At 74.3% G+C, this 42865-nt stretch carries 35 protein-coding genes; 15 read left to right on the plus strand and 20 right to left on the minus strand.

Features of this window, described 5'->3' with window-relative positions; genetic code table 11:
• The first annotated feature begins 253 nt into the window (after positions 1-253).
• From RM555_RS21205 to RM555_RS21245, 9 genes are all read left to right on the plus strand, one after another.
• Entirely contained in the window at positions 254-721 is a 468-nt protein-coding gene (locus RM555_RS21205; RefSeq protein WP_311413376.1) for an SgcJ/EcaC family oxidoreductase, read from the plus strand.
• A gap of 37 nt (positions 722-758) precedes the next feature.
• Positions 759-1244, plus strand: coding sequence for an SgcJ/EcaC family oxidoreductase (locus RM555_RS21210; protein WP_311413377.1), 486 nt, complete (start codon positions 759-761; stop codon positions 1242-1244).
• 71 nt (positions 1245-1315) lie between these two features.
• Positions 1316-2116 carry an SAM-dependent methyltransferase gene (locus tag RM555_RS21215; protein ID WP_311413378.1) on the plus strand — a complete coding sequence of 267 codons (801 nt, stop codon included), beginning with the start codon at positions 1316-1318 and terminating at the stop codon, positions 2114-2116.
• 56 nt (positions 2117-2172) lie between these two features.
• Positions 2173-3516, plus strand: coding sequence for a nucleotide disphospho-sugar-binding domain-containing protein (locus RM555_RS21220; protein ID WP_311413379.1), 1344 nt, complete (start codon positions 2173-2175; stop codon positions 3514-3516).
• 180 nt (positions 3517-3696) lie between these two features.
• On the plus strand, positions 3697-4851 hold the full coding sequence (locus tag RM555_RS21225) for a DegT/DnrJ/EryC1/StrS family aminotransferase (RefSeq protein ID WP_151454574.1): 1155 nt from the start codon (positions 3697-3699) through the stop codon (positions 4849-4851).
• A gap of 57 nt (positions 4852-4908) precedes the next feature.
• A complete protein-coding gene (locus RM555_RS21230; RefSeq protein ID WP_311413380.1) occupies positions 4909-5970 on the plus strand; it encodes a glucose-1-phosphate thymidylyltransferase in 1062 nt (353 codons plus the stop codon).
• Between the two features lie 58 nt (positions 5971-6028).
• Positions 6029-7333, plus strand: coding sequence for a lipopolysaccharide biosynthesis protein RfbH (rfbH, locus tag RM555_RS21235; protein ID WP_311413381.1), 1305 nt, complete (start codon positions 6029-6031; stop codon positions 7331-7333).
• Positions 7334-7383: 50 nt separating this feature from the next.
• Positions 7384-8730: a nucleotide sugar dehydrogenase gene (locus RM555_RS21240; RefSeq protein WP_311413382.1), complete on the plus strand. Its 1347-nt coding sequence runs from the start codon at positions 7384-7386 to the stop codon at positions 8728-8730.
• On the plus strand, positions 8727-9713 hold the full coding sequence (locus RM555_RS21245) for an NAD-dependent epimerase/dehydratase family protein (RefSeq protein WP_311413383.1): 987 nt from the start codon (positions 8727-8729) through the stop codon (positions 9711-9713). Before RM555_RS21240 ends, RM555_RS21245 begins: the two co-directional genes overlap by 4 nt.
• Before the next feature lie 206 nt (positions 9714-9919).
• On the opposite strand, the gene RM555_RS21250 is transcribed toward RM555_RS21245, so the two are convergent.
• Both RM555_RS21250 and RM555_RS21255 read right to left on the minus strand, forming a co-directional pair.
• On the minus strand, positions 9920-11521 hold the full coding sequence (locus tag RM555_RS21250; RefSeq protein WP_311413384.1) for an MFS transporter: 1602 nt from the start codon (positions 11519-11521) through the stop codon (positions 9920-9922).
• Between the two features lie 30 nt (positions 11522-11551).
• Positions 11552-12220, minus strand: a complete 669-nt coding sequence (locus RM555_RS21255) for a DUF899 domain-containing protein (protein ID WP_132238236.1) — start codon at positions 12218-12220, stop codon at positions 11552-11554.
• 388 nt (positions 12221-12608) lie between these two features.
• Here RM555_RS21255 and RM555_RS21260 point away from each other — a divergent pair, with 388 nt between their 5' ends.
• Positions 12609-16010: an AfsR/SARP family transcriptional regulator gene (locus RM555_RS21260; RefSeq protein ID WP_311413385.1), complete on the plus strand. Its 3402-nt coding sequence runs from the start codon at positions 12609-12611 to the stop codon at positions 16008-16010.
• A 118-nt stretch (positions 16011-16128) separates the two neighbouring features.
• Here the strand turns inward: RM555_RS21260 and RM555_RS21265 are convergent, their stop codons facing one another.
• The 3 genes from RM555_RS21265 to RM555_RS21275 form a co-directional block, all read right to left on the minus strand.
• Positions 16129-16542: an SgcJ/EcaC family oxidoreductase gene (locus RM555_RS21265; RefSeq protein ID WP_132238240.1), complete on the minus strand. Its 414-nt coding sequence runs from the start codon at positions 16540-16542 to the stop codon at positions 16129-16131.
• A 66-nt stretch (positions 16543-16608) separates the two neighbouring features.
• Complete coding sequence (locus tag RM555_RS21270; RefSeq protein WP_311413386.1) at positions 16609-17001, minus strand: hypothetical protein; 393 nt, start codon at positions 16999-17001, stop codon at positions 16609-16611.
• Between the two features lie 82 nt (positions 17002-17083).
• A complete protein-coding gene (locus RM555_RS21275; RefSeq protein ID WP_311413387.1) occupies positions 17084-20083 on the minus strand; it encodes a hypothetical protein in 3000 nt (999 codons plus the stop codon).
• A gap of 346 nt (positions 20084-20429) precedes the next feature.
• On the opposite strand from RM555_RS21275, the gene RM555_RS21280 reads away from it, so the two are divergent.
• Positions 20430-21779, plus strand: coding sequence for an acyltransferase family protein (locus tag RM555_RS21280; RefSeq protein WP_311413388.1), 1350 nt, complete (start codon positions 20430-20432; stop codon positions 21777-21779).
• Positions 21780-21852: 73 nt separating this feature from the next.
• Positions 21853-23241, plus strand: a complete 1389-nt coding sequence (locus RM555_RS21285; RefSeq protein ID WP_311413389.1) for an FAD-dependent oxidoreductase — start codon at positions 21853-21855, stop codon at positions 23239-23241.
• A gap of 278 nt (positions 23242-23519) precedes the next feature.
• On the opposite strand, the gene tpx is transcribed toward RM555_RS21285, so the two are convergent.
• The 15 genes from tpx to RM555_RS21360 form a co-directional block, all read right to left on the minus strand.
• Positions 23520-24047, minus strand: a complete 528-nt coding sequence (tpx, locus tag RM555_RS21290; protein ID WP_311413390.1) for a thiol peroxidase — start codon at positions 24045-24047, stop codon at positions 23520-23522.
• 176 nt (positions 24048-24223) lie between these two features.
• On the minus strand, positions 24224-25459 hold the full coding sequence (locus RM555_RS21295; protein WP_311413391.1) for an MFS transporter: 1236 nt from the start codon (positions 25457-25459) through the stop codon (positions 24224-24226).
• A complete protein-coding gene (gene treY, locus RM555_RS21300) occupies positions 25456-27777 on the minus strand; it encodes a malto-oligosyltrehalose synthase (protein ID WP_311413392.1) in 2322 nt (773 codons plus the stop codon). Before treY ends, RM555_RS21295 begins: the two co-directional genes overlap by 4 nt.
• Positions 27777-29279, minus strand: coding sequence for a 4-alpha-glucanotransferase (malQ, locus tag RM555_RS21305; protein ID WP_311413393.1), 1503 nt, complete (start codon positions 29277-29279; stop codon positions 27777-27779). The genes treY and malQ overlap by 1 nt, the downstream gene beginning before the upstream one ends.
• On the minus strand, positions 29260-30687 hold the full coding sequence (locus RM555_RS21310; RefSeq protein ID WP_311413394.1) for a glycogen synthase: 1428 nt from the start codon (positions 30685-30687) through the stop codon (positions 29260-29262). The genes malQ and RM555_RS21310 overlap by 20 nt, the downstream gene beginning before the upstream one ends.
• Positions 30684-31418 (minus strand): HAD family hydrolase, encoded by a 735-nt coding sequence (locus RM555_RS21315; protein ID WP_311413395.1) that lies wholly within the window; start codon positions 31416-31418, stop codon positions 30684-30686. Before RM555_RS21315 ends, RM555_RS21310 begins: the two co-directional genes overlap by 4 nt.
• Positions 31418-31693, minus strand: coding sequence for a MoaD/ThiS family protein (locus tag RM555_RS21320; RefSeq protein WP_132238266.1), 276 nt, complete (start codon positions 31691-31693; stop codon positions 31418-31420). The genes RM555_RS21315 and RM555_RS21320 overlap by 1 nt, the downstream gene beginning before the upstream one ends.
• Positions 31694-31707: 14 nt before the next feature.
• Positions 31708-32481: a beta/alpha barrel domain-containing protein gene (locus RM555_RS21325; protein WP_311413396.1), complete on the minus strand. Its 774-nt coding sequence runs from the start codon at positions 32479-32481 to the stop codon at positions 31708-31710.
• 280 nt (positions 32482-32761) lie between these two features.
• Positions 32762-33361, minus strand: a complete 600-nt coding sequence (locus RM555_RS21330) for a nitroreductase family protein (protein ID WP_311413408.1) — start codon at positions 33359-33361, stop codon at positions 32762-32764.
• Between the two features lie 216 nt (positions 33362-33577).
• Entirely contained in the window at positions 33578-34723 is a 1146-nt protein-coding gene (locus RM555_RS21335; protein ID WP_311413397.1) for a M20/M25/M40 family metallo-hydrolase, read from the minus strand.
• Positions 34724-35007: 284 nt separating this feature from the next.
• Positions 35008-35817 carry a SigB/SigF/SigG family RNA polymerase sigma factor gene (locus tag RM555_RS21340; RefSeq protein ID WP_396888821.1) on the minus strand — a complete coding sequence of 270 codons (810 nt, stop codon included), beginning with the start codon at positions 35815-35817 and terminating at the stop codon, positions 35008-35010.
• Between the two features lie 180 nt (positions 35818-35997).
• Positions 35998-36462 carry a MaoC family dehydratase gene (locus RM555_RS21345; RefSeq protein WP_311413398.1) on the minus strand — a complete coding sequence of 155 codons (465 nt, stop codon included), beginning with the start codon at positions 36460-36462 and terminating at the stop codon, positions 35998-36000.
• Entirely contained in the window at positions 36459-37631 is a 1173-nt protein-coding gene (locus RM555_RS21350; protein WP_311413399.1) for an acyl-CoA dehydrogenase family protein, read from the minus strand. Before RM555_RS21350 ends, RM555_RS21345 begins: the two co-directional genes overlap by 4 nt.
• A 34-nt stretch (positions 37632-37665) precedes the next feature.
• Complete coding sequence (gene fabG / locus RM555_RS21355) at positions 37666-38424, minus strand: 3-oxoacyl-ACP reductase FabG (protein WP_311413400.1); 759 nt, start codon at positions 38422-38424, stop codon at positions 37666-37668.
• A 14-nt stretch (positions 38425-38438) separates the two neighbouring features.
• Positions 38439-39587 (minus strand): acyl-CoA dehydrogenase family protein, encoded by a 1149-nt coding sequence (locus RM555_RS21360; protein ID WP_311413401.1) that lies wholly within the window; start codon positions 39585-39587, stop codon positions 38439-38441.
• A 90-nt stretch (positions 39588-39677) separates the two neighbouring features.
• Between RM555_RS21360 and RM555_RS21365 the strand changes: the two genes are divergently transcribed.
• From RM555_RS21365 to RM555_RS21375, 3 genes are all read left to right on the plus strand, one after another.
• On the plus strand, positions 39678-40343 hold the full coding sequence (locus tag RM555_RS21365; protein WP_311413402.1) for a TetR/AcrR family transcriptional regulator: 666 nt from the start codon (positions 39678-39680) through the stop codon (positions 40341-40343).
• 49 nt (positions 40344-40392) lie between these two features.
• Complete coding sequence (locus RM555_RS21370; protein WP_311413403.1) at positions 40393-41811, plus strand: aldehyde dehydrogenase family protein; 1419 nt, start codon at positions 40393-40395, stop codon at positions 41809-41811.
• The coding region (locus tag RM555_RS21375; RefSeq protein ID WP_311413404.1) for an alcohol dehydrogenase catalytic domain-containing protein at positions 41808-42865 on the plus strand (1058 nt) is incomplete at its 3' end. The genes RM555_RS21370 and RM555_RS21375, both read left to right, overlap by 4 nt.

Raw genomic sequence — 42865 nt, forward strand, 5'->3', positions numbered from 1 at the left:
TCCCGCCGGAGGTCGACGCATCTCCGCAAGTGCGGTGTCGCGGGATCAGCCGCCGCCCACCCCCCGCTCCCGCCCCGACCGCTCGGCTCAACGGCGTGCCTTGGCCGGCGCGACGGCCCGTCCCGGCCTGCCCGGCAGCGCAATCAGAGAGATGCAGTCGGTGACGGGCCCCGGCAACGATTCGGGGTAGCGATCACGACCGGTACCCGGCGTCGGCGCATCCCGCCGCCCGAACCGACGAAGGAGCACCCCCATGACCACGACCACCCAGGCCAACCGACCCGACCTCGACGCCTACTACGGCCCCTTCACCAGTGAGAAGGAGAAGGAGGCCCTCGGCGTTCCGCTGCGGCTGGTCGCCGCCTGGAGCCGCAACGACGCCGCCGGCGTCGCCGACAGCTTCACCGAGGACGGCATCCTCATCCTCCCCGGCGACGTCTACAAGAAGGGCCGCGACGAGATCTACTCGTTCATGGCCGCCGCGTACGCCGGCCCGTTCAAGGGCACCGGCGTCACCGGCAACCCCGTCGACGTGCGGTTCGTCAACGACGAGGTCGCCCTGCTGCGCACCCACGGCGGCATCCTCGCCCCGGGCGAGACCGAGATCGCCCCGGAGCTCGCCGTCCGCTCCACGTGGGTCGTCGTCAAGCGCGACGGCGAGTGGAAGCTCGCCGGCTACCAGAACAGCCCGCGCGGCGCCGGCGCGACGCTGCGCTGGTGACCGTCCATCCCCCCGTGACGATCGGCAAGGAGCACCCATGACCACCAAGGCAGCGTCGCGGTGGGGCGACGCGACGGAGATCCTCGAGGCCGCCCGCGTCGCGGAGGACCACTCCTACTACCGGGAATTCGTCAGCGACGACGAGAAGGCCGTCCTGGCCGTACCGCAGCTGATCCAGGCCGCGTGGAAGGCCAACGACCCGGACTTCTTCGCCGACCTCTTCGCGGAGAACGGCAGCCTGCTCATGGGCGACGAGCAGCTGACCAGCCGCGACGAGATCCGCGCCTTCATGACCAAGGGGTTCGCGGGCCCGTACCGGGGCGCCTACGTCAAGGGCTACCCGGTGTCGGTGAACTTCCTGCACCCGGACGTCGCCATGGTGGTCACCGGCGGCGGCATCATCCTCGCCGGCGAGAGCGAGGTCGCCCCCGAGCGGCACATCCGGGCCACCTGGATCATCGTCCGCCAGGACGACGGCCGCCCGCTGCTGTTCTCGCACCAGAGCAGCCCCGTCACCGGCTGACCCCGGGGGCCGGCCCCGACGGGGCCGGCCCCCACCCGCACTCCCCACCAGCGACGTACGAGGAGAGACCGATGTCGACAGAACCTGCCCAGTCCGTGGAGCGGCCGTCGCCGGCGCGGATGTACGACTACTTCCTCCACGGCACGAACAACTACCCGGTGGACCGGGCCGCGGCGGAGGCCGTGATCGGGCGAGTCGGACAGACGCTCACCCGCGACGTGGTGTGGGAGAACCGCCGGTTCCTGGGCCGCGCCGTCCGGCACCTCGCCGAGGAGTGCGGGATCCGGCAGTTCATCGACGTCGGGGCGGGCCTGCCGAGCCAGGAGAACACCCACCACGTGGCGCGGCGGGCCGTCTCCCAGCCCCGGGTGATCTACGTGGACAACGACCCGGCGGTCGCCGAGCACGGCAAGCGCCTGCTCACCGAGGACGAGCGGGCCAACACCGGGATCTTCACCGCCGACCTGCGCGACCCCGGCTCGATCCTCGACCACCCGGACACCAAGTCCCTGATCGACTTCTCCCAGCCCGTCGGGGTGCTGTTCATCGCGGTCTTCCACTTCATCCGGGACAGCGAGGACCCGAAGGGCATCATCCGGGCCTTCCGCGACCGGATGGCGCCCGGCTCGTACCTGGCCCTGTCCCACCTCTGCGTGGAGGGCGGGCCGGACGACGAGCGCCGGATGATGGAGGACAGCTACCGCAACGCCACCGCGCCGATGGTCTACCGGACCGCCGCGCAGATCGCCGACCTCTTCGAGGGCTTCGAGCTCGTCGCGCCCGGGCTCGTGCCGACCGGCCGCTGGCGGCAGGACGACCCCGACGCCACCTCCACCGACCGGATGTACGCCGGGGTGGCCCGCAAGCTCTGACCCGTTCCGCCGACCGCCGCACCGCACCCACCAGGACCGCACAACCGAGGAGAGACATGCGCGTCGTGTTCGCCCTGTGGCCCAACCCGGCCCACCTGTACCCGCTGGTTCCGCTCGCGTGGGCGTTGCAGAGCGCCGGCCACGAGGTCCGCGTCGCGTCCCACCCCGTCCTGGCGGAGAGCACGCTGGCGGTCGGGCTGACGCCGGTCGCGGTCGGCGACCCGGAGATCATGCCGATGGGCCCCGGTCGGCCGCAGCCGCGCAGCGTCAAGCAGCGGCTCGACCGGATCACCGAGGCGCTGGAGCTGACCCCGGCGGACAAGGAGGTCTGGGACGTCTTCTACCAGTTCATGCTGCCGTCCATGTGGGACTTCCACCCGGTCGGGTCCACCGCCCGCGACCCGCACCCGGTCCTCGACGACCTGGTCGCCTTCGCCCGCGACTGGCAGCCCGACCTGGTGCTCTGGGACCCGTGCTTCCCGGCCGGCGCGGTGGCGGCGCGCGTCGCCGGCGCGGCGCAGGCGCGGCTGCTCTGGGGGCTGGACTACTTCGCCTCGACCATGGACCGCTTCGCCGAGGCCGCCGCCCGACCGGGTCCGGGCCCGGAGGAGAACCCGCTGGTCGAGACCATGCGGCCGGCCGCCGAGCGGTACGGGCTGGAGATCGACGACGAGCTGCTGCTGGGCCAGTGGACCATCGACCCCACTCCCCCGGGCGTTCGCCTGCCCACCAGCGTCCGGACCGTGCCGACGCGCTGGGTGCCCTACTCGGGGCAGACGGTGCTTCCCCGGTGGCTGCACCACCGGCCTGAGCGGCCCCGCGTCGCGCTATCCCTCGGGCTGTCCCAGCGGATGTACTTCAAGGGCGGCTGGGACCACGTGCCCGGCCTGCTGGAGATGGTCTCCGACCTGGACGTCGAGGTGGTCGCGACGCTCAACGCCGACCAGCTGGCCGGCATGCCCACCCTGCCGAAGAACGTCCGCGCGGTGGACTACCTGCCCCTGACCCAGCTGCTGCCGTCCTGTTCGGCGATGGTGCACCACGGCGGCATGGGCACCTTCGCCAGCGCGGTGGCGCTGCGGGTGCCGCAGCTGATCACCGACTCCGACGACGACAACGGCATGATCACCATCGAGGCCGACGGCCTGGAGTGGTCGATGGCCACGAAGCACATCGAGTCGTCGGTGACCGCCCGCTGCGTCGCCGGACGCGGCGCGGGACTGGTCCTCGACATCAAGAACCTCTCCGTGGACGCGATGCGCAAGCAGCTCGTCCGCGTGCTGGACGAGCCGGCGTTCCGGCAGGGGGCCGACTCCCTCTACGACGACCTGCTCGCCACGCCCAGCCCGACCGAGACCGTCCCGGTGCTGGAGAAGCTCACCCGGCGGTACCGGGCCTGACCCGGCACCGCCGTCGCCGCCGGCGGGCGGGCCCCCGCGCGCGCCCGCCGGCACCGTCCGCTCCCGCACCGCCCGCCCGCGGCCCACCGGGTGGCGCCCCGCGCCGCCCCGCTGCCGGCTGCCCGCCACCGCCCCCGCGTCGCCGCCGGTGCACGGGCGTCCTCGACCACAGGAGAAGCGATGATCAACGTCTTCCAGCCGACCCTCGGCGCCGAGGAGCTCGACGCCGTGCGCGCCGTCTTCGACAGCAGCTGGCTGGGGCACGGGCCGCGTACCAGGGAGTTCGAGCAGGAGTTCGCCGCGCACGCCGGGCTGGTGCCCGAGCGGACCATCTTCATCAACTCGGCCACGGCCGGGCTCTTCCTCGCCGTGGAGCTGCTGGCGCTCGGGCCCGGTGACGAGGTGGTGCTGCCCTCGATCAGCTTCGTCGGCGCCGCCAACGCCATCGCCTCGGCCGGCGCCCGGCCGGTCTTCTGCGACGTCGACCCGCGCACGCTCAACCCCTCCGTCGCCGACGTGGAACGGGCCCTGACCCCCACCACGAAGGCGGTCATCCTGCTGCACTACGGCGGCGTTCCCGGCGAGGTGGCCGAGATCGCCGAGCTGTGCCGCCGGCGCGGGGTCGCCCTGGTGGAGGACGCGGCGTGCGCCGTCGCGTCGACCGTCGACGGGCGTCCCTGCGGCAGCTTCGGCGACATCGCCATGTGGAGCTTCGACGCGATGAAGATCCTGGTCACCGGCGACGGCGGGATGCTGCACGTACGCGACGCGGAACTGGCCCGGCGGGCCCACCGCCTGGCGTACCACGGCCTGGAGCACGCCAGCGGCTTCTCGGCCGCCGGCAAGGGGGTGCCGCACCGCTGGTGGGAGCTGGACGTGCGCGAGTTCGGCCGCCGGGTGGTCGGCAACGACCTCACCGCGGCGATCGGCCTGGTCCAGCTCCGCCGCCTGCCCGGGTTCGTCGCGCGCCGGCGGGAGATCGCCGCGGAGTACGACCGCCTGCTCGCCGATGTCGAGGGCGTCCGGCTCCCCCCGCCGTTGCCCGCCGGGCAGCGCAGCTCGCACTACTTCTACTGGGTGCAGCTCGACCCGGAGATCCGCGACCAGGTGGCCGCCGACCTGCTCGACATCGGCATCTACACCACGTTCCGCTACGCGCCGCTGCACAAGGTGCCCGCGTACGGCGCCGGTTGGCACCTGCCCGGCGCCGACGAGGCGGCACGGACCACCCTCCTCCTACCGCTCCACCAGGGACTGGACGATGCAGACGTACGAACGGTCGTCGACGGCCTGCGCAAGTCCGTCGAGCAGCGGCAGGGCGGCACCCGTGACTGACCGGACGGCGCGGCCGGTGGCCGGCCGACCCGGGCGGCGCGACGCCGGGGGTACGCGATGAAGGCCCTGGTGCTCTCCGGCGGCGCCGGCACCCGGCTGCGCCCGCTGAGCCACTCGATGCCCAAGCAGCTCGTCCCGGTGGCGAACAAGCCGGTCCTGGAGCACGTGCTGGAGAACGTCCGCGACGCCGGCGTGACCGAGATCGGCGTGATCGTGGGCGCCTGGGCCGACCAGATCCGCGAGGTCCTCTCCGACGGCTCCCGCCTCGGGGTGCGGCTGACCTACCTGCGTCAGGACCGGCCCCGCGGGCTGGCCGACTGCGTCCGGCTGGCCCGGCCGTTCCTCGGCGACGACGACTTCGTCATGTACCTCGGCGACGTCATGCTGCCCGACGGCGTGGCCCGGTACGCCGACCAGTTCCGCCGCCACCGACCGGCGGCCCAGGTGCTCGTGCACAAGGTGGACGATCCGCGCGCCTTCGGCATCGTCGAGCTCGACCCCGACGGCACGGTACGTCGCCTGGTGGAGAAGCCCCGGCAGCCGCGCGGGGACCTCGCCCTCGTCGGCGTCTACTTCTTCACCCCGGCCATCCACGCCGGCGTCGACGCCATCACGCCCAGCGCGCGCGGCGAGCTGGAGATCACCGACGCGGTGCAGTGGCTGGTCACCAGCGGCGCCGAGGTGCGCGCCAGCGAGTACGACGGGTACTGGCGCGACACCGGCCAGGTGGCGGACCTGCTGGCCTGCAACCGGCACCTGCTCGACGGCCAGCCGCGCGCGGTCGCCGGCAGCGTCGACGGAGCCAGCGAGCTGACCGGCGCCGTGGTCGTGGAGCCGGGCGCCCGCATCGTCGCCAGTCGCGTCGAGGGGCCGGTGGTCATCGGCGCGGGCGCCGTGGTCGAGGGCTGCCGGATCGGCCCGCACACCGCGATCGGGCCCGGCTGCCGGCTCGTCGACGCCGAGGTGGCCGACTCGATCGTGCTGGCGGATGCCTCGATCACCGCCGTCCGTGGGCTGCGCGGCTGCCTGATCGGCCGCTCCGCCACGGTCAGCCTCAGCCCGGCGGCCGGGAGCCGGCTGGTGGTCGGCGACCACAGCCGGATCGAGTTCGCCGCATGACGCCCGTACGGCCGCCGACCGACGCCCGCTGCCGGGCACGATCCGAGAGGAAGATGGGATGAGCGACCCCAAGGCACTGCTGCTGGACAGCGTCCGCAAGTACCACCAGGAGGTCCAGGAGGAGCGGCCGTTCGTCCCGGGCGAGACCGAGATCTGGCCCTCGGGCGCGGTGCTGGGCGCCGAGGAGCGGGTGGCGCTGGTCGAGGCCGCGCTGGACCTGCGCATCGCGTCCGGGCAGAACGCCCGCCGGTTCGAGTCGGCCTTCGCCCGCAAGCTGCGGGTCCGCAAGGCGCACCTGTGCAACTCCGGCTCCTCGGCCAACCTGCTGGCGGTCTCGGCGCTCACCTCGGCCCAGCTCGGCGACCGGCGGCTGCGCCGCGGCGACGAGGTGATCACGGTGGCGGCCGGGTTCCCCACCACGGTCAACCCGATCCTGCAGAACGGGCTGGTGCCGGTCTTCGTCGACATCGAGCTGGGCACCTACAACGCCTCCGTCGAGCGGGTGGCCGCCGCGATCGGCCCGAAGACCAGGGCCATCATCCTGGCCCACGCGGTGGGCAACCCGTTCGCGGTGGCCGAGATGGCGCAGCTCGCCAAGGAGCACGACCTGTTCCTCATCGAGGACAACTGCGACGCGGTCGGTTCCTTCTACGACGGCCGGCCCACCGGCAGCTTCGGCGACCTGGCCTCGGCGAGCTTCTACCCGGCCCACCACATGACGATGGGCGAGGGCGGCTGCGTGGTCACCAACAACCTGGCCCTGGCCCGGATCGTGGAGTCGCTGCGCGACTGGGGCCGGGACTGCTGGTGCGACCCGGGCAAGAGCAACACCTGCATGAAGCGGTTCGAGCACCAGCTGGGCACCCTGCCGGAGGGCTACGACCACAAGTACATCTACTCGCACGTCGGGTACAACCTGAAGACCACCGACCTGCAGGCCGCCCTGGGGTTGGCCCAGCTGGCCCGGGTCGACGAGTTCTGCGCCGCCCGGCGGCACAACTGGCGGCGCCTGCGCGAGGGCCTGGACGGGGTGCCGCACCTGCTGCTGCCCCACGCCACGCCGCGCAGCGACCCGAGCTGGTACGGCTTCGTGATCACCGTGGAGCCGGGGGCGCCGTTCGACGTGCCCGAGCTGGTGGGCTTCCTGGAGGATCGCAAGATCGGCACGCGGCGGCTGTTCGCGGGCAACCTGACCCGCCACCCCGCGTACGCCGACCAGCAGTACCGGGTGGTCGGCGAGCTGACCAACAGCGACATCGTGACCAGCCAGACCTTCCACGTCGGGGTCTTCCCCGGGCTCACCGACGAGATGATCGACTACGTCGTCTCGTCCATCCGGGAGTTCGTCAAGACCTACGGCTGACCGGCGGGATCCCGGCCTGGGACCCGGCAGCTTCCCTGATTGGAGCACAGATGGGCGTTCTGTCCGACCGACGAGATCCTCGGGTGGCGGTCGTCGGGCTCGGCTACGTCGGGTCCTGCATCGCCGCGGTCCTGGCCGAACGGGGCCTGGACGTGGTGGGCGTCGACGTCGACCCGCACCTGGTCGACGAGCTGCGCGCCGGGCACTGCCGGTTCGAGGAGCCCGGCCTGCCGGAGCTGGTCCGCGCCGGCATCGAGGGCGGCCGGCTGCGGGTGACCACCGACTACGCGGCACTGGCGGAGACCGACGTCGTCCTCGTCACCGTCGGCACGCCGGTGCGCCGCGACGGCTCGCTCGCCGACGAGCAGCTCCGCGGCGCCTGCGTCGAGCTGGCCCGCCACCTGCGACCCGGCCAACTGGTCGTGATCAAGAGCACGGTCCCGCCGGGCACCACCCGGGACTTCGTCCTGCCGCTGCTGGAACGCGGCGGGCTGAGCGGCGGGAAGGACTTCGGGATCGCTTTTACCCCGGAGCGGCTCGCCGAGGGCACCGCGCTGCGGGAGCTGCGGACCTTCCCCATCGTCGCCGGCGGCCTGGACGCCGACAGCACCCGGGCGGCCGGCGGGTTCTGGCAGCGGGCGCTGGGCGTGGACGTGATCCCGGTGGACTCGCTGGAGGCGGCGGAGATCGTCAAGCTCGCCGACAACTGGTGGATCGACCTCAACATCGCGCTCGCCAACGAGCTGGCCAAGTTCAGCGCGCTGTTCGACGTCGACGTGCTGGACGTGATCGCCGCCGCCAACAGCATCCCGAAGGGCAAGAGCAACATCAACATCCTGCTGCCCAGCGTCGGGGTGGGCGGCTCCTGCCTGACCAAGGACCCCTGGATGGTCTGGCACTCGGCGCGGGAGCGGGGACTGGAGATCCTCACCGCGCCGGCCGGCCGGCAGGTGAACGCGGGCATGCCGGGCTACACGGCGCGCCTGGTCATGGACGAGCTGGCCGCGCTCGGCAGGCCGGCGGAGACGGCGACGGTGACCGTGCTGGGGCTGGCGTTCAAGAACGACACCGGCGACCTGCGGGCCACCCCGACGCTGCCGGCCGTCGCCGCCCTGCGCGAGGCCGGCTGCGAGGTCCGCCTGCACGATCCCCTGGTCGACCCGGACGAGGCGGAGAAGCTCTTCGGGATGCGGCCGGTCGCCGACCTCGACGAGGCGGTGCGGGGCGCGGACTGCCTGGCCGTCCTGGCCCACCACCGGCGGTTCACCGAGATCGACTACGCCGCGCTGCCGGTGGCCCGGCCCTGCCTGGTGCTCGACGGGCGCGCGTACTTCCCGAAGGACAGGATCGCCGGGCTGCGGGCCGCCGGGTACCACTACCGGGGGATCGGCCGGTGAGCGCGCGGGTGGTGGTGACCGGCGGGCACGGCTTCATCGGCGGTCACCTGGTGGACCGGCTGCTGGAGCGCGGCGACGACGTCACCGTCTTCGACGGCCCGGCGCCGCCGGTGGGACGCTCGCCGGCCGCGGCGCACGCCCGGCTGGTGGAGGGCGACGTGCGCGACCCGGGCCGGTTGGCCGAGGCCATCACCTCCGGCGTCGACGTCGTCTACCACCTGGCCGCCGTGGTGGGCGTCGACCAGTACCTGTCCCGCCCGCTGGACGTCGTCGACATCAACTTCACCGGTACCCGCAACGTGCTGGACCTGGCCTGCCGGGCCGGCGCCCGCGTCGTGCTGGCCAGCACCAGCGAGGTCTTCGGCAAGAACCCGGCGGTGCCGTGGGCGGAGGAGGACGACCGGGTGCTCGGCGCGACCTCCGCCGACCGCTGGACGTACTCGTCGAGCAAGGCACTCACCGAGCACCTGACGTACGCCTTCGCCCGGCAGCACGGGCTGGCGGCCACCATCGTCCGCTACTTCAACGTCTACGGTCCCCGGCAGCGCCCGGCGTACCTGGTCAGCCGCTCCGTGCACCGGGCGTTGAACGGGCGCCCGGTGGTGGTCTACGACCAGGGGCGGCAGACCCGCTGCTTCACCTTCGTCGACGACGCCGTCGCCGGTACGCTCGCCGCCGCCACCAGCCCGACGGCGCTCGGCGAGTCGTTCAACATCGGCAGCATGGTGGAGAACACCATCGGCGAGGTGGCGGAGATGATCGGCACGCTCACCGGCACCGCCGCGGTGACCGACGTGGACACCAGCCGGGCGCTGGGCAGCGCCTACGAGGACCTGGCCCGGCGGATCCCGGACACCACGAAGGCGCGCACCGTGCTGGGCTGGAAGTGCGAGGTGCCGTTGCGTACCGGCCTGGAGCGGACGGTGCACTGGGCCCGGGAGAACCCGTGGTGGCTGGCCCTGCCCGACACCGGCGCGAACTGACGTTCCGACACGGAGGCGCCGCCCGACCCCACCGGGGTCGGGCGGCGCCGTCGTACGCGCACCGGTACGCCGGCGCCGCCGACGGGGGACGCGGGGCCCGCCGGGCGACCCGCGGAGCTCCTGGTGCCGCTCGGACGTACACGAACGGCGTGCGGCCGGGGTGGAGCGCTCCACCCCGGCCGCACGGTCGCGCCGCGACCGACCCGTCAGCGCCGGGCCGACGCGGGCGTCTCGTCGGTGCCACCGGCCGGGACCGCCGGGGCATCGACGACCGGTTCCTCGGCCGCCGGGCGTACTCGGCGCAGCAGCAGCGCCGAGGCCACGGCCAGGATCACCGCGATCACCGCGCTGACCAACCCGGCCATGTTGAACCCGCTGGTGAACGCCGCCCTGGCGGCCTCCAGCAGGGCGCTGCCGGTCTGCTCCGAGAGCTGCCCGGTCACCGCGCTCGCGCCGGCCAGCGAATCGCCGGCCGCCTCCCTGACCTGCGCGGGCAGGTCGGCGGGGAGGGCCGGGGCGATCTCGCTGCGGTAGACGGCGGTGCCGACGCTGCCCAGCACCGCGACGCCGAGCGCCACCCCCAGCTCGGTGCTCGTCTCCGACATCGACGACGCCGAGCCGGCCCGTTCGGGCGGCGCCGCCCCGATGATCAGGTCCGTGCCCAGCACGGCACCGGGGCCGAAGCCGAGATAGACGATCACCAAGCCGGTCACCGCGAGGCCGAGCCCACCGGCGGTGCCCACCTGGCTCAGCAGCGCGAAGCCGACCGCGGCGATCGCCATGCCGCCGGCGACCACGTAGCCCGGGGCGAACTTCTGCGCGACCACCGGCGCAAGCATCGAACCGACCAGCATGGACACCGCGTACGGCAGCATCCAGAGCCCGGCCCGCAGCGGGGAGAGGCCCTCGACCAGCTGGGCGTACTGGGCGAAGAGCAGCGCGATGCCACCGATGGTCGACCCACCGAGCAGCATGATGCCCAGGGCCGCGCTGAAGGTCCGGTTGGCGAACAGGCGCACCTCGAGCAGCGGGCTGGTGAGGCGGCGCTGCCGCGCCACGAAGATCACGCCGATCACCACACCGGCGACCATCGCCAGGATTGGCCGGACGCCGAAGCCGTCCTTCGCCAGCTCCTTGAGGCCGTAGACGAAGGGCAGGATGGTGGCCAGCGAGAGCACCACGCTGAACAGGTCGAGCCGCCCGGCCTCCGGGTTGCGGTACTCGGGCAGCAGCAGCGGCGCGGCCACCAGCAGCACGACCATCACCGGTACGCCCAGCAGGAAGACCCCGCCCCACCAGAACGACTCGAGCAGCACGCCGCCGACCAGCGGTCCGATGATCGCGCCGATCATGAAGCAGCTCATCCAGAGGCCGATGGCCATGGTGCGCTGCTGCGGGTTGCGGAACATGTTGCTGATCAGCGACAGCGTGGAGGGCATCAGGGTCGCCCCGGCCACGCCCAGCAGCGCCCGGGTGGCGATCAACATCTCGGCGCTGCTCGAGTAGGCGGCGATCACCGACGCCACGCCGAAGGCCGCCGCGCCGATCATGAGCAGCCGGCGGCGGCCGATCCGGTCACCGAGGGTCCCCATGGTGACCAGGAATCCGGCGATCATGAAGCCGTAGATGTCCATGATCCAGAGCAGCTGGGCGGCGTCCGGCGCCAGGTCGGCGCTCAGCTGCGGTAGCGCCAGGTAGAGCACGTTGAGATCCAGCGACAGCAGCAGCGTGGGCAGCGTGAGCACGGCCAGGCCGATCCACTCGCGCCGGCTCGCTCTCGGTTCCGCCTCGCTCGCGTTCACATCCATCGTGGTCCTTCCTCCGTGTCGGTGCGGCGCCTAGTTGTCGTACTCGTCGTGCAGCCGCCACCAGCCGTACGGCTCCTCCTGCGGGCGTCCGTCCGGGGTGTCCTCCCAGGTCTCCTGGCGGCCGAGCGGAGTGAGATCGAGCAGCGACCAGTTGCTGCCGAGCGCCTCGACGCCCCGCTCCGAGGTGAAGTAGGTGCGGTACACCTCGTCGCCGTCGCGCAGGAAGACGCTCAGCCCGAACGCCTCCCCCGCCTTCGTGGTGAGCCCGAGGTCGGTGTTGAAGTCGGTGCCGTGGGACGAGTACCAGGGCAGCGTCCAGCCCATCCGCTCCTTGAGCGGGGTGATCTCCGCCAGCGGCGCCCGGGAGATGAGCGCCAGGGTGGTGTCCCGGGCGTTCAGGTGGGCGGGGTGGCCGAGGTTGTCGACGAACATCGAGCACCCCTCGCAGTAGTGCGACTCGCCCGGCCTGAGCATGAAGTGGTAGACGATCAGCTGACGCCGGCCGTCGAAGATGTCGGCCAGGTTGGCCTTGCCGCCCGGGCCCTCGAAGACGTATTCCTTGTGGATCCGTGTCATGGGCTGCCTGCGGCGCTCCGCGGCCAGCGCGTCCCGGGCCCGGGTCGCCTCCTTCTCCTTGGCGAGCAGCCGCTCCCGGGCGGTGTCCCATTCCGACTGCGACACGATCGTCGGCAGGTTCATGCGGTCTCTCCATTCGTGGTCACGGACGCTCCCCTGTCCGGGAGCGGCGGCGACGGCGCGGGCTCTCCGGCGTACCGAGGCGACGCGGGCCGTCGCACGGCACGGACGCCGACCGGCGCCCTGGGCACGCTCCCGCGCCCGCGTCGCCAGCCCTTCCGGCCGCCTCACGGCGGTCTACCGGGACCTGCGGCCGGGGCGCGCATGCCGCCCGCGCCGCGACACCCGGTGTGCCTCCCTCGCCTCGCCGGGCCGGATCCGTCGCCGGTCCCACTCTGCCGCCCACCGCTCCCGGTCCACTCCCGGTCTTCTCCCGGTGCGCTCCCGGCCGCCGCGCCGCCGCGCCGCGCCGTGACCGCCCGTCGTCGGTGCGCTGCGCTACGGTGACGCCATGCGTTTCGGGCTCCTCGGTCCGTTGGCGGTCTGGACGACGGACGGCGCACCGGTCACCGTGCCCGATCTGAAGGTTCGTGTCCTGCTCGCCGACCTGCTGGCGCACCAGGGTCGCCCCGTCCCCGTCGACCGGCTGGTCGAGGACCTGTGGGGCGAGCGCCGGCCGGCCAACCCCAGCGGGGCGCTACAGACCAAGGTCTGGCAGCTGCGGCGGGCGTTGAACGACGCGGAGGCCGGCGGCAGGGACGCGGTGGTGTCCCGACCGCCCGGATATCTGCTGCGCACCGCACCCGGGCAGACCGACGCCGACCGGTTCGGCGCGCTGGTCGAGCGGGCCACCGGCACGACCGCCCCACCCGCCCGGGTCGCGCTGCTGGACGAGGCCCTGGCACTGTGGCGTGGCCCGGTGCTGGCCGACTTCGCCGACGAGCCGTTCACCCGTCCGCTGGCCACCCGGCTGGAGGAGCAGCGCCTGGTGGCCGTCGAGGAGCGGGCCGAGGCCCGGCTGGTCCTCGGCGAGCACCAGCTGCTGGTCGGGGAGCTGGCCGACCTGGTGGCGCGGCACCCGTTCCGGGAACGGGCCCGCGCCCTGCAACTGCGCGCCCTCTACCGGGCCGGGCGACAGGGCGAGGCGCTGGAGAGCTACGCCCGCTTCCGCCGGCAGCTCGCCGAGGAGCTCGGCCTGGACCCGGGTCCGGAGCTGGTGGCGCTGCACCGGGCGATCCTGGCGCACGACCCGGCGCTGCTCGCCGACCAGCTCGGCGCGGGCGACCAAAGCGGCCCGAGCGGTGCAAGCGGCCCGAGCGGCGGGAGCGGCCAGGGCGGCGGGAGCGGCAGGAGCGGCCCGCGGGATCCGCGCGGCGCCGAGCCGAGCGGCGCGGACGACCCGCTGGCCACGTCGCGCCCGGCGGGTGCGGGACGGGTGATGCCGAGGACCAACATGCCCGCCCCGCTGACCCCGCTGGTCGGGCGCGCGGAGGCCGTGCGGCACGTCCACGAACTGCTGCGCGTCGAACGGCTGCTCACCCTCGTCGGGCCGGGCGGAGTGGGCAAGACCCGGCTGGCGGTCGAGGCGGCCCACCAGCTCGTCGAGGCGTACCCGGACGGGGTGTGGCTGGTCGAGCTGGCCTCGCTGCGCCCGGACGACCCCGCCGCGCTGGCCGGGTCGCTGCTGGCGGTGCTCGGCATCCGCGAGGCCACCGGGGCCGACCGTGGGCCGACGGGCGCCCCGGCCACCCCCGCCGACCGCCTCGTCGACGTGCTGCGCGGCCGGTCCCTGCTGCTGGTCCTGGACAACTGCGAGCACGTCGTGGAGCCGGTCGCCGAACTGGCCCAGCGGATGCTGCCCCACGCCCCGGGCGTACGCCTGCTGGCCACCAGCCAGGATCCGCTCGGCGTGGCGGGTGAGCGGGTCTGGCCGGTCCCCCCGTTGGAGCTGCCCGACCCGGAGGTCACCGAGCCCGAGGTGCTCGCCCGTTCCAGCGCGGTGCAGCTCTTCGTCGCCCGGGCCACCGCCGCCGCCCCCGGATTCGCCCTGGACGCGACCAACGCCCGCGACGTCGCCGAGCTGTGCCGCCGCCTCGACGCGGTGCCGCTCGCGCTGGAGCTGGCCGCCACCCGGGTGCGCGCGCTGGGCGTGCACGGGCTGGTCACCCGGCTGGACGACCGGTTCCGGCTGCTCTCCGGCGGCCACCGGGGCGCCCCGCCGCGCCAACAGACCCTGCGCGCGATGATCGACTGGAGCTGGGAGCTGCTCTCCGACCCGGAGCGGGTGGTGCTGCGGCGCCTCGCCGCGCACGCCGACGGCTGCACCCTGGAGGCCGCGGAGGCGGTCTGCGCCGATCCGGACCTGCCCGCCGACGAGGTGCTCGGGCTGCTCGTCCGGCTGGTCGACCGCTCGCTGGTGGTGATGACCGAGGGCGCCGGTGAGCCGCGCTACCGGCTGCTCGAGTCGGTCGCCGAGTACTGCCTGGCGCGGCTGCGCGAGGCCGACGAGGTGGCGGTGGTGCGCCGCCGCCACCGGCGCCACTACCTCGAGCTGGCGCGGCGGGCCGACGACGAGCTGCGCGGGGCGGCGCAGCGGCGCTGGCTCGCGCGGCTGGACCAGGAGACGGCCAACCTGCGCCGCGCGCTCGACGGCGCACTGGCCGACGACGACGCGGCCGGCGCGCTGGAGCTGGCGACCGCGCTGGCCTGGTACCGGTACCTGCGCGGCCGGCTGCGCGAGGCGCGCCGGTCGATCGAGGCGGCGCTCGCCGTGCCCGGTTCGGTGCCGGCCTCCGTACGGGCGGCTGCCACCTGTTGGCGGGCCGGGCTCGCCCTGCTGGAGGCCGGTGGCGACCACGCCCCGCTGGTGGCCCCGGCGTTGGCCGGCTGGCCGCCGGACGAGGACCCGGCGGGGCGGGCCCGGGCCACCTGCTTCCTCGGCCTCGCGCTGCTCAACACGGGGGACGTCACGACCAGCCAGGAGCTGGTCGACGACGCGCTGGCGCAGTTCGAGATGCTCGGCGACCGGTGGGGGGTGGCGACGGCGCTGAGCCTGCGGGCCGGGCACGCGCAGTCCCGGGGCGACCTGGAGGCGGCCAGCCGGGACAGCGCGCGCAGCGTGGCGCTCTTCTGCGAGTTGGGCGACCGGTGGGGCCAGCTCCAGGCGTCCTTCGCGCTGACTACGCGGGCGGAGGCGACCGGCGACTACCCGGAGGCGGCCAGGCTGCACCGGGAGGGCCTGCGGATGGCCGAGGAACTCGGGCTGTGGCTGGAGGCCTCCGACCGGCTCTCCGGCCTGGGCCGCATCGCGCTGCTCAGCGGCGACTACGACCGGGCCCGGGAGTTCCACGAGCGGGCGCTGCGGCTGGCCGCCGAACAGAACTTCAAGCCCGGGGAGCTGTACGCGCAGATCGGCCTCGGGCTCGGGGCCCGCCGCGAGGGCCGGCTGGACGCCGCCGAGGAGCTGCTGCGCGGCGTCCTGGCGTGGACCCGCCAGCCGGGCCTGGACGCCGACGTGGTGCGGGCACTGCTCCTGGCCGAGCTGGGCTTCGTCGCGGAGCAGCGCGGCGCCGCCCGCGACGCGCACGAGTTGCACGCCGAGGCGTTCGAGGTCGCCACCGCCATCGGCGATCCCCGGGCGCAGGCGCTCGCGCTGGAGGGGCTCGCCGGCACGGCGACGCTCGACGGCCGGCACGGCGACGCCGCCCGGCTGCTCGGCGCGGCGGCCATGGCGCGGGCCTCGGTGGGCGCGCCGCTGCCGGCCGGGGAACGGGGCGACGTCGACCGGATCACTCAGGCCGCGCGCGACGCCCTCGGCCCGACCGCGTTCACGGAGGAGTTCGACCGGGGCACCGCGCTGACCCCCGCCGAGGCCTACCGCTCGCTGGTGGCCGGCCTCCCCCGCCCCGCCTGAGCGGGCGGGGCTCAGCCCGGGCGGCGGGTCACCCGGACGCACCGACTGCACCCCGCACCGCCCGTGGGCGGGCGGGGTGCAGTCGTACGCCGGGCGTCCCGCCGCCGCGTACGCGTCGTCAGCGGTTGGCCGTGCCCTTGGAGTTCTGGTAGGCGGCGATGCTCCACCCCCCGTCCACCCGGACCACCGTGGAGGTGGCGAGGAAGGCGCGCTCGGCGACGAACTCGGTCTCCCCCTCCAGGAGCACGCTGCCCTGGGTCACCAGCAGCGCGATGTCGTCGGTCAGGAAGCGGACATCGAGCGGCTCGACGAGGACGTGAGTCCCCCCGTACGGCCCGGCGAACCCGGCGGCCATGTAGGAACGGATCTCCTCCCGGCCCTTCATGTAGGCGTCACCGATGAGCGTGCCGTCCTCGACGAAGATCGCCGCGAACGCGTCGGCGTCGTTGGCCGCCCAGGCCGTCACGATGCGTCGCGCGACGTCCCGTACGGCCGTCTCGTCGCTCACGACGGCGGCATTGCCTGCGGACATGTCGTTCCTCCTCCTCGTGTCACCGGTACGCCGCGGGCGTCCGGACGTGCGGGCCGCGTGGGCGGGTCAGCAGGTGATGCGGACCTCGGGAGAGGTCACGTAGGCCATCATGTTCGGGTCCCAGACGACGGACCGGTAGCTCCGGGTGCCGCTGCCGTGGCACGGAAGTTCGAGCCGGGTCACCGACCCGGGTTCCATGTAGCGGTCCAGCACCGTCCGCCAGCCGGTGTCGGTGGATTCGTAGCGCATCAGCCAGAAGACCGCCAGGACCACGCAGTCGTTGGTCGCGACGCTCCGGACCATCACGCCGCTGGGGCTCTTCTCCGGGGTGCTCGGCGCGCTGATGCAGCTCGGCGGTTCCGCAGCCGCCGCCGCGGCGGCGGCCGGGGCCGAGCCGACCGCGCCGACCGCGAGGACGACGGCCAGCGTCAGCGACAGCCATCTCGATATCGTTGCCATGTTTCCTCCTCCTGTCCGGCCGGCCGGCCGGCTCCCGCACCGGGCGCGGGAGCGGCGGCCGGCCTGCCCGTGTCGTACCGGATCACCTACTGAACCGGTACGCGTCGACGATGGTCTGGTCCAGCCGGTTGCCGTGCGAGTCGACCAGGGTGGCGCGCAGCGACACCGTCCGGGTCCCCTTGGGCGTGTGCACCACCGCGCGGTAGCCGCCGTCACGCGCCGGCACCACCGGGGCCTTGCGCCAGGTGCGGCCCCCGTCGACGGAGATCCGCACGGTGAGCTGCCGGACGCGACCCACGCGGGCCTCCGGCTGGGACATCACGGACACCGGCAGCAGGGTCACCGGCGCCCAGCGGGCGACGTTGTGGTCGTCGACCGTCGGCTTGTACCGGACGAGCCACAGCGGGAAGATCTCGTCGGCGGTGTCCGACCGGAACGTCCACGTCGCGTCCACCCGCGTCGACAGGGGGGAGTACGACGGACGGCTGGTCCGCTTCTCCACGCGGAACGTCGCGGGCCCCGGCGGCACCGTGCCCTCCAGGTTCCCGGCGCCGGAGGAAGCCACCAGCCGGCCGTCGCGGTACATCCGGGTCGTCGCCGCGTCGGTCAGGGAGCCGGCCCGGTGCCCGTCCTGGTCGGAGTACATGGGGACGCCGAACCAGACGGTGTCGCCGCTCCGGCCGGCGTGACCGGGGAAGTCGAACATCGGCCCGAGCACCGACGCGTTCCACCGGTCGGCGTGCCGCTGCCCGACCTGGTACGACTGGTTTGCCTGGCCGAAGGCCGTGATCTCCTTCGGTAGCCCGTCCTCACCCGGGACGTTCTCGCCGAAGGCGGCGCTCCACACGGTGGCACCGCCGTCCAGCAGGTGCGTCGTGCGCGCCGGCAGCCGGTACGGCAGCAGCGGAGTCAGCACGCCGACGACGCCGGGCACGGTGGGGAACATGGCCTTGGTCGCCGCGCGGCCAGTCACCTGGGCGACCATCCGGCTGTCCAACGTCGCCAGGTCGCGATCGGCCACCTTGCGCTGGAAACCGGTGAAGAAGCCCCCCGGGCGCGTGTCGAGCAGCCCGTAGGTGTACGGGGTGTCGCGGAAGTCGCCCGCCGGGCCGGGCACGGCCCAGGTGGAGTGCAGGTAGCCGGTCATCCGCTCGGCGGGCAGGTCGGGGCCGATCTGCCCGGAGCGCAGGCCGTCGAAGCCGTTGAGGGCCAGGGCGAGGGCGAACCCGGTGCCGTCCTCGGCGCGCCGGTCGAAGCCGAGGTCGACCACGGCTGTCCGCGCCTCGGGGCGGGGCACGGTGGTGCGTACCGGGGCGGTCCGCCGGGCGTCCACGGTCACCGTGGCGTCGGCGTCGAGGGCCAGTTCCGGCTGGACCAGGCGGTGCCAGGTCGAGCCGGTGTCGCCGAAGTCGACCACGTCGCCGACGAGGACGTAGCTGCCCTTCGGCAGCCGGGCGGTGGCGGTGCCGTCCTCGCCGTACAGCAACGCCCTCAGCTCGCCGGTGAGGTCCAGCACCATGGTCTCGGCCCGGCCGGTGGGCCGCCCGTCCGGCCCGAGGTGCCGGACGGTGAGCGTGTGGCTCTCGACCTCCTTCTCCACCTCGACGCGCGAGCGCACGGCCAGGTCGGGCGCGCCCGCCGGGGTGGCGGTGACGGTGCCCGTGTAGCGGCCGTCGGGCCCGTCGTGGCGGGTGTCGGCGGTGACGGTGACGCCGGCCGACCCGCCCGCCGGCACGGTCACCGTGGTCGCGTCGAGCCGCAGCGCCCCGGCGGGGGCGGGCGCGCCGTCGGGGCCGGTCAGCGCGACGTCGAGCCGCAGCTCGACGGGCCGGTCGCCGTGGTTGTGCCAGGTGAGCGTCCGCTGTTGCGGGCGGTCGTCGGCGTGCGGCCACTGCTGCACCCCGAAGGCGAGCGAGGCCGTGGCCGGGAGCACGTTCCGCCGGGCCAGCGCCGCCGCGTCGAGCGCACCGTCCACCGCGGAGGCGGCGAGGGCGGCGCGGAGCCGGTCCACGGACCAGTCCGGGTGACGCTGGGCGAGCAGTGCCGCGCCCGTCACCGTGCCGGCCGGCAGCCCGGTCGCACGCCCGTCGGGCCTGTCGTGGGTGGCGGTCGCTCCGGCAGTCCCGTCCGCTGCGGGGGCCAGCACGAGGGCCCCGGTGCGGTCGCCGATCCGTGCGATCGCGCGGCCGAGCGGGCCGGTGCCGAACTGCTCCGCGCCACCGACGCCGAGGTCGACGACGTCGGCCCGGCCGGCGGCCCACTCCAGGCCGGCCAGGATCGCCGACTCCGGGCACCGGCCGTCGTCGTCACAGACCTTGCCGTCGAGCAGCGTCGCGCCGGGCACGGCGGCGGCGGTGCGGGTGCCGTGTCCGTGCCGGTCAACGGTGCTCGCGCCGGCGAAGACCTGCCGGTGCGCCACCCGGGCGGCCGGCCTGGCCCGCACGGCGTCGACGCCGGTGCTCAGCACGGCCACGGTCGGCGCGGCGCCACCCGCCGACAGAGCCGGGGGCAGGTCGGTGGGCGGCGCCGGTACGGGCGCCGGGGTCAACGGCCTGTCCAGCCAGATCCTCTCGATGCCCGCCCGCTGCTCGCGAATCGCCGACCAGGCCGAGGCGGCGTCCGTCTTGGCCACGGTCACCGCGCTCATCCCGGCTACGGCGAACCGGCCGGTCGTGCGCAGCCCCGGCCCGGTCAGACCGGCCGCGGGATCGGCGCCGCGTCGCGACACGATCAGCGGCAGCCCGGGGCTGCGGGCGTCGTCGTAGCCGGCCCGGACCAGCGCCGTGACGTCGAACAGGCGCCGGTCCAGCAGCCCGGCGGCGACCAGCGGGCGGGCGTCCTCCGGGAGGACCGTGCGGTGCCCGCCGGCGCGGTGGCTGGTGAACCGGGTGCCGGCGCGGCCCGGGGCGGCGGTCACGGTGACCCGCGCGCCGTCCGGGGAGACGGTGACCCGGTCACCGGTGATCAGGGTGACCCGATGGTCGGACTGGCTGGCGGGCGCCGGCGCGGGATCCGCGTCTCCGCCCGCGACCGCGGGGGTCTGCTGCCCGGTGATCACCAGTGCTGCCGCCAGGGCCGTCACGCCCCCGACCGCGATGGCCCTTCGGCCGCGCCCTCCGCTACCGGTTGCCGCACGTTTCTCGCCCACCCTGTGTCCCCTCCGCCGCTTCGGTCCGCCGCACGTGCGGCGGTCATCGGTGGTGCCTGGTCATCAGGGATCGTCGTCCGGCCCCTCTGGGCCCCGCATCTCCCGTCGTGCGCTCATCCCGTCGCCGGGCGCGGGGTTGCGCACGGTGGAAGGTGCGCCGGGTCCGGCGGAGCAGCACGATCCGACAGTGGAGCGGACGGACGCGCCGGGGCGCCCGGTTCTGCCGAGGCAAGGCTCAACAGATCCTTTTCGGACAGTACGGGCGCGTGAGGAGCGGACCATGACAACAGTGCGAGGGCACGCCACGGGGGCGACATCCGCCACCGGCGGGAGTGTCCAACCGAGGATCTTCTTCCCCGAGCTGGAGGGTATGCGCGGGGTCGCCGCCGTGATGGTCATGCTGACCCACATCGCGCTGACCACGGGCATGATCGCCTCCGACATGTACGGCGCGGCCGGCAACCCGGTCGCCGGACCGATCTTCAACACCATGGACGTCAGCGTGCCGATCTTCTTCGTCCTCTCCGGACTGGTGCTGTACCGGCCCTTCGCGCTGGCCACCCTCACCGACCGGCCGCCGATGGCGCTGAAGCCGTACTTCTGGCGGCGGGCCCTGCGGATCCTGCCGGCGTACTGGCTGCTGACCGTGACGGCGCTGCTCGTGCTCAACGCCGACGCCGTCACCGGGCTGTGGTACGTGCTGCGCCCGCTGCTCGTGCTGCACGTCTACCAGCCGAACGCGATGCCCACGGGGATGGAGCAGACGTGGAGCCTCGCGACCGAGGTCGCGTTCTACGTCACCCTGCCGTTGCTGGCCTGGGCGTTGCGCCGCTGGGCGGTACGCGCCACCGACCCGGGGGCCCGCGCGAGGCGGCTGCTGGTGCCACTGGGCGCCCTGGTGCTGACCGGCGCCGGCTTCGCCGCGTACCACCACCTGCCCTCGATGGGCGCCTTCCCGATTCAACACCTCTGGCCGACCGAGTACATGGGCTACCTGGCGGTCGGCATGATCCTGGCGATCCTCTCCGCCATCGCCGAGGTGGCGCCCGAGCGGACGCCGGCCGCGTACCGGTTCCTCATCCGGCACCCGGGCGCCGCGTGGATCGGCGCGGCGCTGGCGTACGCGGCGGCCTGCTCCCCCCTGGGCGGCCCGAACGAGATGAACTACCCGCCGCTGGGCTCGGCGATGGTCGACCACATCCTCTACCTGGCCATCGCCCTGCTGCTGGTGGCGCCGCTGACCCTGCCGGCGGGCCGTCCCGGCTACATGCGGGCGGCCCTGTCCAACCCCGTGCTGCGCTTCCTCGGCCGGATCTCCTACGGGGTCTTCCTCTGGCACGTCTTCTACCTGTGGGTCTACTACGGAACGACAGGCACGCCGCTGGGCACCGGCAACTTCTGGCTCATCACCGCGGCGGTGGCCGGTGCCAGCGTGGTGACGGCGACGCTGAGCTTCTACCTGTTGGAGCGCCCGGCGATGGGGCTGCGGCCGTGGTGGGGCCGGGCGCCCGTGGACCCGGGGGCCCAGGCGCCGAGCACGGTCCGCGAGCAGCTCCCGGCCGGCCGCGAGGCGGCGCAGTGGGAGCCGCGCAGCACCGAACCGGCCACCCCCGCGGTAGCGACCGAGTGAGAGCGACCGCAGACCGGCACCCCCTGTACCGGGCGGGAGGTCCGCCCGGCGGCGAACCGAGAGGAACCACACGATGAGCGACACCGCGAGAGGCCGGGCCGTCGTCCTCGGCGCCAGCATGGCCGGGCTGTTCGCCGCCAAGGTGCTCGCCGAGGCGTACCGGGAGGTGGTCCTGGTGGACCGGGACCGGCTCGCCGACGCGACCGAGGTGCGCCGCGGCGCACCGCAGGGGCGGCACCTGCACGGCCTGCTCGCCCGGGGTCAGCAGGCCATCGAGGAGCTGCTGCCCGGCTTCACCGACGAGGCGACCGCGGCCGGCCTGCGCTCGGGCGACCTCGGCACCCGGATCCGCTGGTACTTCAACGGCCACCGGCTGAAGCCGGCGGAGACCGGCCTGCTGGTGGTCGGGGGCTACCGGCCGGGCATCGAGGCGCTGGTGCGGCGCAGGGTGCTGGCCCTGTCGGGGGTGCGGCTCGTCGAGGACGCCGACGTCGTCGCCCCGGTCGCCACCGCCGACGGCAGCCGGATCACCGGCGTACGGATCCACCACCGCGGCGCCGACGTCGCCGAGGTGATCGACGCCGACCTGGTGGTGGACGCCACCGGCCGCGGCTCCCGGACCCCCGCCTGGCTGACCGAGCTCGGCCACGGCCCGGTGCCGGAGGAGCGGATCAAGATCGGGCTCACCTACACCAGCGCGCGCTTCCGCTTCTCCCACGACCCGTTCCACGGCGACGTCTCGATCAACCCGGTGGCCACCCCCGCCCATCCGCGCGGCGCGTTCCTCGCCACGCTGGGCGGCGACACCGGGCTGCTCTCGCTCACCGGCATCCTCGGCGACGAGCCGCCGACCGACCGCGAGGGCTTCCTGGCGTACGCGGCCTCGCTGCCCGTGCCCGACATCATCGACGCCGTCCGGGACGCCGAGTTCCTCGACGAGCCGGCCTCGTTCCGGTTCCCGGCCAGCGTCCGGCGCCGCTACGAGCGGGTGTCCCGGCTGCCGGAGGGGCTGCTCGTGGTCGGCGACGCGGTCTGCACGTTCAACCCGGTGTACGGCCAGGGCATGACCGTCGCCGCCCTGGAGGCGCTGATCCTGCGCCGGCACCTCGCCGGCGGTGGGGCGCCCCGGCCGCGGGCCTTCTTCGCCGACATCTCCCGGCAGCTCGACGCGCCGTGGGAGGTGGCCGCCGGCGGCGACCTGGCCCACCCGCGGGTGGAGGGTCCGCGCCCGTTCAAGGTGCGGATGGCCAACGCCTACATCGCCCGGGTGCACGCCGCCGCCACCCGGGACAGCCGGGTCACGGACGCCTTCCTGCGGGTGGCCGGGCTGATCGACCCGCCGCAGGCGATCATGCGTCCCTCGGTGATGCTGCGCGTGCTGCGGGCGGGCGGGCAGCCGGCCGGCTCCGTCGCCGCCCCGTCCGGCCCGGTGGCCCGTCCCCCGGCGCGCGACCGCGGCTGAGACGGTTCCGCGCCCGCACTACGGCCCGTCGTGCCATGCACGCACGACGGGCCGCACCCGGCGGACGGAGGTGGGGACGCCGCCGGTGGCGCACCTGACGGGGACGCGGCCGGCGCGCGCACGTGCCGGGAAGCGCGGGAGCAGGGCCCGGCGCGGGCACGCGCACATGGCCGCGAGCGGGCGCAGGCCTGGTGGCGGACAGGGTCACGCGGTGACCACGACGCATCGACGTCGTGGTCACCGCGTGCGCGTACTGGCGGGTGGCGACCCCGGGCGGGTCAGCGGGACGACGCCGACCTCGCCGCGGCGACCGCCTCCTCGTAGCGCGGGTGCTCGCCGACCTCGCGCACGTACTCGACGTGCACGACGCGGTCCTCGGCGTCGACCACGAAGACCGCCCGGGCGAGCAGCCGGAACTCCGCGATCACCACGCCGTAGGCGAGCCCGAAGGACAGGTCGCGGTGGTCCGAGGCCGTCCGGACCCCCTCGAGGCCGGCGTTGCCGCACCACCTGGCCTGCGCGAAGGGCAGGTCCACGGAGATGGTCAGCACGCTCACCCCCGGCAGGGCGGCGGCCTCCTCGTTGAACCGCCGCGTCTGCTGGTCGCAGACGCCGGTGTCGAGCGACGGCACCACGGACAGGATCCGCACCGTCCCGGCCGACGAGGCCAGGTCGACCGGCGAGAAGTCGTTGGCCAGCGCGGTGAAGGCCGGCGCGGTGTCGCCCACGCGCACCTCCGGCCCGAGCAGCGTGACCGGGCGACCCCGGAACGTCGTGACGCCGGCACGTTCCAACGCGACTGTCATCAGGTTCTCCTAGCGTCCAGCGGGAGGTGGCGGGTCGGCCGCGCCGGCGTGACCCAGCGGGCACCGGCGGCCCCAGGGGCGCGGCCGGTACCGGCCGGTACGCCGGCCCGCGCCGCACCCAGCATCGTCCGCCGCGCCCGACGGCCGCACCTTCGCACGTGCCGCCTCGCGCCGGGTCAGCGCACCGCGTCGGCGTGCTCGGGGGCGGTGGCCGACGCTTCGGCCGGCGGCCGGCGGCGCAGCATCGGCACCGGGATCAGCGAGACGACCCCGGCGGCGACCGACAGCACCACGTAGCTGGTGGTCGCCAGCACCACCCCGGCGACCACGCTGGCCACGGCCGAGGCGGCCCACACGAGGGCGTCCACCCGGCCCTGCACCGCCCGCCGCGCGGCCGGGGTCAGCGCCTGGGTGAGCAGGGCGCTACCGCCGACGAAGGTGAGGTTCCAGCCCCAGCCGAGCAGGAAGAGCGAGACCACCAGTCGGGTGAGTCCGCTGCCGTGGGCCGCCGGCCACGACGCCACCACGACGGAGGTGACCAGCAGGCCGATGCCCATCAGGATCGCGGCCCGGCCGCCGAAACGGTCCGAGAGGTAGCCGGAGAGCGGCGCCAGCGCAAACATGCCGATCATGTGGCCGCTGAGCACCACGCCCACCGCCGTGAGGCCGTGGTGGTTGCTGCTCATGTGCAGCGGCGTCATGGTCATCAGGGCGACCATGGCCAACTGTCCGGCGATCATGGACACCAGCGCGACGGACACCACCGGGTGCCGCCACACCTGCGCCGGGGTCGGATCGTTGGCGCCCTGCCGGGCCGCCGTCCGCGACCGGGGCATGGCGGCGGAGGCGAGCACGCAGACGCCGGCCGCCAGCAGGGCCACGAGGAACGGCCCGGCCAGGTCCGGCAGACCCAGCCGGTCGGCGACGTCGGCGCTCGGATCCATCAGGTTGGGCCCGAAGACCGCCCCGACGGTGCCCGCCCAGACGATGACCCCGACGGCCAGCCCCTGCCGGCGGGGCGGGTACAGGTCCGCCGCGCAGTACCGCGACAGCTGCGCCCCGCCGTTGCCCACCCCGAGCAGCACCATGCCGAAGATCAGCAGCAGCACCTGCCCGGAGGCCACGGCGGCGCCGGCCACCGCCGCGCCCACGATCGCGACCAGGTAGCCCAGCGACAGCGCGGAACGGGTACCCCGACGCGACATCAGCGCGGCCAGCCAGAGCGTGCCGGCGGCGGTGCCCAGCACACCGGCCGCGTTCGGCACGCCGCTCCAGAGCTCGGTCAGTTCCTCCGCGCCGATCAGCGTGGACGCCGTGCTGGCCCCCACCATGGAGGTGTTGGTGGCGGCCACCCCACCGAGCAGGGCCGCCATCGACCGTCGCCGGCCGGTGGTTTCCACGTCGACGCTCATGATCCTCTTTTCTTGACGAGCAGTGCCACCGGCAGGCGGCCGAACAGGTCCTCGACGCGGGGCGCCGGCGAACGGACCGGCGCGCCGGTGAACACGTCCACCCAGCCGCCGGCGTCACCGGGCAGGGGCACCACGGTGTCGGCCCAGCCGCCCCGTTCGGCGAGCCCCACCGGCAGCCGGGTGGCCAGCGCCACGACGCCGTCGTCACCGCCGCGCGAGAAGCCGATGAGGTGCTCCGCCGCGCCGCCCTCCGCGCGGACCGGGCGGTAACCGCGGAACAGCCCCGGGCTGTCCCGGCGCAGCCGCAGCACCCGGGAGGTGACCAGCAGCTTGGCCGCCCCCGTGTCATCGACCCGCGGCGTCCGTCCCGCGTCGATCTCCGCCAGCAGCCGCCGGCGGGCCGCGAAGTCGACCGGGCGGCGGTTGTCCGGGTCGACCAGCGAGTAGTCCCACAGCTCGGTGCCCTGGTAGACGTCGGGCACCCCGGGGCCGGCGAGCTGCAGCAGCTTCTGGCCCAGCGAGTTCGACCAGCCGGGCGGGGCGATCCGGTCGACGAAGGCACGGACCTCCGCCGTGAGGGTCGCGTCGGCGAGCACCCGGGCGGGCCAGCTCGTGACGCCGTCCTCGTAGGCGAGGTCGGGATCGTGCCAGTTCGTGCGCACCCGCGTCTCGCGGGCGACCTTGAGCAGGTAGGCGGAGAGCCGCTCGGGGCCGATCGGCCAGGCGCCGAGCAGGGTCTGCCACGCCAGCGGTTCGAGCAGGGGGTCGCCCAGCGGCTGCCGGGCCGACCAGCGGCGGAAGCGCTCGGCGTACGCCTCCGGCAGCTCGCTGAGCACCGCCAGGCGGGCCCGTACGTCCTCCGAGCGCTTGGTGTCGTGGGTGGACAGCGTGGTCATGGTGGCGGGCCAGCCGGCCTCGCGGGCCGCGTTCGTCGCGTGCAGCTCACCCGGCGACACCCCGAACCGGCCCGGGTCGACGCCCACCTCGTTGACCGCGACCAGGCTGTTGTGCCGGTAGATCGCGGTGTCCTCGACGCCCTTGGCCATCACCGGGCCGGTCGCCTGCTGCACCCGCACCGCGAGCGGGCCGGTCGGCCGGGCGACCATCTCGTCCCGGACGGCGGTGAGGATCCCCCGCAGCGCCGGCCGACGCCGGGCGGCCCGCTCGACCGCCTCGTCCAGCGCCCAGCGGTGCTGCGGGAGATAGGACCGGTAGACGGGGAACTCCACCAGCAGGGCCCGGACGGCGTCCGCGCGCTCGGCCGCCGGGCAGCGGGGCAGCAGCGCCGCGACGAGCGCCTCCACCCGTCGCGCCTCGGCGACCAGCATCGTCGCGACGACCTGCTCGCGCGCCTCGCGCACGACGTCGGCCAGCGCGGTGCCGGTCAGGCCGGCCGCCTCGGTCAGCCGCTGCCGGCCCGCCGGGGCCACGAAGACGCCCGAGATCTCGGCCAGCGCGTCGTAGCCCGTGGTGCCGTCCACCGGCCAGCCCGCCGGCAGCTCCTCGCCGGCGCCCAGCACCTTCTCCACGACGATCCACGCTCCGGGCGCCGCGGCCCGCAGCCGTCGCAGGTATCCCGACGGATCCGCCAGTCCGTCCGGATGGTCGACACGCAGCCCGGTGACCTGTCCCTCCCGTACCCAGCGCAGCGTCTCGGCGTGCAGCGCCCCGAACACCTCCGGGTCCTCCGTACGCAGGCAGGCCAGCGTGTCGATGTTGAAGAACCGGCGGTACGTCAGGTCGGCCACCCCCCGGCGCCAGGACACCAGCCGGTAGTGCTGCCGGCCGTGCACCTGCGCCACCGTGCCGTGCCCGGATCCGGGCGCCAGCGGGAACCGGTGCTCGTGGTAGACCAGCGAGTCGTCGGCGAGCTTCAGCTCCCCCTCGGCCGCCACGCCGCCGTCGCCGTCGTCGCCCAGCACCGGCAGCAACAGCGGCCCCGCCGACCAGTCGACGTCGAAGAACCGGGCGTAGCGGGACTCCGGCCCGTGCCGCAGCACGTCCCACCACCAGGGGTTGGCCGCCGCGTCGGCGACGCCCATGTGGTTGCAGACCACGTCGACCACGAAGCCGAGCCCGGCCTCGGCGAGCCGGCGGGCGAGCGCGAGGCGCGCCCGCTCGCCGCCCCGGCCCGGGTCGGTGCGCGTGGGGTCGACCAGGTCGTAGCCGTGCGTCGAACCCGGCGCCGCGGCGAGCAGCGGGGAGGCGTAGAGCGCGCCGACACCGAGGTCGACCAGGTAGTCGGTCAGCGCCACGGCCTCGGAGAGACCGAGGTGGGGGCCGAACTGGAGCCGGTACGTGGAGGTCGGTGCCGCCATCAGCCGGTGAACCCCCTGGCCCGTCGCGTGGACGCCCGCCGGTCCCGGCCGTACGTCTCGGTCAGGCGGCGCAGCCGGAACTCCAGGCCCGGGGTCAGCGCCTCCGCCCGGAACCGCCACCGCCAGCTCCCCTCGGCCTGCCCCGGGACGTTCATCCGGGCCGCCGGGCCCAGCTCCAGCACGTCCTGCAACGGCAGGACGGCGAGCTCGGCCACCGACGCGAAGACCGCCCGCGCCATCGACCGGCAGATGCCGTCCGGCACGCCCCCGAGGTAGCGCTCCACCCGCAGCCGCTGGTCGGCGCTCGACTCCTCCCACCAGCCCAGTGTGGTGTCGTTGTCGTGGGTCCCCGTGTAGGCCACGCAGTCGGTCGGGTAATGGTGCGGCAGATGCTGGTTCTCGTCGCCGGCGAAGGCGAACTGGAGCAGCCGCATGCCCGGGATGCCGGCGTCGATGCGCAGCTGCTGCACCTCCGCCGAGGCGGGTCCCAGGTCCTCGGCCAGCATCACCACCTCGCCGAGTTCCTTGCGGATGGCCTGGAACAGCGACGGGCCCGGCCCGTCGCGCCAGCCCCCCGCACTCGCCGGCCGGCCCACCGGCACGGCCCAGTAGCGCAGGAAGCCCCGGAAGTGGTCGAGCCGGATCATGTCGTACAGCTGGGTCATCCGGCGGATCCGGTCGACCCACCAGGCGTACTGGTCCTGCGCCATCAGCTCCCAGCGGTAGAGCGCGTTGCCCCAGACCTGGCCGTCGGCGCTGAACTCGTCGGGCGGGAATCCGGCCACGGCGGTCGGGCGGCCCGCCGCGTCCAGTTGGAACAGCTCCGGCGCCGCCCACGTCTCGCAGCTGTCCGTGCCGGCGAACATGGCCACGTCGCCGATCAGCTCGATGCCGAGCCGGCGGGCGTGGTCGCGGACGGCGGTGAAGTGCGCGGCGAACAGGTACTGCTCGAACCGGTAGTAGTCGAGGCGGTCCCGCTCGGTGTCGTCGAGCCGGGCCAGCGCGTCCGGGTCCCGCCGGGCCAGCGGCGCCGGCCAGCTCGTCCACGGCCCACCGTGCCGCTCCCGCAGGGTCATGTAGCGGGCGTAGTCGTCCAGCCACCACGCCTGTTCCCGGGCGAACGCCTCGCTGTCGGCGGTCGGCGTGAAGGCGGCGTACGCCCGGGCCAGCAGGTCGGCCTTGACGGCGCCCGCCGCCGGGTAGTCCACGGTGTCCGGCGGCAGCGCCGGCACGTCCGCGAGGTCGGCGGCGGTGAGCAGGCCCTCGTCGCGCAGCCGCTCGACGCTGACGTAGAGCGGGCTGCCGGCCAGCGTGGAGCTGGCCTGGTACGGGCAGCCGTCCGCGCCGACGGGGTTGAGCGGCAGCATCTGCCACACGCTCTGCTCGGCGGCCGCGAGGAAGTCCAGCCACTCGATCGCGGCCGGCCCGAACTCACCCACCCCGAACCGGCCCGGTAGTGAGCTGGGATGCAGCAGGATCCCGCTACGTCGGTTGACCGGCACCCGAGTCGTCCTCCCGTCCTGTCCCGTACGCGGGGGCGCCGGCGGCGGCCGGCGCGCGCACGTACAACTGCTCGTACCGCTCGGCGGCCTCGTCCCACGAGAACCGGGCCCGCATGCCGCGCTCCCGCAACCGCGCCCACGCCTGCCGGTCGGCCCAGCGCGCGACCACCTGGGCGATCAGGTCGACCAGGTCCGGCGCGCGGTAGCCGTCGAACGAGAAGCCGAGCCCCGTCGCGGCGACCGTCTCCGCCATGCCGCCGACCCGCCGCACCACGGGCACCGACCCGTAGCGCAGCGCGATCAGCGGCGCCAGCCCGCACGGCTCGAACCGGGAGGGCGCCAGGAAGGCGTCCGAGCCGGCGTACGCCAGCCGGGCGATCGCCTCCCCGCTGTCCGGGTGGTAGGCGACGTGCGGGTAGTAGCGGGCGGCGCGGCGGAACGACCGCTCGTACTCGGCCCCGACGCCGACGACGACGAGTTGCAGGCCGAGTGCGGCGATCTCGTCGATGCCCTCCAGCAGCAGGTCGACGCCCTTCTGGTCGACCAACCGGCCGACGAAGGCGAACAGCGGCGCCTCCGCATCCGTCGCCAGGCCGCTGCGCTGCTGGAGCGCGCGCTTCGCCACCGCCTTGCCGGCGAGGTCGTGCACGTCGAAGCGGGCCGGCAGGTGCGGGTCCGTGGCGGGGTCGAAGTCGTCGTAGTCGACTCCGTTGCGGATCCCGTGGTAGTCCCCGCCCCGGGCCCGCAGCAGCCCTTGCAGCCCGACCCCGTGCGCGGGGGCCAGGGTCTCGTCCCGGTAGCGGGCGCTGACGGTGGTCACCGCGTCGGCGTACCGGATGCCCTGGGCCAGCAGGTTGCCGGTGCCGTAGCGGGTCAGTTCCAGCTCGTCGGCCTTGTCGTGCGGGAACAACCCCTGATAGGCGAGGTTGTGGATGGTCATCACGGTCCGCGGCGCCGCGTCGAGGGTGCGCAGGTACGCCGGGACGTGCCCGACGTGCCAGTCGTTGCAGTGCACCGCGTCGGGCGGGCTCGCCGACCGGGCGGCCAGCTCGGCGACCGCCCGGGAGAACAGCACGAAGGACGACAGGTGCTTCTCCACGTACCCCTCGGGCCGCTGCCAGTCGGGATGCTGCGGCGTCCGCAGGGTGAGGTACCGGACGCCGTCGTGGTCGCCCAGGTCGTCGACGGTGAACTCGGCGCGCGCCGAGCCCGCCGCGACGGCCACCGTGCCGACCCGGCGGCCGTCCGGCAGCCCCGCGTAGCCGGGCAGGAACAGCCGGACGTCGTGCCCCCGTCCGGCCAGCGCCCGGGGCAGGGCCCGGGCGACGTCCCCGAGACCACCCACCTTGACCAGGGGCGCCACCTCGGAGGTGGCGAAGAAGACCCGCAGCGGGCGGCCGGCGCTCACGCCCGCGTCCCCGACAGCGTGGCCGGCCCGGCGACCGTGGACAGGCCCGCGATCGGGGCGCCGGCCAGGCGCAGCTCGACCGCGCCGGCGGCCCGGGCGACGCTCAGCGCGGCGAGGTCCGGCGCGGTCCAGGTCGCCCCGGCGGCCCGCAGGGCCGGCGCGTCGCCGACGCCGACGGTCACCGCCCCGGCGGACGAGGCCGCGCGGACGCCGCTGGGCGCGTCCTCGACGACCAGGCACCTCCCCGGGGCCAGCCCGAGCCGGCGCGCCGCGAGCAGATAGCAGTCCGGTGCCGGCTTGCCGCGCGCCGTCTCGCCCCAGGTGACCATGGCGTCGAAGGCCGCGGCGACGCCCAGGTGCGCCACCACCCGCCGGGCCCGGCGCGCGGAGGCGCCGGTGACCAGCGCCAGCCGGACACCGGCGCCGCTGAGCGCCGCCAGGATCTCCCGGGCGCCCGGCACCTCGACGAACGCGAGGTCGGTCTCGGCGACCCGCACCCGGCGCAGGATCTCCTCCCGCGTGTCGGGGTCGAGGTCGCCGAAGAGCGCCGAGACCGAGTGTTCCGGGGAACAGCCGAGCACGTCGTCACGGATCGCCGACGCGGACAGCGCCCGATCGTGCTCGGTGGCGAGGCCCCGCCAGAGCGACAGGATGGCCTCGGTCGAGTCGATCAGGACGCCGTCCAGGTCGAACAGCACACCGGCGAAGACAGGGACCGGTCCGGACGCCATCAGCCCCCCGCCACGGCGGGCAGGATGGTCAGCGAGTCGCCGTCGCGCAGGCGGGAGTCGAGCATCCCGCTGGTACGCACGTCGACGTCGTTGATGTAGAGGTTGACGAAGCGGCGCAGTTGCCCGTCCTCCCCCATCACGCGGCTGCCCAGCCCCGGGTGCCGGGCCTCGAGGTCGGCCAGCACCTCGGCGACGGTCGAGCCGTCCGCGGTCACGTACTTGCTGCCACTGGTGTAGTTGCGGAACACGGTCGGGATGCACACCTCGACGGCCATGGTCGGCTCCTCGGTCAGTAGGGGATCTCGTCGCCGGGCATGGCGCCGGCCAGGTACGACAGCCGACCGGCCTCCACGGCGTGCTTCATCGCCTGCGCCATCAGCATCGGCTCCCGGGCCTTCACCAGTGCGGTGTTGACCAGTACCGCCGCCGCCCCGAGCTCCATCGCCAGGGTGGCGTGCCGGGCGCTGCCCAGCCCGCCCTCGACGACCACCGGAATGTCGACCGTGTCGATGATCTGGCGGATCGGGCCGGGGTTGGGGATGCCGTGGCCGGAGGCCACGGGGGCGCTCATCACGCGCAGCGCCGAGCAGCCGAGCGCCTCCAACTCCTTGGCGGTCGCGAGGTCGGGCAGGATGAACGGCATGACCTCCCAGCCCTGCTCGCGCAGCTGGGCGGCGACCTCGACGGTGGCGCGGTTGTCCGGCTCGTTGGTCCGGCCGCGGACGTCCAGCTTGAACACGGTGATGCCGTAGGCGTCGTGCAGGATGTTGACGGTCTTCCACGCGCTCTCGGCCGACCGGGCGAACGAGGTCGTGCCGATCCACAGGTACTTCTCGATGGGGATCTCGTCGGCCAGGTCGGACAGCAGGAGACTCGAACGGTTGTTGTCGGGGTCCACGGTGGTGATGAAGACCTGCGAACCGGTCGCCTCGAGCACCTGGCGGATCACCGACGGCGACGTGTACTGCTCGATACCGACGAGCAGGCGCGAGGTCAGCTCCGTGTCGCCGAGCCTGACCCACGCGTCCCGGAGGCCAGCGACCTCCATCGAATCCACGGACATGTACACCCTTTCTGGTCGAGCCGGGCACGACCGGCGGCGGGAAGCGTCATCCCGGGCCAGGGTGGGGCGGGGGCGGGGCCCCCGAAGCCCGCCAAGACCCGGACGCACCGCAGCCGGCGAATCACCGATCGGTCCGTCACAGGAGTTGCGAAAAGAATCTTGGTTGCCACGGCGCAGCGCGGCATCTTCCAACGTGCGGCACTTCATGACGCGCGGATCATTGATTGTTTACGACAACGGTGATATTCCGCCGGCCCGCGTCGGCCCGGAGAAGGGGCCGTCACCGCCGGATCAGGACCTCCGGCAGCGGCTTGCGGACCAGGTCCGGCACCGTCGCGTCCGGCGCCGGATAGCCGACCGGCATGACCAGGTACGGGCGCTCCTCCGGCGGCCGTTCGCACACCTCGTTGAGGAAGCGCATCGGGCTCGGCGTGTGCGTCAGGGTGGCCAGGCCGGCGTGGTGCAGCGCCGTGATCAGCACGCCGACCGCGATGCCGACGGATTCCTTGACGTAGTAGGGCTTCGGGGACCGGGGGCCCTGGTGCACCTCGAACACCACGATCACGACCGGCGCCACCTCCAGGAAGGGCTTGTGCCAGTCCGTACCGATCGGGGCGATTGCCTCCAGCCACTGCGCCGACGCGCGCCGGGCGTAGAACTCGCGCTCCTCGGCCTCGGCGGCCTCCCGCAGCCGGCGCTTGCGGGCCGCGTCGGTGACCACGACGAACCGCCACGGTTGCAGGTTCGCGCCGCTCGGTGCGGTCGCCGCCGCGCGGATCGCCTCCTCGATCACCTCCATCGGCACCGGCTGCGGCGAGAAGTGCCGGATGGAGCGTCTGGCGGCCATCCGGTCGGCGAAGGTACGCGCGTTGTGCACCATGTCCCCCGCCGCCGCCAGCAGCGAGTCGGGTCCGGGGTCACCGGTCATTCCAGCCATGAACGCCTCCCGCGTGATCGACGGATCCAGCATCGCCCAACGGCGCCGGGCGCGTTTACGCAACCGTGCGGAACTTCGACCGCCGGCCGCCGCCCGGGGCGGGTGGGCGGGACGCCGCGCGGGCTGGTGGGCGGGACGCCGCGCGGGCTGGTGGGCGGCTCACCCGTCCGTCGACGAGCTCTGCCCAGCGGGCACCGCGCCGAGCGGCCGGTGCTCCTCGGCGGCTTCGTCCGGGCCGGGCGTGGCGAGGAGGCGGGCCGTCAGGGCGGCCAGCAGCGCGGTGCGCTCCGGCATCCGCGCGACGTCGACGTACTCGCCACGCGCGTGCGGCAGGCCCCCCACCCCACCCAGACCGTCCAGGGTCGGTACGCCGAGGGCGCCGGTGAAGTTGGCGTCGGAGGCGCCCGGGGCGGCGACGCCGCGGACGGCCGGCAGCCCGAGGTCCACCGCCACCGACTGCGCGACCCGCAGCAGCGGCGTCGACACGGAGGCCGGCAGCGGGTAACGGTTGATCCCGCCGCTGACGGCCAACCGCGCGTCGGGCAGTCGGGGGGTCAGCTCGCGGACCAGCCGGTCCACCCGGTGCAACTCCTCGCGGGTCCAGGCGCGTACGTCGACGCAGAGGACCGCGGACTCCGGCACCACGTTCGTCATCGTGCCGGCGGTGAGGGCCGTCGGGGTCACGCTCGTCTCCCCCGCGGCGAAGGCCTGCACGGCGAGGACGTGGTGCGCGAGTTCGACCCCGGCGTTGACGCCCCGGTGCGGTTCGACGCCGGCATGCGCCGCCCGGCCCCGCACCGTGATCCGGTAGACGGAGCCGCCCTTGCGCGCGACCTTGAGGTCGCCGCCCTCGGTGCTCGGCTCGCCGACCAGCACCGCCCCGGAGCGCCGGGCCTGTTCCTCGATCAGCGGCCGGGAGGTGACCGACCCGCTCTCCTCGTCGCAGGTGAGCAGCAGCCCCACCCGCGAGGTGTCCGGCAGCAGTTCCAGCGCGGTGAGCATCTGCACGATCCCGGCCTTCATGTCGCAGACGCCGGGCCCCGTCGCGGTGCTTCCGGTGATCGTGAACGGCCAGTCCCGGATGGTGCCCGCCGGCCAGACCGTGTCGTAGTGGCCCAGCAGCAGCACGCGTTGGTCGGGGGCCGCCCAGAGCAGGTGCGGCAGTCCGTCGAGGACCACACGACGCCCCCGCCGGCCCAGCGCGGCGTCGCCCCACGCCTCGAGCAGGTCGGCGCAGGCGGCCAGTTCCCGGCCCCGCCCCGGCGGCGACTCGCAGGTCACCAACCGGCGCAACCGCGCCGTCATCACCGCTGCCCGGGCCTGCGCCCCACGCCGAAATACATCGACATCCACCATGGTCTGATGGTGGCATCGCCACCCGCGGCGGCCACAGGGCGTGACGCCGACACCGCACGGATGCGGTGGTGCGGCGCCCAACACGGCAACCTGGAAGACAGGGCCACGAGGCCGACCGGCCGCCCATGCCCGAAACGCACTCGTCCGCCCCGCCGGGCACGGCGGGGCGGACGAGGACGGTACGTCGAGGCGGGTGCCGGACGGCTACGTGGCCGCCCGCCGCGGGGGTGTCGTCAGCGGCTGCCCTCGAGCTGGCCGCGCAGCTTGCCCAGCGCGCGGGCGAGCAGGCGGGAGACGTGCATCTGGGAGACGCCGACCTGCGTGGCGATCTCACTCTGGGTGAGGTTGCCGTAGAAGCGGAGGGTGAGGATCTTCTGCTCCCGCTCGTCGAGGGTGGCGAGCGCCGGGCCGAGGGCGACCCGCAGCTCGGCCAGCTCGAACTCGCTGTCCTCCGCGCCCAGGGTGTCGCCCAGCTCGGTGGCGCTGTCGCCGTCGCCGATGGGGGTGGACAGGGAGACGGCGTTGTAGGCGCGGGCGCCTTCGAGGCCCTCCAGGACCTCTTCCTCGGTGACGCCGAGGTGGGCGGCGATGTCGGCGACCGTCGGCGCGCGGTTGAGCGTCTGGGTGAGGGTGCCGTTGGCCTCGGAGATGCGCAGTCGCAGCTCCTGCAGGCGGCGCGGCACGCGGATGTTCCAGGTGCGGTCGCGGAAGTGACGCTTGATCTCACCGAGGATCGTCGGGATGGCGAAGCCGGCGAAGTCCACGCCCCGGGAGGCGTCGAACCGGTCCACGGCCTTGATCAGCCCGAGGGCGGCGGTCTGGGCCAGGTCACCGTTGGGCTCGCCGCGCCCGCTGTAGCGGAAGGCGAGGTGGTGGGCCAGCGGCAGCCACGCCTCGATCACCCGCGCCCGCAGCGCCGGCCGGTCGGGGTGCCCCTCCGGCAGGGCGGCGAGGGCGGCGGTCAGCTCACTCGCGCGGGTCTCGTCACCGGGGGCCGTGGTGGCGTCGGTGGTGGTGGTCGGCGCGGTCGTCGTGGTGATCATGCTGCCCTTCCTGTCCTACCGATGCGGCGACGCCGGGAACCGGCGACCGCAGTGCCACCACCCTAGACCAACGGCCGTCGCCATATCAACCGAACGGCCGATGGATAAAAGCGACAGAAACTCCCGAACAAGGCGCTAATCGTGTGGTCCCCGCCACGCGCGGCCGGTGCCGCCCGTGGTTCAGGCCGCCGGCCCCACGTGGAGCCGGCTCACCGTCTCGGCGACGCAGACCGGCTTGCCGCCGGCGTCGCACTCCACGGTCGCGGCGGTGACCAGCTGCACCCCGCCGGCCACCGGCGACACCTCCGCGATGGTGGCGACGGCCCGGACCGCCGTGCCGACCCGCAGCGGGGCGGGGAACCGCACCCGGTTCAGCCCGTAGTTGACCCCCATCCGCACGCCCCGCACCCGGTAGAGCCGCCCCACCAGCGCCGGCAGCAGCGACAGGGTCAGGAAGCCGTGCGCGATCGTGCCCCCGTACGGGCCGGCGGCGGCCCGCTCCGGGTCGAGGTGGATCCACTGGTGGTCGTCGGTGGCGTCGGCGAACAGGTCGACGCGCCCCTGCTCGATGCGCTGCCACGGCCCCGGGCCGAGGGTCTCCCCGACCGCGGCGGCCAGCTCGTCGACGGAGTCGAACGTCCTCATGCCAGGTGCCCTCCCAGTCGCGTGTAGCCGCGCAGCAGGTCCCGCGCGATGATGAGCCGCTGCATCTCGTCGGTGCCCTCGAAGATCCGGTAGAGCCGGACCTGCCGGTACCACCGCTCGACGGGCAGCTCCCGGGTGTAGCCCATGCCGCCGTGGATCTGCAGGACGCGGTCGACCACCCGGTTGACCATGCCGGCGCCGTAGAGCTTCGCCATCGAGGAGGCGTGCCGGGGATCCATGCCCTGGTCCACCGTCCAGGCCGCCCGCAGGATGAGCCAGCGGGCCGCCTCCAGCTCGGTCTCGGAGTCGGCGATCATCCACTGGATCGCCTGGTTGTCGCCGATCGGCCGGCCGAACGTCTGCCGGGTGGTGGCGTGGTCGATCGCCATCCGCAGCGCCCGCTCGGCGATGCCGACCGCGTGCGAGGGGATGGTGTAACGCCCCTTGCCGATCCACTCCATCGCGAGCGCGAAGCCCTGGCCGGGCTCGCCGAGGATGTTGCGCTCCGGCACCCGTACGTCGTCGAAGACCAGCGCGGCCGGCCCGCCCTCGCCCATGGTCTGGATGAACTCCGAGCGCCAGCCCATCGCCCGGTCCACCAGGAAGGCCGTGGCGCCGCCGTTGCGGGCGCCCTTCTCCCGGTCGGTGACCGCGATGACGATGGCGAAGTCGGCCTCGTTGCCGCCGGTGATGAAGGTCTTCTCGCCGTTGAGCACCCAGTCGCCGCCGTCGCGGCGGGCGTTGAGCCGGATGTTGGCGGCGTCGCTCCCGGCGCCCGGCTCGGTGATCGCGAAGCAGCTGCGCCGCTCCCCCTCGATCGTCGGGACCAGGAATTCCCGCTTCTGCGCGTCGTTGGCCCGGAACAGGATGTTGTCGGCCTCGCCGCCGAAGCGGAACGGCACGTACGAGCGGCCGATCTCGGTCCAGATCAGCGACTGGGTGACGGCCGGCAGGTCCATGCCGCCGTACGCCTCGGGGGTGGCCAGCCCCCAGAAGCCGAACGCCCGCGCCTTGAGCTGCAACTCGCGCAGCTCGTCGGGCTCCAGCCCGGGCCGGTGCGCGCGTTCGCGCCGCAGCAGCTCCGGCTCCAGCGGCATGACCTCCCTGGCGATGAAGTCGCGGGCCGTGTCGCGGATGGCCCGTTCGGTGTCCGAGAGCGCGAAGTCCATGTCCCCTCCGGGTCGGTGCGGTGCTACGCGCGGCTCAGCGCGCGCCGCCGTTGACGTACAGGGTCTGGCCGCTGACGTACGAGGCGTCGTCGCTGGCCAGGAAGGCGATCACCGAGGCGATCTCGGCGGGCTGGGCGACCCGGCGCAGCGGGGTGTGCTCGGCGACGGCCCGCTGGTGCTCCTCGGGGCTGCTGCCGACCCGCTCGGCGGTGGCCGCGGTCATCGCGGTCGCCACGTAGCCGGGCGCGACCGCGTTCACGGTCACGTTGAACGGGCCCAGCTCGACGGCGAGGGTGGCGGTCAGGCCCTGCACGCCGGCCTTGGCCGCCGCGTAGTTGACCTGGCCCCGGTTGCCCAGCGCGGAACGGCTGCTGAGGTTGACGATCCGGCCGTAGCGGGCCGTCACCATGTGCTGCTGCGCCGCCTGACAGCAGAGGAACATGCTCGTCAGGTTGGTGGTCAGCACCGCCTCCCACTCGGGCAGCGGCATCCTGAACAGCAGGTTGTCGCGGGTGATCCCGGCGTTGTTGACGAGTACGTGCAGCCCGCCGTACGCCTGGACCACCTGGTCGGTCATGGCGGCGACCGCTCCGGCGTCGGTCACGTCGCAGCCGATGCCGACGGCCCGGCCACCGGCGGCGGCGATCTCGTCGGCGACGGCCCCGGCGCGCGCGGCGTCGAGGTCCACCACCGCGACCGCCGCGCCCTCGCCGGCGAGCCGGTGCGCGGTGGCCGCGCCGATGCCCTGCGCGGCGCCGGTGACGACGGCGACCCGGTCGGCGAATCTGGTCACGGTTCCTCCTGGCTCTAGAAGGCGTTGACGCCGGTGAGCGCGCGTCCGATGAGGAGCTGCTGGATCTGGCTGGTGCCCTCGTAGAGGGTGGCGACGCGGGCGTCGCGCAGGTACTTGCCGACGGGGTACTCGTCGATGTAGCCGTAGCCGCCGAAGACCTGCACCGCGTTGTTGGCCGCGCGCACGGCGGCCTCGCTGGCGAAGAGCTTGGCCATCGACGCCTCGGTGGCGAACGGCTCGCCCCGGTCGATCAGGTCGGCCACCCGCCACACCAGCAGGCGAGCGGCGTCGGTGTCGACGGCGATGGCGGCGAGCAGTTGCTGCACGAGCTGGTGGCCGGCGATGGGCTTGCCGAACTGGGTGCGCTGCCCGGCGTAGCCGACGGCCGCGTCCAGGCAGCCCTGGGCGATGCCGACGCAGCCCGCCGCCACGGACATCCGGCCCTTGGCCAGGGTGGCGAGGGCGAGCCGGAAGCCGGCGCCCTCCTCGCCGAGGAGCGCGGATGCCGGCACCCGTACGCCGTCGAAGCGCAGCTCCCCGGTGGCCTGCCCGCGCAGACCCAGCTTGCCGTGGATCTCGCGGCGGGTCAGGCCCGGCGCGTCGGTGGGCACCAGGAAGGCGCTGATGCCCCGGTGTCCCGGGCCACCGGTGCGGGCGAAGACCAGCGCGACGTCGGCCGTGGTGCCGTTGGTGATGAACATCTTCGCGCCGGTGATCAGCCAGTCGGCGCCGTCGCGGACCGCCCGGGTGGTCAGGGCGGCGGCGTCGGAGCCGCTGTCCGGCTCGGTCAACGCGAAGCAGCCGAGCGCCGCGCCGGAGCAGAGCCGGGGCAGCCACTGCTCCCGTTGGGCCGGGGTCCCGTGCGCGGCGATCGACTTGGCGACCAGGCCGAGGGAGACCGAGACGATGCCGCGCACGGCGGAGTCGCCCCGGCCCAGCTCCTCCAGCACGAGGCAGTAGGAGAGGTGGTCGCCGCCCGAACCGCCGTCGTCCTCACCGATGGTGAGCCCCAGGAAGCCGAGTTCGCCGAGCTTGCCGACGATGTCCGGGTCCACGGACTCGCGGCGGTCCCAGGTGGCCGCGTGCGGCACCACCTCACGGTCGACGAAGTCCGCGGCGAGCCGGCGGACCGCCGCCTGCTCGGCGGAGAGTTCCAGATCCATGAGGCTTAAACTAGCGGTGCAAGTTTAATTCCGTCCAGACCTGGTTGTGGCAGAGTCTGCGACGGACCACCCCGAGCGAAGGAGGACCGGATGCCCCGGCCGCGGCAGGCGCTGCTCAGCCGGCAGCGGATCGTCGAGACCGCCGCCGCGCTGATCGACGCCGAGGGGCTGGAGGGCTTCTCCACCCGCCGGCTCGCCGCCGAACTCGGGGTACGCGGGCCGTCGCTCTACAACCACTTCGCCACCAAGGACGAGATCCTCGACGCGGTGGCCGACAGCGTCACCGGCCAGGTGGACGTGTCGTTCTTCGGCAGCGTCGACTGGCGGGAGGCGCTGCGCCGGTGGGGGCACTCCTACCGGGCGGCGCTGGCCGCGCACCCGAACATCGTGCCGTACCTGGCCCGAGGGCCGGGGCGCCGGCCGGCGGCGCTGACCATGGCCGACGCCGTCTACGGCGGACTGGTCGCCGCCGGGTGGCCGCCGGCCCGGGCGACCCACATCGGCGCGCTCATGCGCTACTTCGTGGCCGGCTCGGCGCTGGGCTCGTTCGCGCGGGGCTTCGTCGAGGACCCCGGGCTGTACGCGGAGCAGTACCCGCACCTGACCCAGGCCCACCGGCTGGCCGAGCACCAGCAGCAGGTCGACGAGGGCGCCTTCGCGCTGGGCCTCGACGCGCTGATCCACGGGCTGTCGCGCACCTACGAGGAGCACATCGGGCCGCTGCCGCCCCTCCCGCCGGCCGGCCGGGCGTACTAGAGTCCGAAACTTGCGCTGCTAGTTTCGGCCGACGTAGGTGAGGGGCGCGATGGATCTCGCACGTACCGACTTCTACCTCGACGGACAGTGGTCCGCCGCCGACTCCCGGGACACCGTCGCGGTGCGCAACCCGGCGACCGAGGACGTCATCGCGACCGTGCCGGCGGGCACCGCGGCCGACGTGGACCGCGCCGTCGCGGCGGCCCGGGCCGCCTTCCCCGGCTGGGCCGACGCCGCGCCCGCCGAGCGGGCCGCCCGCCTGGACCGGCTGCACGCCGCGCTCTCCGCCCGGGCCGACGAGATCGCCCGCACCGTCGCCCTGGAACTCGGCACCCCGCTGAAGGTGTCCACCCGGGTCCAGACCGGCCTGCCGCTGACGGTCCTGCACAGCTACGTCGAGCTGGCCGCCCGCCCCCCGGCCGACGAGACGATCGGCAACTCGCTGGTGGTCCGGGAGCCGGTCGGCGTGGTCGGGGCGATCACCCCGTGGAACTACCCGCTGCACCAGGTCGTCGCGAAACTGGCCCCCGCCCTGGCCGCCGGGTGCACGGTGGTGCTCAAGCCGAGCGAGCTGACCCCGCTGACGGCGTACCTGCTCTTCGACGCCATCCACGAGGCCGGCTTCCCGCCCGGCGTGGTCAACCTGGTCACCGGCACCGGCCCGGTCGTCGGCGAGGCCATCGCCGCGCACCCGGACGTCGACATGGTCTCCTTCACCGGCTCGACGGCCACCGGCCGGCGGATCTCCCACCTCGCCGCCGACCGGATCGCCCGGGTCGCCCTGGAACTCGGCGGCAAGTCCGCCAACATCGTCCTCGACGACGCCGACCTGGCCACGGCCGTCAAGGTCGGGGTCGGCAACGCCTTCCTCAACTCCGGCCAGACCTGCGCCGCCTGGACCCGCCTGCTGGTGCACCGCGACCGCTACGACGAGACCCTCGACCTGGCCGCCAAGGCCGCGGCGGGCTACCGGCTCGGCGATCCGTTCGATCCGGCCACCCGGCTCGGCCCGCTGGTCTCCGCGGCGCAGCGGGAACGGGTCCGCGAGCACGTCGCCCGAGGGCTGGCCGACGGGGGCCGGCTCGTCGCCGGCGGGCCCGACGCGCCGCTGCCCGAGCGGGGCTACTTCGTCGCCCCGACCGTGATCGCCGACGTCGACCCCGACAGCGCCCTGGCCCAGGAGGAGGTCTTCGGCCCGGTGCTCGCCGTCATGCCGTTCGACGACGAGGACGAGGCGGTGCGCATCGCCAACAACTCCCGCTACGGGCTGGCCGGCGCGGTCTGGTCCGCAGACGGGGAGCGGGCGCTGCGGGTGGCCCGGCGGCTGCGCACCGGCGCCGTCGACGTCAACGGCGCCCCGTTCAACCCGCTCGCCCCGTTCGGCGGCTACAAGCAGTCCGGCCTCGGCCGGGAGCTGGGCCGGCACGGGCTTGAGGAGTTCCTCCAGGTCAAGGCCATCCAGCGATGAGGGCGCTGATCGTACGGGCCGTCGACGCCCCGCTGCGGGTGGAGGAGATCGAACTGCCGGCCCCCGGCCCGGACGAGGTACGGGTGAGCATCCGCGCCGCGGGCGTCTGCCACTCCGACCTGTCCATGGTCGACGGGACGCTGGCGCCCCCGTACCCGCTGGTGCTGGGGCACGAGGCGGCCGGGGTGGTGGTCGAGGTCGGCGACGCCGTCACGCGGGTCGCGCCCGGCGCGCACGTGGTGCTGAACTGGGCCCCGCCGTGCCGCAGCTGCTGGTACTGCGGGCGGGACGAGCCGTGGCTGTGCGAGCGCACCGGATCGCCCTCGGCCCCCCGGGGACGCACGCCGGCCGGCGAAGCGCTGCACGTCACGCTCGGCCTCGGCGCCCTCGCCGAGGAGGTGGTGGTGCCGCAGGCCGCCGTCATCGGAGTCCCCGCGGAGCTGCCCTTCGAGGCGGCGGCGCTGCTGGGCTGCGCCGTGCTCACCGGCGTCGGCGCGGTCCGCCGCACGGCGAAGGTGGCCCCCGGCGAGTCGGTGGCCGTGATCGGCCTCGGCGGGGTGGGGCTGTCGGTGGTCGCCGCCGCACGGGCCGCCGGCGCCGACCAGGTGCTCGCCGTCGACGTCTCCCCGACCAAGAAGGCGCTGGCCGTCACGGCCGGCGCCACCGACTTCCTGCTCGCCGACGAGACGCTCAGCCGGGCGGTCCGGGAGCGGACGGCGGGTCGGGGCGTCGACCATGCGCTGGAGTGCGTCGGGCGGTCGGCCACGATCCGCACCGCTTGGCGCGCCACCCGCCGGGGCGGTCAGGTGACAGTCGTCGGCATGGGCGCCAAGGACGACATCGTCGGGCTGGGCGCGCTGGACATCTTCCACTCGGCCCGGACCCTGCGCTCCTCGGTCTACGGCTCCTCCGACCCGGACCGGGACGTGCCCGAGCTCGCCCGGGCCGTACTCGACGGCACCCTCGACCTCGGCTACCTGATCACCGACCGGACCACCCTCGACGGCGCCGCCGAGGCCTTCGCCCGCATGTCCCGCGGCGAGGGCGCCCGCAC

Origin of the sequence: Micromonospora reichwaldensis (genome assembly GCF_031845925.1) — a bacterium.
GTDB classification, from domain to species: Bacteria; Actinomycetota; Actinomycetes; order Mycobacteriales; family Micromonosporaceae; genus Micromonospora; species Micromonospora reichwaldensis.

Bases quoted from the DNA above. Each gene is read 5' to 3' on its own strand.
- RM555_RS21205 (WP_311413376.1), top strand. From the start codon at position 254: ATGACCACGACCACCCAGGCCAACCGACCCGACCTCGACGCCTACTAC.
- RM555_RS21210 (WP_311413377.1), top strand. From the start codon at position 759: ATGACCACCAAGGCAGCGTCGCGGTGGGGCGACGCGACGGAGATCCTC.
- RM555_RS21215 (WP_311413378.1), top strand. From the start codon at position 1,316: ATGTCGACAGAACCTGCCCAGTCCGTGGAGCGGCCGTCGCCGGCGCGG.
- RM555_RS21220 (WP_311413379.1), top strand. From the start codon at position 2,173: ATGCGCGTCGTGTTCGCCCTGTGGCCCAACCCGGCCCACCTGTACCCG.
- RM555_RS21225 (WP_151454574.1), top strand. From the start codon at position 3,697: ATGATCAACGTCTTCCAGCCGACCCTCGGCGCCGAGGAGCTCGACGCC.
- RM555_RS21230 (WP_311413380.1), top strand. From the start codon at position 4,909: ATGAAGGCCCTGGTGCTCTCCGGCGGCGCCGGCACCCGGCTGCGCCCG.
- rfbH (WP_311413381.1), top strand. From the start codon at position 6,029: ATGAGCGACCCCAAGGCACTGCTGCTGGACAGCGTCCGCAAGTACCAC.
- RM555_RS21240 (WP_311413382.1), top strand. From the start codon at position 7,384: ATGGGCGTTCTGTCCGACCGACGAGATCCTCGGGTGGCGGTCGTCGGG.
- RM555_RS21250 (WP_311413384.1), bottom strand. From the start codon at position 11,521: ATGGATGTGAACGCGAGCGAGGCGGAACCGAGAGCGAGCCGGCGCGAG.
- RM555_RS21255 (WP_132238236.1), bottom strand. From the start codon at position 12,220: ATGAACCTGCCGACGATCGTGTCGCAGTCGGAATGGGACACCGCCCGG.
- RM555_RS21260 (WP_311413385.1), top strand. From the start codon at position 12,609: ATGCGTTTCGGGCTCCTCGGTCCGTTGGCGGTCTGGACGACGGACGGC.
- RM555_RS21265 (WP_132238240.1), bottom strand. From the start codon at position 16,542: ATGTCCGCAGGCAATGCCGCCGTCGTGAGCGACGAGACGGCCGTACGG.
- RM555_RS21270 (WP_311413386.1), bottom strand. From the start codon at position 17,001: ATGGCAACGATATCGAGATGGCTGTCGCTGACGCTGGCCGTCGTCCTC.
- RM555_RS21280 (WP_311413388.1), top strand. From the start codon at position 20,430: ATGACAACAGTGCGAGGGCACGCCACGGGGGCGACATCCGCCACCGGC.
- RM555_RS21285 (WP_311413389.1), top strand. From the start codon at position 21,853: ATGAGCGACACCGCGAGAGGCCGGGCCGTCGTCCTCGGCGCCAGCATG.
- tpx (WP_311413390.1), bottom strand. From the start codon at position 24,047: ATGACAGTCGCGTTGGAACGTGCCGGCGTCACGACGTTCCGGGGTCGC.
- RM555_RS21295 (WP_311413391.1), bottom strand. From the start codon at position 25,459: ATGAGCGTCGACGTGGAAACCACCGGCCGGCGACGGTCGATGGCGGCC.
- treY (WP_311413392.1), bottom strand. From the start codon at position 27,777: ATGGCGGCACCGACCTCCACGTACCGGCTCCAGTTCGGCCCCCACCTC.
- RM555_RS21315 (WP_311413395.1), bottom strand. From the start codon at position 31,418: ATGGCGTCCGGACCGGTCCCTGTCTTCGCCGGTGTGCTGTTCGACCTG.
- RM555_RS21320 (WP_132238266.1), bottom strand. From the start codon at position 31,693: ATGGCCGTCGAGGTGTGCATCCCGACCGTGTTCCGCAACTACACCAGT.
- RM555_RS21325 (WP_311413396.1), bottom strand. From the start codon at position 32,481: ATGTCCGTGGATTCGATGGAGGTCGCTGGCCTCCGGGACGCGTGGGTC.
- RM555_RS21330 (WP_311413408.1), bottom strand. From the start codon at position 33,361: ATGGTGCACAACGCGCGTACCTTCGCCGACCGGATGGCCGCCAGACGC.
- RM555_RS21335 (WP_311413397.1), bottom strand. From the start codon at position 34,723: ATGACGGCGCGGTTGCGCCGGTTGGTGACCTGCGAGTCGCCGCCGGGG.
- RM555_RS21340 (WP_396888821.1), bottom strand. From the start codon at position 35,817: ATGATCACCACGACGACCGCGCCGACCACCACCACCGACGCCACCACG.
- RM555_RS21345 (WP_311413398.1), bottom strand. From the start codon at position 36,462: ATGAGGACGTTCGACTCCGTCGACGAGCTGGCCGCCGCGGTCGGGGAG.
- RM555_RS21350 (WP_311413399.1), bottom strand. From the start codon at position 37,631: ATGGACTTCGCGCTCTCGGACACCGAACGGGCCATCCGCGACACGGCC.
- RM555_RS21360 (WP_311413401.1), bottom strand. From the start codon at position 39,587: ATGGATCTGGAACTCTCCGCCGAGCAGGCGGCGGTCCGCCGGCTCGCC.
- RM555_RS21365 (WP_311413402.1), top strand. From the start codon at position 39,678: ATGCCCCGGCCGCGGCAGGCGCTGCTCAGCCGGCAGCGGATCGTCGAG.
- RM555_RS21370 (WP_311413403.1), top strand. From the start codon at position 40,393: ATGGATCTCGCACGTACCGACTTCTACCTCGACGGACAGTGGTCCGCC.